The following is a 56,143-nucleotide window of genomic DNA, read 5'->3' as shown; positions in this document are numbered from 1 at the left end:
GCGCGTTCGACGCGGTCGGGCCCGCCGAGGGGATCGAGGTCGTGGCCGGAACGACCCTCACCGTGGTCATGACCGGGACCGGGGACCCCGACCTCTACGTGAAGTTCGGCGACGCGCCGACGGCGCGCTCGTTCGACTGCCGGCCGTACCTCAGCGACGCCAACGAGACCTGCACGCTCGAGGTGCCGGAAGGCGAGACGAGGGCCTTCATCAAGGTGCACGGCTACACGGCGTCGAACTACGAGATCGAGGTGAGCTACTCCGCGCCGGGGGCGGCGGAAGGCGGCGGCAGCGCGACGTCCACGAGCTTCGAGGGCAGCATCTCGCGGCGCGAGACGGCAGCCCACGGGCCGATCGCGGTCGTCCCGGGCACGACCTTCCGGGCGGCGATGAGCGGCTCCGGGGATCCCGATCTCTACGTGCGGTTCGGCGAGCAGCCGACGCTGAGCGCCTACGACTGCCGCCCCTACCTCGACGGCGCGGACGAGATGTGCGAGCTGACGGTCCCCGAAGGTCAGTCGGAGGCGTTCCTCCTCGTGCAGGGGTACGCGGCCAGCACGTACACCGTGAACGTCGACTACACGACCCCGTGAAGCGGAGAGGATCCGGGAAGTAAAGGCGATCCGTCTCGCGGAGAGACACCGAGGAGAGCGGGCGCTCGTCTCCGGTGTCTTCCGCGATCGCGGCGCGAGCGCGGCGCCGGATCGCCCGCGGGTGGGCTCACCCGCAGCGCGAGGGAGCCGCGGCGCCGCTCCCCGCCGCCTCGCAGGCCGTCGCCGACGCGGCGGCGCCGAGCGGGAGGGAGGTGATGAACTCGTCATCGGCCGACAGCGCCGCGTCGCCGAGCACCACGAACGTGTCGCGACCGTCCTCGACGACCAGCTGATCGCTCAGGACGGCGTGGCTCTCGGCGGTCCCCTCGTCGAACATGCGGACGCTCGGCGCCGCGAGCGCCGCGCGCCGGGCGACCCACGCCGCGACCGGCGTCACGATCGAGCCCACCGGCGCATAGATGGTGGCCTCTCCGGTCGGGATCCGGACGAAGCCGGAGGAGCGGCCGGCCCTGCGGAGCAGCGCGGCGCCGTGCTGCGGATCGAGGATCATCCGCTTCACCACGCCGGCGGCGTCGCTGAGGGAGACGTCGGCGTAGACGAGGCGACCCGAGGGGTCGAGCTCGGCGTACTCGCGGAGAACGCCGCCGGTCGGGGGCGCGCCCTGCGCCGCTGACCCCTGGCCGGCGTCGGCGGGCGAGAGGCGGGTCTCGCTCGAGAGGGTCTCCGACCCATCCGGCCGGATCGCCCGCTCGACCCGGCTCTGCGCGCCGGGGCTGCCGAAGAACGTGTAAACCTTCTTCTCGGCCCGCTCGATCGATTCGCCCGGGAGGCAGGCCGCTGCCCCTCGAGCGACCCGATCCCCGACCGAGCTTGTCGCGCCGTCGCTGCAGCCCACGAGCAGGCTGCCCGTGAGCGCGACCGCGAACAAAAGGGAGGTGCGTGTGCTCATACCCACTCTTCGCCGCAGCCTCCTGTTTATTTCGCGCTCGCTCCGTTTTTCGCGGCTGCCGGTTTCGGGCTGGCGGAGCGGGCGGCGAAAACGTGCGGCGCGCGGCAAGAGCGAGCGGCGCACGGCAAGAGGAGCGGCGCGCGGCAAGAGCGAGCGGCGAGCGACAAGTGACAAAAGCGAGCGGCGAGCGGCGAGCGGCGAGCGGCGCGCGGCAAGAGCGAGCGGCACGGGCGCGCGGCGAAAGGCTGGGGGACAGCGAGCGGCAGGGGCATCGCGAACGCGCGGTGGGGCTCGGCGCAGCCAAAATTCGCGGAGAAAGCGCGGCGGGCGGGCCGCCGATGAGGACCTGCACCGCGGGCTCGCCTGCGAGGAAATCGATCTCTGCGCCGCGGTGGATGGTAGGCTGCAGGCCCGGATCCATCACGGACGCCGCCGCTCGCCCATGCCGAACGAGACCCCTCACGCCCATCGCTCCACCCGGCTGCTGGCCGCGCTGCTCGTGGAGCTCGTCGCGCTCGCCGGATGCGTTGGAGAGCCCTTTCAGGTCGGTTACGGCGCCGGGACCGGGGGAGGGACCGGCGGCGGAAGCGGCGGGAGCGAGCCGATGGGCGGCGGCGGGAGCGAGCCGATGGGCGGCGGCGGCACCGGCGGAGGGACCGGCGGAGGGCCGCCCACCGCCGAGGTGACGTGGCCGGACTCGCCGACGAGACGCTGCTCCGACGGGACGATCGTGCTCGAGGCGTGCCCGGGACCGTCGGAGCCCTTCTTCGGACAGGACGGCAACTACGAGATCGCCGTCCCCTCCTACACGGAAGGCGACGGCACCGTGAAAGACTCGGTGACCGGGCTCACGTGGGAAAAGGTGACGGAGAGCGGGATGTTCACGCTGCAGGGCGCGACGGAGCACTGCACGACGCTCAGCGCCGAGCAGGTCGGCGGCATCGCGACGTGGCGCCTGCCGACGCGGCGCGAGCTCGTCTCCATCCTGGATTTCGGCCACACCACGGCGTTTCCGGACATCTTCTTCACGAGCACCCAGGACAGCTTCTACTGGTCCGCGACCGACGTCGCCGACGACGACAGCTATGCGTGGGGCGTGCTCGCCGCCGACGCGTCCGTGGGGTTCTTCCGGAAGGACATGTCCGGCGCGCGCGCGCTGTGCGTCGGGGGCGAGGGCGGGGTGGAGTCGCCCGATCTGTCGTTCGGCGAGGAGTGGGTGCTCGATGGGCGGACGGGGCTCGTCTGGGAGCGTCACGCCTCCCTGACCCGCTTCATCTGGAACGGCGCGCTCGCCCACTGCGAGGAGCTCACCCTCGCCGGCAAGGGCGACTGGCGGCTGCCGAGCGCGAAGGAGCTGCTCTCGATCGTCGACGATCGACGCTCGGGGCCGGCGATCGACCCGGAGGCCTTCCCGGGGGCGCCGTCCGACGTCTTCTGGTCGTCGACGCCCGCCATCGGCAGCGCCGACAAGGCGATCCTCGTCAACTTCACGAACGGCACATCGCAGGACCACTCGGTCCGCGATCGGCGGCTCACGCGCTGCGTCCGCTCCGACGGGTGAGCGCCGCCCCAGCTCCGCCCGCCAGCAATCCCCGGCGGGATTTCTGACACGCGGAGCGGGCCGCGCGCTCCCTGCCGCGACGGCCGCCGCTCCGCGGCCCGGGCCGATCCGCCGTCCGCCGCGGCTCAGCCGCCGGGCTTGACGAACTTCAGCACGAAGCGGTCGCTCATGCCCCGCTTGTCGCCCGCCACCATGGGCGAGGCGTTCCAGTCGCGCGTGTCGCTCGGCGTCCGGAGGAAGCTCGCCTCGGCCGCGAGCCGGAAGCCGGCCTGCTCGATCTCCTGGCGCACGACCTTCTCCTCGATGCGGTGGAGCGTCTTCACCTCGGTGACGCCCGTCCCGTCGCGCCCCGTGTGATCGATGATCGCGTACACGCCGCCGGGCTTGAGCGCGCGGAAGATCGCGCGGTTCATCGCGGCCCGGTCCACCTCCATCCACACGGCGTCGTGATAGAAGAGGACGAGGAACACGGCGTCGAGATCGCGCGCCTCGGGCGGCAACGGGTCGTCGAGCTCGCGGTCGACCCGGACCACCTGCTTCATCGCGGGCTTCTTGAGCCGCTCGCTCCACGGCTTCTCGGCGAAGCGCTCGAGGACGAAGCGGTTGTTCTGCCCGTAGACGACCCCGCTCGGGCCGACCGCCCGCGCCAGGAGCTCGGCCGTGTAGCCGCCCCCTGCCATGAGCTCCGCGACCTTCATCCCCGGCTGGATGCCGAAGAAGGCGAGCGTCTCCGCGGGCTTCCGGCCAGCGTCGAGCGCCTTGTCGGCGTCCGCGCGATCGGCGGCCTCCACGACGGCGCGCAGGGCCGCGGGCACGTCGACCGAGGTGGCCTGGGCGGGCGCCGAGGCGGCCGCGTCGGTCGGGGCGGGGGCCGTCGCGGCCGGCGCCGCATCGGGCGAGGCGGCCGGCGCGGCGGGAGGAGGGGACGGCGCCGCAGGAGGCGCGGAGGCACACCCGGTGAGCGCGGCGAGGGCGAAGGCGAGGAGGGCGTGAGGACGTTGCACGCGGCGCTGCTAGCCGAGCGGGCTGAGCGCCGCAAGCGGCTCGGGCTGCGGGCGGTCAGCGCAGGGTGGCGGCGGGTGTCGCGCCCGCGGCGGGTGTCGCGCCCGCGGCGGGTGTCGCGCCCGCGGCGGATGTCGCGCCCGCGGCGGGTGTCGCGCCCGCGGCGGGCGCTGCCTCGGCCGGGGAGCTCGCCGGCGGCGTCGCCCTTCGCAGGGGCAGGAGCGCCGCCTGCACCGCGGGTGCGAGCCGCGGCTGCGCCACGGCCGCAGCGCGCTGCGCGGCCGCGGGGTGCGCCGCGCTCAGCCGGCCCTCACCGACGCGCACGCTGGCGACGGCGATCCCGGCCAGCGCGGCGCAGGCGATCGCCGCCGCGAGCAGGCGCTGCCGCGTCGCCCCGGCCGCCGGGAGGGCCGCGCTCGGCACCGACGCCGGCCGGAGCTCGTCCCGCGGCCGCTGCGAGGGGCTCCCCGGCCTCACGGACGGGGCCAGGAGCGGATCGAGCGAGCTCTCGTCGCTGGAGGGCGGCGCCACCGCGTGGAATCCGCCGCTCAGCGGGGCGCTCGACGGCTCCGGCAGCGCCGCGCCGTCCGCGTCGAGCGGCTCGGCGTCGCCGCCGAGCGCCTGCGACGGACCGCTGAGCCGCCGCGTCACGCGCAGGGTGAACGGGCTGTCCTCGTCGACGCGCGCCAGCTCGCCCCCCTCCAGGTCGTCGTCACCGTCGGGGTCCGGGCGCTCGGACACGGGCGGGCCCGCCGGGCGCGGCTCGGACGACTCCTTCAGCGCCGCGCCCACGAGCGCCGCGAGATCCTCCGGCGCGCCGATCTCGTGGCCGGCCTCGCGGAGCGCCTCGATCGCCTCCAGCATGGCGCGCGCATCGGGGAAGCGATCCTCCCGCCGGGGCGCGAGCGCGCGCGCGAGGAGCGCCTCGAGGGCGGGGCTCACCTCGGGGCGCAGCTCGCTCGCGCGCAGCATCTGCCCCTCGCGCGCCGCGGCCATGCGCGTGGCGGCGCTGGTCCCGGAGAACGGCCGCGTGCCGGTGAGCATCTGGAAGAGCACCACCCCGAGCGCGAACAGGTCGGCGCGGGCGTCGACCCGCTCCCCGTCGAACTGCTCGGGCGGCATGTAGGTCGGCTTCCCGACGAGATCGCGCCTGGCCGCGTCGCCCGCCTCGCCCCGCGTCGCGATCGCCACGCCGAAGTCCGCGATCTTCACCGCGCCGGCCAGCGAGATGAGCACGTTCCCCGGGCTCACGTCGCGGTGCACCATCAGCCGCCCCTCGGCGGCCGAGCGCTCGTGCGCATAGCCGAGCCCCTTGAGCACCTCGGACGCGACGAAGAGCGCGACCGGCACCGGGACAGACTCCCCGCGCGCCCAGATCCATCGGCAGAGCCGGCCGAGGTCCGTTCCGGACACGAGCTCTAGCACGAGGTAGAAGTCGCCCGCCTCGTCGATGCCGAAGTCGAGCACCTCATCGATGTTGGGGTGCTTGAGGCGGGTCATCATGCTCGCCTCGGCGATGAAGAGCTGCTTGAGATCGTCGCTGCCCGCGTGCATCGGGACGATTCGCTTGATGGCGACCGGGATCTCCTCGCCATCCGGCCCGAGCGCGGCCGCGCGGAACACCTCGCCCATCCCGCCGCGCGCCATCCGCGGTCCGATGGCGTAACGCCCCAGCACAGACCCCCTCGATGGCGCGCTCTCCACGGTGCCCGACTGTAAATGGCTCCGAGGGGCCGGGTAAAGGGGCGACCGCGCTCGACCATCCTGGATGCCGGGGTCGATTGCACAAATCGACCCGCGGCGCTCCCACGCCGCCGATGCCCGGCTGTCACGCGCGCGAGCGCGGCGGCACGTCCACGACGAATCTACGGCTGTCCGGTGGGGTCGCGCAGGGCCGACGTGCGCCGCAGGGTGCGGTGGATGTCGCTGGACCTGCACCGCTCTGGTACAAGTCCGCTCTGGACATGATGCACGCATCCCTGAACGATTCGACTCCGGTTGTCTTCATCACCGGCGCTTCCGCTGGCTTCGGCGCGGCGATCGCCCGTCGCTTCGCGGGCCTGGGCGCTCGGCTGGTCCTGGCCGCGCGCCGTTACGAGCGCCTGGAGGCGCTCGCGGCCGAGCTCACGGGCGGCGGGGCGGGCTCGCCGCCCGGGGGTGGGCGGGCGGCCGCGGTCCACCTCGTCCGGCTGGACGTCCGGGATCGGGGCGCGGTGGATCGGGCGATCGCGGAGCTCCCGCCGGAGCTGTCCGAGGTGTCGGTGCTGGTCAACAACGCGGGCGGCGCGCTCGGCCTCTCGCCGGCGCAGACGGCGGATCCCGACGACTGGGAGCAGATGGTCGACACGAACATCAAGGGGCTGCTCCACTGCACGCGGGCGCTCTTGCCCGGGATGGTGGCGCGCGACCGGGGGCACATCATCAACATCGGCTCGGTGGCCGCCGAGACGCCGTATCCCGGGAGCAACGTCTACGGCGCGTGCAAGGCGTTCGTGGCGCAGTTCTCGCTGAACCTGCGCGCGGATCTCCTCGGCAGCCGGGTGCGCGTCACCGACATCGAGCCCGGCATGGCCGAGACGGAGTTCTCGCTGGTGCGCTTCAAGGGCGACCAGGAGCGGGCCGCCGCCGTCTACCAGGGGGTGAAGCCGCTCTCGGCCGAGGACGTGGCCGAGGCCGTGGTCTGGTGCGCGACGCTCCCGGAGCACGTCAACGTGAACCGGCTCGAGCTGATGCCCGTCATGCAGGCGTTCGCCGGCTTCGCGGTCAAGCGCGCTTAAGCCGCGTCGCAGGGCTCTCCCCTGGATGCATGAGAGAGCGAACCACAGAGGCACAGAGGGCACAGAGGGCACAGAGGAGAGAACAAGAGAAGGAGAGAAACAGCGCTTTTTATTCTTCTCTCCTCTGTGCCGTCTGTGCCGCTGTGGGTCAATCTTCTTCCCCGCTCGCGGCCCGTGCCTCACGCCTGGTGGAGCAAGATCTCGAGGAGGCCGAGCGCCGCGCGCTTGCGCTTCGCGTCGATGGTCTCCGTCGCGCCGACGCACAGCGGGCAGCCGGCCTGGTCGCAGCCGCACCCCGCGATGAGCTGCCGCGTGCGCGCGAGGAGCTCGTCGCGCTGCTCGTAGATGCGCTCGGACAGGCCGACGCCGCCGGGCACGTTGTCGAACAGGAACAGCGTCGGATCGAAGACCCCGGCCCGCTCGGCGCCCTCCGGGACGTCCGGCGTCCGCGCCTCGCTCCCGTCCTCGAGCGTCTGGCCGATGTCCCGCGGATCGCACATGAGCGAGAGCGTCGCGACCGTCTCCAGCGCCCGCGCGATCCCGCGCAGGCCGTCGATCGCGGTCGCGCGGCCGAGGCCGAGCTCCTCGCAGAGCGCCTCGGGCACGGTGAGCCAGAACGAGGTCGTGTGCATCTGGATGTCGGGCAGCCGCACGTCGCCATACCCCGTGTTCTCGTGCGTGTAGAACTTGATCTTCTTGTACCCAACCACCTTCTCCACGATGCTCACCTCGCCGAACGCGGCGGTCGCCCGGCCGAGCTGGGCGCTCGCGCTCTCGTCGAGGATGCTCACCTTTCGATGGGTGAGCGCGGTCGTGAAATAGTCGGGGACGACCTTCGTCACGAACGCCTTGTGGTTCTCGTAGTCGAGCCGCTCGACCTGATACTGCTCGCCGTCGTGCTGGTAGATGGCCTGTTCGTGGAGCATCGTCGGCGCGGCGCGCCAGTCGAGCTCCGCCAGCGTCTTGCCGTGCGCCTTGTCGATGATGACGAAGTTGTCCCAGCCCACCGAGCGCAGGCTCACGTGGTTCGCCGGATAGGCGTCGGTCGCCCAGTGAAAGCGATCGTTCGACTCGTGGACGACCCCGTTGTCCTGGAGGAAGCGGAGCGCCGCGACGGTGTCGTCCGCCGGCATCGCCGCATAGGACTCCCCCTTGAGGAACGGCAGCTCGAACGCCGCGCACTTGAGGTGCTGCACCAGGATCTCGGTGTTCTGCGGATCGATCCGGGCCGACTCGGCCCCGCGCTCGAGCAGGTAGCTCGGGTTCCTCGCGAGGTACTGGTCGAGCGCCGCGCTCGTCGCGCACAGGACGGCGATGCTCGTCTTGCCGCGCCGGCCCGCGCGGCCGAAGCGCTGCCACGTCTCCGCGACCGACCCGGGATAGCCGGCGCAGATCACCGCGTCGAGCTCGCCGATGTCGATGCCGAGCTCGAGCGCGTTCGTGGCCACGACGCAGAGGATCTCGCCCTCGCGGAGCCCCCGCTCGACCCGGCGGCGCGTCTCCGGGAGGTAGCCGCCGCGGTACGCCATGATCGCGTCCTCCGCCCCGATCTCCTTGCCGACGCCCTCGCGCAGGTACTTCAGCATGATCTCGACCGAGTTGCGCGACTGGCCGAACACCAGCGTCGGCACGCGGGCCCGCGCGAGATCCCCGGCGAGGCGGACCGCGCTCTTCAGCGTGCTGGCGCGCACCCCGAGCTCCGCGTTCACGACGGGCGGGTTGTACAGGAAGAAGCGCCGCGGCCCGCGCGGGGCGCCCGACTCGTCGATGAGCTCGAGCTCGTCCTCGGCGACGCCCAGGAGGCGCGCGGCGTGCGCCCGCGGGTTGCCGATCGTCGCCGTCGCGCAGAGGAACGTCGGGCTCGAGCCGTGGAAGGCGGCGACGCGGCGCAGCCGGGCGAGCACGTGGGCGACGTGCGAGCCGAACACCCCGCGGTAGGTGTGGAGCTCGTCCAGCACGACGTAGCGCAGGCGCTGGAACGTCCGCGCCCAGTGCGCGTGGTGCGGCAGGATCCCCGCGTGGAGCATGTCGGGGTTGGTCATGACGATGGGGCTGCGCTCGCGCGCCGCCCGCCGCGCGTCGCCCGGCGTGTCCCCGTCGTAGACGATGGCCGGGATCGTGAGCCCCGCCTCGCGGATGAGCGCGTGCAGCCCGGCCTCCTGGTCCCGGGCGAGCGCCTTGGTCGGGTACAGGTAGATCGCGCTGCCGCCCTGGCCCGACGCGGCGCCCTCCGCCAGCGCGTCGAGCACCGGGAGGTGGAAGCAGAGGCTCTTGCCGCTCGCCGTCGGCGTCGCGACGACCACGTGCCGCCCGGCCTGCGCGGCCTCCGCCGCGCCGCGCGCCGCGCGGGCCGCCGCGAAGGCCCGCGCCTGGTGGTCGTAGAGCCGCGAGATGCCCCGCCGCTCCAGGGCGCCGCGCAGCGCCGGCGAGAGCGCCTCGGGCATCGGCGCGGTGCGCGCCTCGGCCGGCGGCATCTCGCGGTCCGCGGTGAAACAAGGGCGAACGTAGCCCGACGCGAGCCACGACGCGATGACGCTCTCGACGCCGGTCTCGATCTTCCAGGGGGGCGACGGCATGACGCCGGCATACTAAACAGATGCGCCGTGTCGCTCAACCGGATCGGGCGCGGGTGGGCGCGATGGGTGGATCTGTGGGAAGCTGCCGCACCCGATCGCGGCGGGCGGTGCCGCGGATGGGCGCGGGAGAGGGCGAGGGCGGGCAGGGCAGGCGCGCGTACAGGGGAGCGGGGAGCGCTCGTGTCCTCGAGCGAACTCGGAGCTCGGCGGCCCTCCCGCCGTGGAGTCGCTGCTCGCGAGGCGCGCGGCGGCGCCGGCGAATGGCTCGTTTGCGCGCAACGGTTGGGCAGCGCGGATACGGCGCGTGAGCCGACGTCTCAGCGCGCGCGGCGATCCTGCTGCACCGACGGACGCCGGGCGGCGCGCCGCGCGGGGGCGCTCAGGCAGAGCCCCACCGCGGGCAGGCCTGGTGTGCTGGTTGCCTGAGGGAGAGCCGACCGGCGACGGAGATCCGACGGAGATCCGGCGTCGAGGTCCACATCGCTCTTTGCCCCGCCTGCTCCGCGCGATCGCTCGTCCGGGGCTGGCCACGAGGTGTCGCACATGAGAAAGGCAGTGATCTTGACGCTCCTCGGCGCGTCGGCGGCGGGGTGCGCCGCGCGCACGGCGACGTTCGGCGATCGGGTCGTCGCCTCGGAGGCGATGATCCGGGCCGCGGAGGAGGGCGGCGCCGACGAGGTCCCGCTGGCGGACGTCCACCTGCGCCTCGCCAGAGAGCAGGTGGAGCGCGCGAGGCGGCTGTCGGCCGAGGGCGTGGCCGATCGGGCGCGGCGCATGCTCCTGCGCGCGCAGGCGGACGCGGAGCTCGCCATGGCCCTCGCGCGCGAGGCGCGGGCCCAGGCGCGCGCTCGCGAGGCGGTCGGGGAGGTCGGATTCATCCATCAGCGGCTCCGGTAGGGGCGCGCGGGAGGAGGCGCGGAACCATGCGATGCAACCCGAGGATGGCGGCCACGACGGTGGCCATGCTGCTCCTCGGCGGCCTCTTGGGGTGCGCGAGCGCCCCGCTGCCGCCGAAGGAGCTCATCAGCGCGCGGGAGAGCTACGCGCGCGCCCGAGCGGGCGCGGCGGCGGAGCTCGCGGCCGCGGACCTGGAGGGCGCCGGCGAGGCGCTGGAGCGCGCGGAGCGCGCGTTCGCCGCGGGGGGGGAGCTCGCGGAGGCGAGGGATCTCGCGTACCTCGCGGGGCGCCGGGCGCAGCTGGCCGACGCGCTCGGGCGCACGGCGGCCGCGGAGCGGCAGCGGGGCGCGGCCCTCCAGGCGTACGCCGAGGTGCAGCTGGCGCTGCGCAGGAAGGGGGCGCCGCCGGCCGACGCGGCGGAGCCGCTCGAGCCGGGCAAACCGACGCAGCCGCCGAAGGCGCCGGCCCGGGCACGCGCCCCGGAGCGCTCGCTGACGCGCGCCCCGGAGCGCTCGCTGACGATCCTGGACGGGCGGTGAACCGCGCCCGGCGCGGCAGACGCCGCGCGGCGGACGGCGCAGGGCGACGGACGACCGCGGAGGCGGAGGACGCAGGCGGCGCGGGGACGGCCGGCGGACGGCGTCGCCCTGCTCCGGGCCGTTTGCTCCGCGCGGCGCCATCGCGTAGAAGCGAGGGTGATGTCCTCTGGCGCACCGCAGGCGTCGCCCGCTGCACTCCTCCCGGACGAGCTCCCCCCGGGCGAGCGCGCCTCGCTCGCCTTCCTGGCCGTCGTGTCGCTCGTCTCGTGCGCCGCCGATCTGGCGACCAAGGCGTGGGCGCACGCGCGGCTCGCCGGGTTCGACGCGAAGCGGTCGGGCCCGAAGATCTTCACGGTCATCCCGGACCACCTGGATTTCATCTTCGCGCAGAACCCGGGCGGCGCCTGGAGCTTCCTCCGCAGCCTCCCGGACGGCCTGCGGCGGCCGTTCTTCCTGTTCGTCTCCGCCGCGGCGATCGTCTTCATCGTCTCGATCTACCGGCGCGTCCACAAGGACCAGGCCGCGATGAAGTGGGGGCTCGCGCTGGCGCTCGGCGGCGCGATGGGCAACCTGGTCGACCGGATCCGCTACGGCTGGGTCATCGACTTCATCGACGTCTACGTGATCCGCGGCGGCCAGGAGTTTCACTGGCCGACGTTCAACGTCGCCGACATCGCGATCGTCGCCGGCGTCATCCTCATGTCCACGGACATGATCGCCTCCGCCCGCAACGCGAGCGCTCCCTCGTCAGCGCCGAGCGGCGGGCCCGGCGGCCCGGCGGACGGCGACGCCGCCCCTCCGCTATCGACGGAAGCGCCTCCGCCCGCCCCGCCGGCCGGCTGAAGGGCCGAAGCGGCCGCGCGGGGCGCGGTCAGAGAGCGGGCTGCGCGCGCTCGCGCGCACGCCCGAGAAGCACGACATGACGACGCGCGAGACGGGCGAGGGCGCACAGGGCAGACGGGCGAGACGGCGCGCCCGGAGGGAAGCCTTTGCCGGAGAGCTCGGTTTGTCGTAGAGGAACGCGCTCCGCATGACTGAAGACGCCACGCCGCGAGATGCTGCCGTGAAGACCGAGGGTGCCGATGCGGAGCCGGACCGCGCCGCGCCCGTGAAGGCGCCAGAAGGCGCGCCGCTGGCCGCCGGCGAGCGCGACCCCGAGGGGCGCGGCTCCTCGCTGGAGGACGACGCCGACGATGTGGTCGCGCCGGCGAAGCCGACCTACCGGCCGTCGTACGTGTTCCTCCTCGTCGTGTCGGCCGTCACGCTGGCCGCCGACCTCGGCACGAAGTGGTGGGCCAAGGACCGGCTGGAGCCGCGGGCGCTCGCGGACCTCGCCGACGCGCCCCGGCCGCTCGCGCTCCGGAAGATCGAGGTCATCCCGGATCACCTGAACCTGATCTTCGCGAAGAACCACGGCGGGGCGTGGGGCATCCTGGGCGACGAGAGCGAGGCGATCCGCCGCCCGTTCTTCCTCGTGGTCTCGCTCGCCGCGATCGTCTTCATCGTCTCGCTGTACCGCAAGCTCCACCCCTCGCAGATCGCGCTCCGGTGGGGGCTGCCGCTCGTGCTCGGCGGCGCGCTCGGGAACCTCGTCGACCGGATCCGTTACGGGTACGTCATCGACTTCATCCAGGTGCGGTTCACGCCGACGTTCGTGTGGCCGACGTTCAACGTGGCCGACATCGCGATCGTCGTGGGCGTCGGGCTGATGGCGATCGACATGTTCTCTCCGCAGCGCCCCGAGCTCGCGAGGAAGCCCTCCGGGGCGAAGGCGTCGGCGGGCTGACCATGCGGCCCGAGCTGTTCCGCCTGCTCGACGTCGCGTTCCCCGCCTACTTCCTGCTGCTGCTGACCGGCTTCCTCTTCGCGACCGCGATCGGCGCCCTGTGGGCGCGGCGCATCGGCGAGGATCCGGACGTGATCGTCGACCTGGGGCTCGCGTGCCTCCTGGCCGGCGTCGTCGGCGGCCGGCTCCTCCACGTCCTCGCCGACGGATACTTCTGGGATTACGTGCACCTGTGCACCGACCCGTCGCTCGTCGACTGGAAGGTCGAGCAGGCGCTGTGCGAGCCGCGGTACCACGGCGTCTGGGACGCCGCGAAGGGGGTCTGCCACCCGACCGAGCGCGATTGCCTGGCGTGGGCGAAGTTCTGGGCGGGCGGCCTGACGTACTACGGCGGCTTCGTCGGCGCGTCGGCGATGGCGTACTGGCTGCTGAAGCGCGATCGGTTCCCGTTCTGGAAGGCGGCGGACATGGCGGGCTTCGCCGTCCCGCTGGGCCTCGGGTTCGGGCGGATGGGCTGCCTGCTCGCCGGCTGCTGCTTCGGCCAGCGCACCGACGGCGCGCTCGGGCTCTCGTTCCCGCCGAACAGCCCCGCGAGCGAGGCGCAGTTCAAGCTGCACGAGCTCGCGAGCGCGCGCCTGCCGTCGCACCCCGTGCACCCGACGCAGATCTACGAGTCGGCCATGTCGTTCGCCATCGCGGCGATCTGCCTGCTCTACGTGCACGGGCGGAAGCGGTACGACGGGCAGGTCTTCGCGACGTTCCTCGGCCTCTACGCGCTCGGGCGCTTCACGCTCGAGTTCGCGCGCGCCGACGACCGGGGTGGCCTCATCGGCCTGTCCACGTCGCAGCTCATCGGGGTCGCGATGCTCGGCGCCGCGATCGCGATCCACGTGGCGCGGAGCCGGAAGACCGCGCCCGCGGCGATCGCGCCGGCCGCCTGAGCCGCGGCCCTGACGGCGCGCGGCATGCGCCGTCCGCCAACCGCGACGCTGGAGCGCCGATCACGTCGATCGAGCGAGAGACAAACCGCCGAGGCGCCGAGCCAGGGTCTTTCTCTTGGCGCCCTTGGCGCCTCGGCGGCTCGAGCTCCTGCTCGTCTCAGGCGCCTTCGACCCGTTCGTCGCCCTGGGACACCGACGAGGCGCGGAGGCGGTGCTGCCTGCGATATCCGCGCCGCGCCGGACGTCAGCCCTGGGAGACTTCCTTCTGCTTGCGCTTCTTGTACGCGGCGCGCTGGTCGTCCGTCGGCGGCTTGCCGAAGACGTACGCGAGCCCGATCGAGAGCACGTAGAGGAGGCACATCGGCACCGCCATGACGAGCTGGCTGGTGATGTCCGGCGGCGTCAGGATGGCCGCCAGGACGAAGGCGCCGAACACGAACCAGCGGCCGAACAGGATGAGCTGCAGGTAGTTGACGAGGCCCGCGATCGAGAGAAACAGCACGATGAGCGGGATCTCGAAGATGATCCCGAAGCCGAGCAGGAGCTGGGCGACGAAGTCCAGGTAGTCGCCCATCATCACCGTCGGCGTGATCGTCACCCCGTCGCCGCCGACCGTGCCGGCCATGCTGAGGAAGTAGCCGAACGAGATCGGAAAGGCCGCGCGCCAGCCGAACAGGCCGCCGCCCACGAACAGGATCGTCGAGAACAGGACGAACGGGATGACGTACCGCTTCTCGCGGGCGTAGAGGCCCGGCGCGACGAACGCCCACAGCTGGTAGAAGATGAACGGCGAGGCCAGCGCCGCGCCGCCGATCATCGACAGCTTGAAGTAAGCGACGAACGCGGCCGCGGGCGCGCCGAAGTGGAGCGAGGGGTTGCCCGGCAGGCTCTGCTCCCGCCACGCCTGCACGAATGGGACGGTCAGGAAGTGCAGGAGCTTCTCGCGCACCTCCCACCCGGCGATGCAGGCGGCAAAGAAGACGAGGATGCTCCGGACGAGCCGCTTGCGCAGCTCGTCGAGGTGCTCCCAGAAGGACATCGGTTTGTCCTCGTTGAGGTCCTCCTCGGTGTTGTCGCTGGACGCGCCGGCCGTCCCCGGGGAACCGCTCTTCGCCGCCGCCTGCTCCTGGCTCATGACGCCGCTCCGTTCCCCGTCGCTGCCGTCTCCTGCGCCGCCGCGGTCTCCTGCGCCGCCGCGGACCCTGCCGTGCTCGCCGCGCCCTGCGGCGCTCCCGCGGCCGCCGGCGTCGCCATGGTCGCCGCGCCTGCCGCGCCCTCCGCGCCGCTCGCCGCTGCCGCGGCGGCTCCGCCCTCCACCGGCGCCGCGGCGCCTCCGCCCTCGGCCGCGTCCGCCGGCTTGGGCGTTCCCTCGATCTCGGCGCCGTAGGCGTCGCAGCCGAGGACCGGGTACTCGCGCTCGCGGAGCGGCGGCACGTTCTGCGGCGGCGGCGGCACGTCCGGCGGCGGCGGCAGGGGCTCGGGCTCCGGCGGCCTCACGCGCGGCGTCGCCGAGACGACCGTGCCGATGGTGCCGGCTTCCATGACGGGCTTCACCAGCGTCTCGATCACGTTGACCCGCGAGAGCGCGCGGAGCTCGCGGAGCTCGCGCTCCAGCCCCTCCTGGCGGATCAGGTCGTCGATGCCGCTCTGCGTCCGGAGCTCGGTGGTCATGCGGCGGAGCTTGGCGATCCAGCTCCCCGCTGTCCGCATCATCGCGGGCAACCGTCGTGGGCCGACCACGATGATGCCCACGATGACGAGCACCATTACCTCGCCGAAGCTGAAGCCGAACACGGGCGCAAGCTAGCGCGCGCCGGAGCGGGGATCCATAGCGACCCTCACGCCGGCCGCGGCGGCGCGCTCGGCCCGACGCCGGCCGCCTCCGCCGCCGCGCCGGGCCGGGGCGACGCCCGGCGGCCGCCTGGCCGCTGCGCCTCCGCCGGAGGCCGCGCGAGCTGCCCGCAGGCCGCGCCGACGTCGCCGCCGCCGGAGTAGCGCACGATCGAGCCGACGCGGGCGGCGGAGAGGACCGCGCGGAACGCCTCGAGCCGCGCCGAGCGCGCGAACGGATCGGCCGGCGCGGCGCCGCCCTCGGCGCCGCCGGGCGAGGGCGGGGGAGCGTCGGCCGCGCCGATGGCGTTGTAGGGGATGAGGCTGAGCCGAGGCGAGATGCCGTGCTGCGCGGCGAAGCCGCGGGCGAGCGCGGCCAGGCTCGCGGCGTCCTCGTCCGCGTCGTTCTGGCCCGCGAGCAGCGTGTACGCCCACATCGGCGCGTGCCCGGTCGCGCGCGCGTGCTCGCCCACGGCGGCGAGGACCTCGTCGAGCGGGTGCGCGCCGTCGATCGGCATGAGGTGGCGCCGCCTGCCGGGCCGCACCGAGCCGAGCGAGAGGCCGAGCCGGACGCCCGGGACCTCGGCCGCGAGCCGCCGGATCCCCGACGGGAGCCCCGCCGTGCACACCGTGATGTTGCGCATGTCGATCGCCTGCGCGCTCGGCTCCGAGAGCACCCGGATCGCCTGGATGACGCGATCGGCGTTGGCGAGCGGCTCGCCCATGCCCTGGAACAGCACGCCGTGCACGCGCGCGCCGCCGCCCACGGTGGCGCCGAGATCCCGGCGGATGAGCCGCACCTGCTCGACGATCTCCCAGGCCTCCAGGTTGCGCGTGAGGCCCATGCGCCCGGTGGCGCAGAAGGCGCAGGCGAGCGCGCAGCCGACCTGCGAGCTCACGCACGCCGAGTACCGGCCCGGCCGCTCGAGCGGGATGCGCACCGACTCGACCGCCGCGCCGTCCTCCAGACGGAACGCGTACTTCACGAACGGATCCTCGGCGCTCGCGCGCCGCTCCACGAGCGCGAGCGTCCTGATCTCGCCCGCCGAGCGCGCGGCCTCGAGCGCGGCGCGCCGGACGGTCGCGGGCGCGCGCGCCGGCAGCTCGCCGAGGCGGTGCGCCAGCGAGACGATGCGGCGCGCGTCGGTGAGGTCGATGCCGCAGGCGCCGGCGAGCTCCTCCGGCAGCACGGCCTGGAGCGCGAGGCGGGGGCGGCGTTCGTCCGAGCTGCTTTTAGGGCGGGGATCCACGGCGGATACCGACTAGCGCGCCAGGGCGGCCCAGTCTACGGTCGCCCGCGCATGCTTCGCCCGATCCGCTGGATGCGGCGCGGGTTCGCGCCCCTCGCCGCGGCGGGGCTCGCCCTCGCGCCGGCCGGCGCCGCGCGGGCGTCGCCGGAGGACGTGCTCGGCTTCGGCGCGCGCGCGAGCGCCATGGGCGCGACCGGCGCCGCGGTCGCGGAGGGCTACGAGGCCGTCTACGCGAACCCGGCGCTCCTGTCGCTGTCGCGCGAGCGCCGGCTCACCCTGGGGCTCGAGGGCGCGATCTTCGACCTCCGCGCGGGCGGCCGGCGGCTCTCGTACCCGCCGCTGCGCGGCAGCCTGATCGGCGCCACGGTGCCGATCCCGTTCGGCGGCGCGCTCGCGGACCGCGTGACGATCGGCCTCGGCTTCTTCGCGCCGTTCGACGTGGTGGTCCGCGGGCGGATCCTCTACCCGGAGACGCCGCAGTTCCCGGTCGCGGACCGGACCCAGTCGGTGGCGGTGCAGGCGGCGCTCGGCGCGTCGCTCGGGCGCGGCGTCCGGGTGGGCGCCGGCTTCGCCGCGCTGGCGGCGCTGTCCGGCGCGGTGACGGTGGCGACCGACGCGTCCGGCCGCGTGGGCACGCTGGTCGAGGACACCCTGGTCGCGAGCTACGGGCCGATCCTCGGCGCGAGCTACGACATCGGCGCGTACCGCGTCGGGGCCGCGTTCCGCGGCGAGCTCGCCGGGCGCTTCGACGTCGTCATCCGGGCCGAGGATCTCGGGGGGATCGCCGTGCCGCCGCTCCACATCGCGGGGATCGCGCAGTACGATCCGGCGCAGGTCGCGCTCGAGGTGGCGCGCGTGAAGGGCCCCTGGAAGGTGGCGATCGGCGCGACGTACAAGCGCTGGTCGGCGTACCCCGGCCCGGTCGAGGCGACGGTGCGCTGCCCGGACGTCGACCCCGCCACGGGCGAGCCGTTCGCCGGCCCGTGCGGGGCGCCGGCGCCCGCGGATCCGGGGTACTCGGACACGGTCGTGCCGCGCGTCGGCGTGGAGCGCAGCCTCGCGCTGCGGCCGGGGGCCACGGCGCACGCGCGCGGCGGCGCGTACCTCGAGCCGTCGCCGGCGCCCGAGCAGACGGGCGCGTCGAACCTCTACGACAACGCGCGCGTCGCGCTGTCGCTCGGCTATGGGCTCGCGCTCGCCGCGCCGCTGCCCCGGCTGACGCTGGACCTGTTCGGCGAGGTGCAGCTGCTCCTGCCGCGCGCGCACCGGAAGCGCGGCGAGCCGGCCGCGGGCGGCGGCGAAGGCGGCGCCGGCGCGGTGCGCACGGGGGGCGTCCTGGTCGCGGGCGGGACGACGCTCGGGGTGGCGTTCTGATGCGCCGGCCCGCCTGCGCCGCCGCGCTGCTGGCCGCGCTGACCGCCGGGCCAGCGCGCGCGCACGCGCCCGACGCGTACGGCTTCGGCGCGCGCGGCGCCGCGATGGGCGGCGCGCTCGCGGCGGACGCGACCGACTTCTCGGCGAGCTACTACAACCCAGCGGGCCTCGCCGGCGCGACGGGGCTCGGCCTCTCGCTCGGCTACAGCTACGCGTCGAACGGCCTGCGCACGAACGGCCGCGACAGCGGCGTGCGCGACGTCCACGGGCTGTCGGGCGGCCTCGTCGCGCCAGGCGAGGTGCTCGGCGTCCCGTTCGCGTTCGGGCTGGCGACGTTCCTGCCGGACGACGGGCTGTCGCGGATCAAGGCGATCCGCCAGGAGACGCCGCGCTGGGAGCTCTACGACGACCGGCTCTCGATCCTGTTCCTCGCCGCGAGCATCGCGGTGCGCCCGCTCCCGTTCCTGGAGCTCGGCGGCGGCGTCGCGTTCCTCGCCTCGACGCGGGGCCGCTTCTCGGTGACGGGCCGCGCCGACGCGCTGTCGCCCTACGACTCCGCGCTCCGCCACGAGGTGGACGCGGATCTCACGTCGATCCGCTACCCGCAGCTCGGCGCGCGGGTGCGCGCCTGGGATCTCGGCTTCGTCGGGGTCGTCTACCGCGGGGAGGCGAAGCTCCCGCTGTCGATCGACGCGCGGCTGCAAGGGGTCGTCGACTTCGCGGGCATCGAGGTGCCGCTCCTGTACGAGCTCGAGTCGCGCACGGTCGACGCGTTCCTGCCGCAGCAGGTCGTCGTGGGGGCGAGCTTCCAGCGGATCCGGGGCCTGCGCGTGAACCTCGACGTCACGTGGGTGAACTGGTCGGCCTACGAGAGCCCGGTGGCGAGGGCGCGGGCGCACCTCGAGGCGTCGCCGCCCCCGGAGGTGCCGCTCGACCTGCCCGACGATCCGAGGCCCACGTCCGTGGTGCCGCTCCGGTTCGAGGATCGGCTCGTGCCGCGGCTGGGCGTCGAGTACGCGATCGCCGCGGCGGGGAGCCCGCGCGAGGCGGCCGGGCAAGGCGGGCCGGGGGGAGGGGGAGCGCGCCACGCGATCGAGATCCCGCTCCGCGCGGGGTACGTCTACGAGCGCTCGCCGGTCCCGCCGCAGCGGGGGGTGATGAACTACATCGACGCAGATCGACACACGCTCTCTCTGGGGGCGGGCGTGGTCCTGAATCGGCCTCTGCCGGAGCTGCCGGGCTCGCTCCGGATCGATGTGCACGGGCAGCTGTCCGTGCTGCCGGAAGTGGTGGTGGAGAAGGACAATCCGGCCGATTTCGTCGGGGACTACCGAGCGGACGGCACGATGGTGAACCTTGGAGCGACGGTGACGGCTGCGTTCTGATCCCGTGAACGAGGTGAATCGCGCGGGGATCGACGGTGGCCGCGGCGCTCGATGGCTCTTCGCCGGAATGTCGATTCGCCACCTGCGGGGTCGTGCAGGCTTGACATCAGATCGCTTTGCGCCGCCATCGCCGCGCGCTTGACGCGCGCTCCAGTTCTTGCGAGACCACCTCATGCCAACGGATGCACCTTCCTCGTCGTCAGGCGAAGCACCCCGCTTCGATTTGAAGGGTCAGGTAGCGCTCGTCACCGGGGCCGCTCGCGGCCTCGGGAACGCATGCGCGCTCGCCCTCGCGCGCGCCGGCGCGGACGTAGCCCTTGGCCTGCGCGAGATCGGCTCAGCGGGGGAGCTCGCCGAGTCCATACGCGCCCTCGGCCGACGCGCGCTCCCGCTGCAAATGGACGTGACGCGCACGTCGGAGATCAGGAGCGCGGTGGCCGAAGCGATCCGCCATTTCGGTCGCATCGACATCCTGGTCAACAACGCCGGAATCGGCCCGCCGAACCCCGCAGAAGACGTGACCGAAGAGGACTTCGATCTCACCGTCGCGGTGAACCTCAAGGGCACGTTCTTCGTGAGCCAGGAGGTCGGGCGGACGATGATCAAGAACCGCAGCGGCAAGATCGTGAACCTGAGCTCGCAGGCGGGGTTCGTCGGTCTACCGACCGAGTCGGTCTACTGCATGACCAAGGCAGGGATCGCGCACCTGACCAAATGCCTCGCGGTCGAGTGGGCCAGGTACGGCATCAACGTGAACGCGGTCGCCCCGACGTTCATCCGGACGCCGGGCACCGTCAAATGGCTCAAAGACGAGGCGTTTCGAGACGATCTCCTGTCGAGGATCCCCCTCGGGCGCGTCGGCGAGCCCGTCGACGTGGCGGGCGCCGTCGTCTTCCTCGCGTCGCCTGCCGCGTCGCTCATCACCGGGACCACCCTCCTCATCGACGGCGGCTTCACCGCCCGGTGACTATCTCCCTCGCACCGACTCCAGGTAACGGTAGAAATCCGAGTTGGCGTTGAACATCAGCGACGTATTGGCGCCCATGGTCTGACGATAGGCCTCCAGGGTCTTGAGGGAGCCTCGCAGGCCGCTCCCCGCGGGGATGCACTAGGATGGATCGGTGCTCCAGGATCCGACCCGCATCCCCATCCGTGCACCTCGGGGCCCACGCAGGCCTGCACCACGCCTCCGTCCGCGCTTGCCGATGCTGCTCCTCCTCCCTCGAGCGCTCGCCCTCTGCGCGGTTCCGTGGCCGCTCGCTTCCTGCGCGACGCTCCCCTCGGAGGAGGCCGACGAGCGCAGCCTGCCGAACGCCCTCGCCGGTCCGTTCCGGGAGATCGACCAGGAAGAGCTCGGCAACTCCAGGGCGGCCCCGCACGTCATGAACGACGACGAGCGCTTCGCGCGCGACGCCTCGGTGGTCGATCTGGACGGCGATCCCTCGACGCTCGCGGCGGCCGGCTTCTTCGCCGCCACGCTCGGCCCCGACGACGCCGAGCCAGACCCGCTCGCCCCGCCGAACGCGATCGTCCGCTACGAGGCCGCGGACGGCCGCTCGTTCGAGCGATCGCCGGTGACGGTCCTCGCGCCGGAGCTGCCCTGGGAAGGCGGCACGGTGGCCGCCCCTTCGGCGCTCCTCCTGGACGGCGAGATCTGGCTCTACTACGCGGCGGAGGGCGGCATCGGCCTCGCGCGCAGTACCGACGGCGTCGCCTTCGCGCGCGAGCCGGCGCCCGTGCTCGCGCCGACCGCGCCCGACGACGGCGGCTGGGAGCGCGGCGCCATCCCCGGCAGCCCCGGCGTGGTCCGCCTGCCCGACGGCTCGTTCCGGATGTTCTACGTCGTCGCGGGCGACGGGGGCGCGTCCTTCGTGGGCGAGGCGCGCAGCGACGACGGCCTCGCCTGGGAGCGCGTCGGCGACGGCCCCGCGCTCGCGCCGGCGCCCCTGCCGGCCGCCGGCGCGAGCGCGGCGGACGACGAGCCCTTCGACAGCGCCGCCGTCTTCGACCCCGCGCCGGTGCTCGCCGTCTCCGCGACGGGCCGGCCGAGCCTGCGCGTCTACTACGCCGGCCGCGACGGCGCAGGCCGCTCCGCGATCGGCCTCGCGGCCCGCTTCGGTCACGACGGGCCGCTCCAGCGCGCGGCGGCGCCGGTGTTCGGCGCGTCCTCCGCGCTCGCGCCGCGCGCGCCCTGGGTGGCCGCCCATCCCGGGTTCTCGCTGCTGTTCGTCACGCAGGCGGCGGGGACGCGCGACGGCCAGGGCTACCCCGCGGTCGCCGCCGGCGTCGCGCCGGCCGACGCGTCGCTCCCGCCGCCCGAGCCGTGAGCGCGCCAGGATCGCCCGCCCGCCGCGCCGCCCCGGCCGCCCGCGCCGGCGGCCCGGCGCGCCGCCGTTGACGCCGCGGGCCCCGGCACCACGACCTCCGCGTCGATGCCGTCGATCGACGTCATCGATCGACGTCATCGATCGCCGCAATTGCCAGCGCGCCGGCCGAGCGAGCTCGCGCTCGACGAGGCCCTCGGAGGAACCATGTCCGTCGCCAGAGTGGGTGAGCCCGCCCCCGAGTTCACGCTCCCCGTGTTCGATCCCGCCGCCCCGAACCGCCACGATCTCACGGTCTCGCTGTCGGATCACAGCGGCCGGTGGCTCCTCTTCTTCTTCTATCCGATGGACTTCACCTTCGTGTGTCCGACGGAGATCCTCGCCCTGGCCGATCGGCGCGCCGACTTCGATCAGCTCGGCACGAGCCTCCTCGGCTGCTCGACCGACACGACCTACACCCATCGGGCCTGGGCGATGACGCCCCGGGAGCAGAACGGCATCGCGGGCGTGAACTACCCGATCGCCGCCGACCACTCGGGCGAGGTGGCGCGCAGGTACGGCGTGCTCATCGAGGGCGTCCACGCGGCGCTGCGCGGGCTCTTCATCGTCGATCCCAAGGGCGTCCTCCAGTACGCCGTGATCCACTCGCTCAACATCGGCCGCTCGACCGACGAGACCCTCCGCGTGCTCGCGGCGCTCCAGACCGGCGGCCTGTGCCCGTCCGACTGGAAGCCGGGCAAGGACACGATCGAGATCGCGGCGGAGAAGCGCCGTGCTGCCTAGCGGCGCGCCGATGCCCTCGTTCGAGGGCGCGACGCGCTGGCTGCACGGCGAGCCCACGCCCGACGCGCTCAGGGGCGCGCCGGTCGTCGTGCAGTTCTGGGCGGTGTCGTGCTCGCTCTGCAAGGACAACCTGCCCACCCTGCGCGCGTGGAAGGACAGATATGGGCCGCGCGGCGTCAGCTTCGTCTCGGTCCACATGCCTCGCCAGGAGTCCGACACGCGCGTCGACCGGGTGGAGGCCGTCGTGACGGAGAGCGGCATGGACGAGCCGGTCGCCATCGACAACGCGCACGCGATCGGCGACCGCTTCCAGACGGGCGGCCTCTGGCCCGCCTACTTCCTGTTCGACGGCGAGCGGAAGCTGCGGGCGCGATCCGCGGGCGCCGCAGGGCTGTCGCACCTGGAGCGCGCGCTCGCGCAGCTCACGGGCGAGGAGGGCGGCTGAGCGACCCGGCCGGCCGCGCGGGGAGCGCCGGCCCGGCGCGGCCCGCGAGGTCGAGGGCGACCTGGCGCTCGATCCAGAGCAGCAGCGGGCAGAAGACGAGCGCGCAGGCGATCGCCAGCGCGGCCACGCCGCCCATGCCGTCGAGGCGCCCGTCCGGGAGCTCGCGGAGCATCCTGGCGGACACGAACGCGGCGAGCGCGGACGCGAGGTGCTGCACCGCCGACTGCATCGAGGTGAAGCGCGCCCGCTCCGAGGGGAGCGGCACCTTCGAGGCGAGCGTGCTGTACGAGATGTTGCAGATCGTCGTGCCGGTCATGAAGCCGACGAACACCGCGAGCACGGGCAGCCCCGGCACGTATGCGTGGAACCCGGCGTAGAGGACGGCCACGAGCAGCGCCGCGCCGGAGAGGCTCGTGCGGAACGCGCCGAGCCGGTCGAGCAGCGGGCCCGCCGTGCGCATCACGACGAAGCTGAGCGCGCCGCCCGCGAGGTAGAGCAGGCCGAGCCGCTCGCGCGGGTAGCCGAGGTTGTTCTGCACGTAGGCCGAGATGTTCGGGATGATCAGGAACGACGCCATCATCAGGGCCGTGGTCGCCAGGTACGAGCGCGCGACGAGCGGGCGGCCGATCAGGGCGCGGAGCTCGCGGAGGGCGCTCCCCGGCGCCGCCGCGCCGCCGATGTGGCCGCGCATCGAGGGCAGGAGCGCGGTCGCGAGCCCCGCGACGAGGACCCCGAGCCCGGCGACCGCGAAGAACGGCACCTGGAAGCCGCCGCGCCGCGCGAGCTCGAGCCCGGCCGGCACGCCGAGCACGGCGGCGAACGAGTAGGCGCCCATGACGACGCCCATGGCCTTGCCGCGCCGCTCGGGCGGGATGACGTCGGCGACGATCGACAGGGAGATCGCCGCCGCGGGCCCCCCGAAGGCGCCGGCGAGGACGCGCGCCGCGAGCAGGGTCGAGAGCCCGGTGGCGAGGCCGCCCGCGGCCGTGGCGACGACGAGGCCGAGCATCGCGACCGCGAGCGCGCTGCGCCGGTCGAACCGGTCGAGGAAGAACGCGCCGGCGACGCCCGAGAGCGCCGCGGCCGCGGTGTAGCTGCCGCCGACGAGGCCGAGATCGGACAGCGGGATGCCGAGCGCCGCGGCGAGGTCCGGCCCGAGCGGCATGACCATCATGACGTCGAGGAGGTTGACGAACTGGACCGCCGCGACGAGGAGCAGGATCGTCCGTTCGGAGCGCGCGCTAGCCATGATCGCCTCGCGCCCGGCCCTGGGCCGCCTCCCGTGTCGCGGCGGCGCCCCGGCCCCCGCGCGGTCCCTTTGCGGCGCTCATGACGCCAGCGTGGCCGCGGCGGGCGCGTCGCAGCCCGCGTCCAGCGCCGCCACGAACGCCTGCTGGTGCCCCTCGAGGGTGGCCCGATCGTAGAGCGACGGGTGCCCGTCGAGCGTGAAGTGGATGTCGTCTCCCCAGCTCGAGAAAGCGAAGGAGAGATCTTCCACCGGGCCGGAAGCGACGTTGGTCACGGTCGCCTTGAGCTCGGGGCCGAAGTCGAGCGGCGCGCTGAACGGGATGACGTTCACCTCGGGGCCGAACAGGCGCTTGTGATCCATGTCGCGCCAGAGGTGCAGGTAATGGTACCGCTGGTGGGCGCGCAGGCCGTCGAAGGCGCGCCGCGCGCGCTGCGCGAGCTCCGGGAGGGTGGCGTCCGGATCGACGCGGACCCGGACGGGGATCATGTTCATGGCCATGCACGGCACGTTGAGCGCGGCGCTGCCCATCCGCTGCATCACCGGGACGCCGAGGAGCACGTCGCGCTCCCCGGTCAGGCGCGCGTGGAACGCCGCCACCATGCCGAAGAGCAGGTTGGGCCAGCTGGTCTTGAGCTCGATCGCCCGCCTCTTGAGCTTCGCGCCGAGCCGCGCGGGCAGCGCCGTGCTCGCGCGGTTCCCCCGCAGGAGGCCCAGCTCTTCGAACAGCACCGGCGGCAGGTCGAGCCCGTCGTAAACGCGCATGAGCGCCTCGCGGTCCCGCGCGACCTGCGCGGAGCCCTGGTAGGCGACGTCCTCGGCGATCACCGGGGCGAAGCCGGCGAACCGCGGGGAGAGCGGCCCGCCGCCCCCGAGCGCGCGGTAGTGCTCGGCGACGCGGCTCTTGCAGAGCTGGAAGCCGTAGCCGTCGAGGGTGATGTGGTGCGCGCGGAAGACCCAGATGTGGTGATCGGGCGAGAGCCGGTAAATGGTCTGGTCGTAGAGCCGCCCCTCCTCGAGCGAAAAGGGCGCGTCGAGCCGCTCCAGGATCTCCCTGTCGGCCGCGCGCCGCGGGTCCTCCGCGCCGGTCAGATCGCGCAGCGCGATGGGGGGCTGCGCCGCCTCCCCGACGCGCTGGCGGGGCTCGCCGTCCTGCTCGAAGAAGCGGATGTGCAGGGCCTCCGCCTCGCCCTGCATGGCGATGAGCGCCTGCCTGAGCCGATCGAGGTCGAGCGGCCCGCGCAGCTCGACGCGCTCCGCCGTGTTGTTGACGGTGCTCTGCGGATCCCTCTTGTGGTCGAGCCACATGGCCGCTTGCGCTTGGGTGAGGGGGTGACTGACGCTCATGGATTCAGGACCTCAGGACGCGCCTTCCACGAAGCGCGCGTGGCTCGTCGTTGTTGTCTTCACTCCGCCGCCGCGCGCCGCCGCCCCTCGCGGGGGCAGCGCGCGGCCTGCGCGCTCGCACGAGGGCCCGAGACGGCGCGCATCGGGCGGCAAGGCTGACCGACGTCGCCCCGCCGCCCCGGAGTCCGCCCCGGCGCGCTCGCCCCGGAGCGGTGAACCGGCACTCGGTGGAATACGCGAACATGAAAGTGAAAGCTGCTTTCAATTAGCTAAAGGATCGGGTAGATCCCGTCAAGCGGATTCGCTCGGTGCGGCGCATAGGCCGATTTTCGCGAGATCGCCGTGCGCCGGCCCGGGCGGGCCGCCCTCGGTGGGCGACCCAGACCTCCAGACGCCGCTTCCGCTGCGAGCGATTTTCGATTGACGAGCTGCCAAATTTCATGGTAGACGCTCGATTCGATTAAGTTGAAAGTCACTTTCATTATCATTTCTCGGATCGTCGTGGACGGGAAAGAGGGCCAGGGATGAACGACCTGACGCTGAAACGGGAGGCTCCGTCCGGCGGCCGGTGCGAGCGCTGCGGCGTCGCCGGCCATGGGGGGACCGACGCCGTGCGCTGCGACTGCGGCAGCATGCTCGCGCGGCACGTGGCCGGCGGCATCGAGCTGAAGTGCCGGCGATGCAAGCGCGTCGTGGTCATCCCGATCGCGCCGGCGGGGGACGACGCGACGGCCGAGACCGAGGTCGAGCTCTGACCCATGCACGCCCGCAGCAGCGCCGAGATGCGAGCGCCGATCGCGGCCCCGCGGGCGAGCGCCGGGTCGACCCGGAGGCGGAACGCCGAGGGCGGCGCGGCGCACGGTCGTCCGGCGCGGCGGCCGGCGGCGATGCGGCGCGCCGGGATGGAGAGGTGATGACCGGCGGACGCGCCTCCCGCCGCGGCGGGACGTTCTGGATCCTGGCCCTGCTCCTCTGCGGCGCGCGCGCCGCCTCCGCGCAGGAGGCGCGGCCGCGCGACGAGGCGCCGCCGAGCGGGGAAGCGCGCGCCGAGGCGCCGCCGAGCGGGGAGGAGCGCGAGCGCGGCGCGGCGCCGGAGGGCGAGGCGGGGCGCGGGGCGCCGGGCGACGGCGCGGCGCTCGAGGCGCGCGCGCCCGAGCTCATCGAGCCCGTGGAGGCCGCGTATCCGGAGGAGGCGCGCGCGGCGGGCAAGGAGGCGAGCGTCGTCCTGAAGCTGACGATCGACGCGGCGGGGCGCGTCACGCAGGCGGACGTCGCGTCGCCCGCAGGTCACGGGTTCGACGAGGCCGCGCAGGAGGCGGCGCTGCGCTTCCGCTTCCGGCCCGCCCTGCGAGGCGGCCGGAGCGTCGCGGCGCGCATCCTCTACCGCTACGACTTCCGGCTGCCCGCGCCGCCCGCCGCGGCTGCGCCGATCGCATCGCCGCCCGCGGCGGCGATGGCGGCGCCCGCGACATCCGCGGCAGCGACGCCCGCCGCCGCGAGCGTGGCCGGGCGGGTCCTCTGGTCAGGTCCCGGCGCCGAGCCCGTGGCCGGCGTCGAGGTCGCGGTGGCGTCGCCGGACGGCGCCGCGCGCCAGGTCGCGCGCACCGACGAGCACGGCCGCTTCCGGGTCGACGCGCTGGCGCCGGGCCCGTACGACGTCATCGCCGAGGCCGCGTTCGCGCAGCGGCTCCGTGTGCGCGTGGAGGCCGCCGGCGGGCGGGAGGCGGAGGCGACGCTGCGCCTCGTGCCCCTGGCCGCGGCCCCGCCGCTCGAGGTGAGCGTGCGCGGCGCCTCGGAGGCCGAGCGGCTGCGCCGATCCGCGGAGGCCGTGCAGGTCGTCGAGACCGCGCAGGCGCGGCGGCAGTCCGCGGACCTCGGCGAGGTGCTCGCCCGCTCCGAGGGCGTGAGCGTGCGCCGCGGCGGCGGGCTCGGCTCCGCCGCCCGCTTCTCGCTGAACGGCCTCACCGGCGACCAGATCCGCTTCTTCCTCGACGGCGTGCCGCTCGCGCTGGCGGGCTACTCGGCGGGGATCGCCAGCGTCCCGGTCAACCTCGTCGAGCGGGTCGAGATCTACCGCGGCGTCGTGCCCGTGCGCTTCGGCGCGGACGCGCTCGGCGGCGCGGTGAACCTCGTGACCGATCGCGAGACCCGCGGGACGGGCGGCTCGGCGTCTTACCAGGTCGGCTCCTTCGGCACGTACCGGGCGACCCTGAGCGCGCGCCACGCCGACGAGCCGAGCGGGCTGTTCGCGCGCGCGAGCGCCTTCGCCGACCACGCGCGGAACGACTACCTGATGAAGGACGTCGACGTCGAGGGCGCGAACGGGCGCATGATGCGCGCCGACGTCCGCCGCTTTCACGACCGCTACCGCGCGGCTGGCGGCTCGATCGAGGGCGGGTGGCTCCGGCGGCCCTGGGCGGATCGGCTGCTCCTTCGGGCCTTCTACACGGCGCACGACCGCGACGTGCAGCACAACCTGTACATGACGGTGCCCTACGGCGAGGTCACCTACGGCAGGCAGTCCGCCGGCGGTCACGCGCGGTATGCGCAGCCGCTCTCGAAGAGCCTCCGGCTCGACGCCGTGGCGGGATATGCGCTCGCGCGCACCGTCTTCCGCGATCTCGGGACGTGCCGTTACGACTGGCGAGGTCACTGCGTGGCGAAGCTCCCGCAGCGCGGGGAGATGGGCCGCGCGGCCGACCAGGCCGTCCTCCAGCACACGGCGTTCGCCACCGTGAGCCTGGCCTACCGCGCCGCGCCGGATCACCTCCTGCGCTTCGGGGTGTCGCCGACCTACGCGACCCGCACCGGGAAGAACAGCGCGATCCGCGACCGGTACGATCCGCTCACCGCGCGGCGGGGGCTGCTCGGCGGCGTGGCAGGCGTCGAGTACGAGGCGAAGGGGCTCGAGGGCCGGCTCGCGAACATCGCCTTCCTCAAGGGCTATGCGCAGGTGATCGGCACCAAGGAGGTGCTCCCGAACGGCGTCCTCCGCGATCTCGACCTGACGCGCCACCGGCTCGGGCTCGGCGACAGCCTGCGCTTCCGCTTCACGGACGCGCTCTACGCCAAGGCCTCGTACGAGCTGGCCACCCGGCTGCCCAGCGCGGAGGAGCTGTTCGGCGACGGCGGCGTCATCACCGACAGCCTGCACCTCGCGCCGGAGGTGAGCCACAACGTGAACGCCGGCGTGACCCTGGAGCGCGCGGAGATCGGCTTCGGAGAGCTCCGCGTCGACGTGAACGGCTTCGGCCGCTTCGCCGAGGATCTCATCCGGCTGGGCGGAGAGGTCAGCTACGCCAAGTACGAGAACTTCCCGTCGGCCCGGTCCGTGGGCTTCGAATCGTCGATCGGGTGGACGTCGCCGGGCGATTTCGTGGCCCTCGACGGTCAGCTCACGTGGCAGGACTTCCGCAACACCACCGGCACAGGCACGCTCGCCCGCTTCAAGGGCGATCGCATGCTCAACCAGCCTTACCTGTTCGCCGACGTCTCCGCGCGCCTCACGTGGCCCGAGCCGTTCCACCCGCACGACGCGCTGTCGCTGACCTGGAGCACGCGTTACGTCGGCGAGTTCTTGCTCGGCTGGCAGAGCGCCGGGGACGAGAAGCACGCCGTCGAATCGCAGCTCCTGCACGCGCTCACGCTCGCCTACGCGGTGCAGCGCGGCGGACGATCGGTGAGCGGCAGCCTCGAGGTCCACAACCTCACAGACGAAAAGGCCTTTGATTTCTTCGGTGTACAGCGTCCCGGGCGAGCGGCTTACGCCAAGCTCGTCCTCGACCTGTGACCACGTGATCGATCGAACCAAGGAGTGTTTTCCATGTCGCGTTCTCTGCGCCTGCTCACGCCGCTCTTGTTCACCCTGATCGTCCCTTGCCTCGCCGCGTGCGGCGACGATGAGAGCGACGGTGTCGGCGGCAACGGGGGTGACAGCGGCACCGGGGGCGAGGGCGGCGCCACGGGGGAGGTCATCGCGCTCACGACGCAGGTGTTCGGGGTGGAGGCGGCCGACACGCTGAGCTACATCCTCCTGACCGATACGCTCGACAGCGATCAGCCGCTGTCGCTCGACAGCGGCACCGAGATCCTGGGGCGCGGCATCGGCGCGGGCCCCGACGGCGGGGGCGCCCTGTTCGTGGCGAGCGACGCCGGGCCGACCGTGACCCGTTACGACCTCGGGGCGAACGGCAGCCTGAAGAAGGGCGCCACCGTGAGCTTCCAGGGCCAGGGGCTCGCGAAGATCGACGAGTACGGGGGGCAGTTCCAGTTCGTGTCGGAGACCAAGGCGTACTTCTTCGACGGGTACACAGCGCAGGTGGTGATCTGGAATCCGAAGGAGATGACGGTCACCGGCGCCATCCCGCTCGACGCGCTCGTGCTCGGGGACGCGACGCTGACGTTCACGGCGGCGCCCCTGCGCGTGGACGGCGCGGTGATCTCCTTCGCCGGCTGGAGGAACGGGCCCGAGGTGCCGAGCCAGGCCGGGATCGTCGTCGTGGACACGGCGACGGACGAGGCGACCGTGGTCACCGACGATCGGTGCGGCTACGTGCGCGACGGCGCGGTGGGGCCCGACGGCAAGATCTACATGGCCACCGAGGCGTACGGCGCCGCGGTGCACCGGCTCAACCCCGACAGCGCGGCGGCGCCGTGCATGCTGCGGTTCGACCTCGAGGCCGGGCAGTTCGACCCCGACTTCCACGTCGAGCTCGGCTCGCTGTTCGACGGCGACGCGGCCGGCTCGCTGATCGTCGGCTCCGGCGGCGAGGCGTACCTGCGCGTGCTCGACGAGGGCGCGTTCGCGATCAAGGAGGACACCCACCCGCGGGTGCTCGCGAGCGCCGCGGCGTGGCGGTGGGCCAGCGTCACCCTCGGCGACGCCCCGGAGGCCACGCTGCTCGACGCCGAGCCCACGAGCGGCAGCGTCGTGAGCGTGTCGCTCGGCGGCAAGAGCTTCGTGCTCCAGTTCCTCGGCCAGGACTCCACCACCTTCCGCGAGCTCGGCGGGAACGGCCCCGGCGAGGTGAGCCTGACCGCGCCCGGCGTCGTGTTCTCGGCCGCGAAGCTGCGATGATGCTGGCGCCCGATCGCGAAGGTGCGACGAGCGACGGCCCCGCGCGGGAGCCCAGCGCCGCGCAGGGCCGCCGCCCGCGGCCGCGGTACGGCGCCGCCATGAAGGTCGTCCGGCGCGCGCACATGTACCTCGGGCTGCTCGTGTTTCCCTGGATCCTGCTGTTCGGGATCAGCGGCGTGCTGTTCAACCACCCGCAGATCGGGCGCGACTTCGAGCGGCGGTCGATCTCGGCCGAGCAGGTGTCGTCGCTCACCGGGTTCACGCCGTGGGACCCCGACGCGGTGGCGCGCAAGGTCGTCGAGCAGCTCAACGCCGGCTCGCCGTCCCGCTACACGCTCGATGCGTCGACCCCCGGCGCGTTCTCGGGCTGGCCCGAGCTCATCGGCTCGACCGGCGAGGGGGGGCGCACCATGGTGCTCATCCGCCTGGACGACGGCGCCGCGACGCTCTCCACGTTCCCGCCCGAGCCCGCGAAGGCCCCAGAGCCTCCCTTCGCCGGCGCGACGGTCGAGCTGCCCGAGCACCGGATGGCGGCCGTGGAGGCGCAGGTGAAGGATCTCCTGCCCAAGCTGGGCATCGACGGCGCGGGGCCGCTGCGCGCCCACCCGAAGGTCAGCCCCGAGCTGCGCTTTCGCATGCGCGACGCGGAAGGCCGCCTGTGGAACGTCACGTACGACCTGGGCGCGGGCCGCCTCGACGGGCGGCTCGACGGCGGCGCCGGACAGCCGCTCTTCGTGGAGCTGCTCGGGATGCTCCACAAGACACATCATTTCCCGGTGCACGGCGGCATGACCTGGATCTGGGCGCTGTTCGCGGACATCACCGGGATCACCCTGGTCCTCTGGGCGCTGACCGGCCTCGCGATGTGGTGGCAGATGAAGCCGTCCCGGGTCGTCGGCGCGGTCGCCGTCGCGGTCGCCATCGCCGTGGCCGCCGTGGTGATGAGCGGCACGGCGTCGGACATCGTGTTCGGCAAGGTCGAGAAGGGCGGGGCGTGAGCGCTGGAGCGTGAGGCTGCCTGAACAGCGCAGACCGTGAGACCGCCGAGACGCCAAGGACGCCAAGAGGGGATTCGCCTCTCGGCGTTCTTGGCGTCCTGGCGGTTCGTCTTTCGCCGGATCGGCGTGCTCGGCGCGCTAGGCGCCGAGCGTGGCGCCGCCGTCGACGCAGAGGTCGTGCATCGTGATGTGCCGCGCCTGATCCGAGGCGAGGAACAGCACCGCCGCGGCGACGTCCTCGGTCTCGGCGATCCGGTTCAGCGGGATCCCCAGCTTGAACGCCTCGGGGGAGCCGGCGATGACCGCGCGCGCCCCGCGCCCGTCGGTCCAGAGCGCGCGCTGCATCGGCGTGTCCGTCGAGCCCGGGGAGACCACGTTGCACCGGATATTGTATCTCGCGAGCTCCAGGCCGAGGCACTTCGTGAACATGGTCGTGGCCGCCTTCGAGGCGGCATAAGCGGCCATGTGCACCCGCGGGGTCCGCGCGGCGTTGGACCCGACCGTCACGATCGCCCCCGAAGCGCGCCCCGTCATGCGCCGCGCCACGGCCCGGCTCACGTTCACCACGCCCCGGGTGTTGACCGCGAAGGTCCGCTCCCAGTCGTCGTCGCTCAGCTCCAGGACCGGGCCGACGCGCAGGATGCCCGCCACGTTGACAAGGATGTCCAGCGGCCCGAGCTCCCGCTCGACCCGGTCCACGACCCTGTCGACGGCCTCGCCGTCCGACACGTCGGCCGCGAACGCCGCGGCGCGGCGGCCGCCCGCCGTCAGATCGGCGACCACGGCGTCAAGGCGCTCCCGGTTCGCGTCGAGCGCCGCCACGGCCGCGCCGCGCGCCGCGAGCGCCCGCGCGACGGCCTCGCCGATCCCCTGGGCGGCGCCCGTGACGAGCGCGACCTTGTGCTTGAAGTCCATCTCCATCTCCCGCTCTCCGTCAGGTGGGGTCGAGCTCATCCATGAACCGATGGCGCTCCTCGTGATACGCCTCCTCGGCGCGATCGGCCTTCCAGTACGGCACGGCGTACATCGCGTCGCGCCCGAGGCCGCGCTCGTTCCGCAGGTGGTCGCGGATCGCGCGGACCGACGACGCCTCGCCGGCGACCCAGGCGAAGGCCCGGCCCGGCGGCCACTCGAGGGCGCGCACCGCGTCCTCCAGCTCGGGGCCGGGCGCGTGCTTTCCGCCGAGCGGTAACCAGGTCAGCGCGACGGCCGGCGGACACGCGATCGGCTGCACGTCGGCCGCGTCCGGGACCGCGATGAAGGCGTGTCCGCGCGCCGTCGCCGGCAGGGCCTCCAGCAGCGCGCCGATCGCCGGCAGCGCGGCGAGATCGCCGGCCAGGAGGTACCAGTCGGCGGGCCCCAGCATCGGATCCGGGCCGCTGGGCCCGGCGACGCCGACCCGGCCGCCCGGCTCGACCCGGCGGGCCCAGCGCGACGCGGGGCCGTCGTCCCCGTGCAGCACGAAGTCGACCTCCAGCTCGCCCGCCCGCGCGTCGTACCGGCGCACCGAGTACGTGCGCGTGATCGGCCGCCGCGGCGCGGGAGGCCAGACCGGGCCGTCCGGACCGAGCGTGGGCAGCTCCGGCGCCGATTGGCCGTCCCGCGGGAGGAACACCTTGATGTGCGCGCCGCCGGAGCCCGCGGGGAACCCCGCGAGCGCCTCGCCGCCGAGGGTGATCCGCCGCAGATGCGGCGTGATCGAGGTCGCGCGCAGCACCTCGAGGAGACGCGGCGGCGTGCGCGCCGCCGCCCCTTGCGGGGGAGTCGCGGTGTGGCTCATGGTGAGTCCGGGCTCGTCGACGCGCGGTGACGCGGGCGTCAGCCGGCGGCCTCCTGGCTGCGCGCCTCTCCGCCCTGCCGGTGGGCGTGCCGGCTCTCGCGCGGCAGCCGGGTCGACAGGAGCTCCCACCACTGCGCCAGCGTCTGTAACTCGCCGAGCTCCACGAACGTGACGTCGAGCCCCGCGGCGCGCCATCGCTCGACGAGGGTCATGAGGCGGATGGAGTCGAGCCCCAGGTCGAGCACGTGCTCGCGATCCGAGAGCGCCGAGGCGGGCTGATCGAGGATCTCGGCGACGTCGCCGCGCAGGCGATCGAGCCAGGCCGCCCGGCCCTGCGCCCGCCCGAGCGGCGCCGCCTCGCGCGGCGCGGCGCCCGCGTCGTCCCGGGGCGCGAGCGCGGCCACGACGGCGCTGGTCGGCAGCGCGACCCCGCACCGCTGCGCCACGTAGGCGATGGCCATTTCGTGCTGCGCCCGGGAGAAATCGGCGGTCGCGTCGGTCACGAAGAACGGCTGGATGTCGTTCATGAACGCCTCGCACGCGGTCATCAGGCACCCGATATGGGCGTAGATCCCGCACACGATCAGCTGATCGCGCCCCCACCGGCGCAGGAGGTCGAGGAGCTCGGTGCGCTGGAAGGCGCTGTAACGCCACTTGGTGAGGACCGTATCGGCGCTCCCCGGCGCGAGATCGCTCACGATCGCCTCCTTGTGCGGGTGCTGCGTCAGCCCGGGCCCCCAGAGATCGAGCAGCAGGCCGCGCTGCGCCCTCGTCTGCTCGGCGGGCTGCTTCGTGTAGACGACCGGGATCCCGCTCGCCGCGCACCGCTCGCGGAGCAGGCGGGTGTTGGCGAGCAGCTCGACGACCGGCGACGCCTTGGCGTCGTAGTAGCCGAGAAAGTAGTCCTGCATGTCGTGGATCAAGAGGACCGCGCGCCTCGGATCCGGCCGCCAGGGCACCCGGCTCTCCGGGAGCTCGTCGACGCGCGGCATGGAATAGGTCTGGATGCTGGGGATGGCCATGGTTGTTCCTCTCTCACGTGGTCACAGCGTTTCATCTCGGCGGCTCGAGCGACGCGCCGTCGCCCCGCCGCCCCGGCCCGCGCCGCGCTTCAGCGCACGGCGCCCTGCGCGAGCCGATCGGCGATCCACTTGCGGAGCGCCTTCTTGTCCACCTTGCCGACGCTCGTCGTCGGGAGCGTGTCGAGCCACTCGATGCGATCGGGCACCTTGTACGGAGCGACCCCGCGCTCGCGCAGGAAGGCGTTGATCTCGCGCGCGGCCGGCGGCTGCCCGCGGGGCACGAGGAACGCGCACGACCGCTCGCCGAGCCGCTCGTCCGGCATGGCCACGAGCGCCGCGTCGCGCACGGCCGGGTGGGCGAGGACGTGGTTCTCGACCTCCTCGGCCGCGATCTTCTCGCCGCCGCGGTTGATCTGGTCCTTTGCGCGGCCCTCGACGACCAGGTAGCCCGACGGCGTGCGCCGCACGAGATCGCCCGTGCGGTAGAAGCCGTCGCGCGTGAACGCCTTCGCGTTGTGCGCGTCTGCCTTGTAATAGCCGCGGATCGTGTAAGGCCCGCGCGTGAGCAGGTGACCGACCTGCCCGTCCTCGACGTCGCGGTCCTCGTCGTCCACGACGCGGACCTCGTCGTGGGGCGAGATGGGCCGGCCCTGGGTCTCACTCGTGATCTCCTCGGGATCGTCGAGGCGGGTATAGTTGACAAGCCCCTCGGCCATCCCGAACACCTGTTGCAGGGCGCAGCCCAGCGTCGGCCGGACCCGGCGCGCCACCTCCGCGGCGAGCTTGGCGCCGCCCACCTGGAGCACCTTCAAGCTCGACAGGTCGTGGCGCGCCGCCCGGGCCGACTCCAGCCACAGCGCGGCGAGCGGCGGCACGAGCGCGGTGATCGTGACCTTCTCCCGCTCGATCCACGGGAACGCCTCGTCCGGGCTGGGACGGCGGCTGAGCACCACGCGGCCGCCGGCGCAGAGCGCGCCGAGGCTCCCCGGCGAGCTCAGGGTGAAATTGTGCGCGACGGGCAGGACGGCCAGGTACACGCTGCCCGCGTCGAGCGCGCAGATCTCCGCGCTGGCCCGCACGCTGTAGAGATAATCGTCGTGCGTCCGCGGGATCAGCTTGGGCACTCCGGTGCTCCCGCCGGAGAGCTGGAAGAAGGCCACGTCGCCCGCCGCGGGGCTCGGCAGCTCCACGGGCTCGGCGTACACGCCCTCGAGCGCGGTGTGCTCGCCGGGCTGGCCGGCCACGAGGACGTGCTTCAAGGTCTTCACGTCCCGCCGGACCTGACTCGCCAGCTCCCGGTAATCGAACCCGCCGTCCCGGTCGGCGACGACGTAGGCGACCGCCTCCGTGTGCTCGCAGAAATACGTGATCTCGGCGCGCCGGTGGGCGGGCAGCGCGAGGACGGGGAGGGCGCCGAGGCGGAACAGCGCAAAGCACACCTCGAAGAACTCCACGATGTTCGGGAGCTGGACCACCACGCGATCCCGCGGCTGGATCCCGAGGCGCAGGAGGCCCGCGGCGAGGCGGTCGGCGCGCCGATCGAGCTCACCGTAGCTCAGCCGGCGATCGTCGCCGACGAGGGCGATCCGGTGCGGGTGCTGCGCGGCCCGCTCGCGGAGCAGGTCCCCGAACGTCTCGCCGCGCCAGTAGCCTTCGCGCCGGTAGAGCTCGGCCACCTCGGGCGGCCAAGGGGTCCAGCCGGAGAGCGCCTGTCGGCCTTCGTCCGCGGGCATCACCCGATCTCCGGCGCCTGGTCGAGGCCGAGCGCGTTGAGCATCGTGCGGAGCTTGGCGGACGTCTCGTCGAGCTCGCGCTGGCCTTCGGAGCCGACGACGATCCCGGCCCCGGCGTAGAGCCGGAGCGCCCGCCCGGCGACGTCGGCGCAGCGGATGACGACGGCCCACTCGCCGTCTCCGGCGGCATCGCACCAGCCCACGAGGCCCGTGAAGAACCCGCGATCGAAGGGCTCGAGCGCCTCGATGGCGGCGCGGGCGCGCTCGGTGGGGTATCCGCACACCGCGGGGGTCGGGTGCAGCGCGGCGGCGAGCCTCATCGAGGAGATCGAGAGATCGCGGAGCTCGCCCGTGAGCCGGCTGGACAGGTGCCACAGGTTCGCCGTCTGCGTGAGCGACGGCTCCTCGGGGACGCTCAGGTGCCTGCAGAACGGCCGGAGCGCGGCGGCGACGGCGTCGACCACGATCGCGTGCTCGTGCCGGTCCTTCTCGGACGCGAGCAGGGCGATGGCGCGCCGCCGGTCCTCGTCCGGATCCGGGCTGCGGATCGCGGAGCCAGCCAGCGGGTTGGCGACCACCCGGAGCCCGGAGCGGGACAGGAGCAGCTCGGGGCTCGCGCCGATCAGCGTCCGCGGCCGCGAGCTCGGGCCGCGCTCCGAGCCGGACAGGCCCGCCATCGGATCGGAGAGGTTGGCGGCGAAGGTGTAGCCGCTCCGGTTCTGCTGCGAGAGGCGCTGCAGGACGGCGCGGAGGTCGACCGCCTCTCGCAACGTCATCTCCAGCATCCTGGAGAGGACCACCTTGCTCAGCGCCTCGTTCCGCATCAGGCCCACGGCCAGCTCGACGCCGCGCACGTAATCGCGGGGCTCGGGGACCTTCCGCAGCGTCTGGAGGGAAGCCTGCGGCTGGGGCCTGAGCGCGTCGGCCGCGGCGCTCAGCGGCCCGGCGCTCTGGATCGTCTTCGGCACGATGAGGTGCGCGGGCGAGGTGCTGTTGAACGGCACCGCGCCGACCGCCATGGGGACGCCGTGGCCCGCCCGCCCCTGCGCCGCGAGCACCCGGGTGATGCGGTCCGAGAGGCGCTCGCCGCGGTCGGTGCCGATCGTCTCGAGGATCATGTCGTGCACGCCCTGCGCGAGGAGCGTGCGCGTCGGCGACGCGAAGAAGAACGCCGATTCGGGGGTGTATTGCTTGAGGATCTGCCCGGCGTTCGACAAGGGATGAGCGACGGCAGCCGGCATCGAGAAGGAATTCATCGAACACTCCTTGAAAGGTGTGGAATCGGGGGGCGCCCGCGGCGCGGCGCGCGCGCAAGAGCGCCTGTCCGTCACCGCGCGGCGGCGGCAGCGCTTCCGGCGCTAGCGCGGCGGCGCACGGTGGCCCGCGCCGCCCGCGCGCCCGGGACACGGCGCGCCGCGCGTCTCATGGGACGGAGGTGCGGCGCGACGGCGCACGCGCTCCGCCCGTGAGGGCGTCGAGGCGCGGCATCGGCGCGAACGTCGAAATGGGCACGTCGTCACATCCAGCTCCGATGGGCTTCGAGAGCCGCGTGGGCTCGGTTCATCGGGCTCTGGACGTGAAGTCGCGGGCCGCTACAGAAACATGATAAGGAAAATCAGTTTCAAATGACTGATGCCACGTTCAATAAGAACTGTCAAGATTTCCCGATGCCGGCCCGGGGCCCGCTCGCACGTGGGCCTGGGGACGGGCCGGTGCAGCGGGCGTCCAGGTCGCGTCAGGTCGCCGAGGCGAGCGCCGCGCATGGAGACCAGCAAGGTCGCGTCTGAGATGTGCGCTGAACTACAGAAAGCTTGACGTGCCGGCGTGGAGGTGGGGAGCGGCCTCGCTTACAGGGACCGCGAGGGGGGCCCGACCTCGATCCGCTCGGCGTCAGAAGGACGCGTCGAGGACGACGTCCCCGGAGACGCCGACCTGATACGCCGACACGCGGCGCTCGAAGAAATTCGTGACCTCCTGGACGTCCTGCAGATCCATGAAGGACAGCGGGTTCTTCGCCCCGTAGCGCCTCGGCATGCCGAGCGTGACGAGCCGCTGGTCCGCGCAGAACTCGAGGTAGCCGCGCACGTCGCGCGCCGACAGGCCCGCGACGCCGGCGCCGAGCAGATCCTCCGCGAACTGGGCCTCGCAGTCGATGGCCTCATCCATCATGTCGAGGATGGATCGCGAGAGGCCGGCGTCGAAGAGCTCGGGCTCCTCGCGCCGCACCGCGCTCACGACCTCGAAGGCGAAGCGCATGTGCGCGCTCTCGTCGCGGAACACCCAGCTCGTCCCCGCGGCGAGCCCGTGCAGCAGGCCGCGCGAGCGCAGGAAGTACACGTACGCGAACGCGCCGAAGAAGAAGAGCCCCTCGACGCACGCGGCGAAGCAGACGAGGTTCAGGAGGAACTGCCGCCTCTCGGCGCGCGACTCCAGCCGATCCAGCGACGCGATGGAGTCGAGCCAGCGCATGCAGAAGTCGGCCTTCTTCCGGATCGACGGGATGCTCTCGACGGCGGCGAAGGCGCGGTGGCGGTCCTCCGGATCGGGGATGTACGTGTCGAGGAGCGTCAGGTAGAACTGGACGTGCAGCGCCTCTTCATAGAGCTGCCGCGACAGGTACATCCGCGCTTCGGGGGCGTTGATGTGCCTGTACAGGTTGAGCACGAGGTTGTTCGCCACGATGGAGTCTCCGGTGGCGAAGAACGCGACGAGGCGCTGCACGAGGTGGCGCTCGGCGCCGGTCATCCTCCGCAGGTCGCCCACGTCCGTCGAGAAATCGACCTCCTCGACCGTCCACGTGTTCTTGATGGCGGCGCGGTACATGTCGAAGAAGGCCGGATAGGCCATCGGGCGCAGCGTGAGGCAGAGGCCCGGGTCGAGCAGGCGCGCGGGGCGGCTCACGCGGCTCACTGGCAGGCCTCGCACGCCTCGGGGTTCTCGAGCGCGCACGCCACGTCCGCGGCTGCCTTCGCCGGCAGAGGCGCGAGGTCCGGCGCCGCGTCCACGGTGGTCTTGGCGATGCGCGTCGCGGGGCGCGAGCGCAGGTAATAGGTCGTCTTGAGCCCCTTCTTCCATGCGTGGAAGTACATGCTCGAGAGCTGGCCGATGGTGGGGTTCTCGACGAAGAGGTTCAGCGACTGGCTCTGGTCGATGAAGGCGCCGCGCTCCGCGGCCATGTCGATGAGCGAGCGCATCGGGATCTCCCACGCCGTCCGGTACACGGCGCGGACCTCCTCCGGCAGCCCCTCGAGCCCCTGGACCGAGCCCTCGGCGAGCTTGAGCCGGGCGCGCACCGCGTCGTTCCAGGCGCCGCGCCGCTTGAGCTCCGCGACGAGGTAACGGTTCACCTGCAGGAAGTCCCCGGACAGCGTCTCGCGCTTGAACAGGTTCGACACCTGCGGCTCGATGCACTCGTAGCAGCCCGCGATCGAGGCGATCGTGGCGGTCGGCGCGATCGCGACGAGCAGCGAGTTCCGCAGCCCCTCGGCGCGGACGCGCGCGCGGAGCGCCTCCCAGCGCGCCGCGTCTTCCGGCACGACCCCCCACGCGTCGAGCTGGAGCTCGCCGCGCGCCGCGCGCGTCTCGTCGAAGGCCGGGTGGCGCCCCTTCTCGGCGGCGAGGTCCGCGGACGTCGAGAGCGCGTGATAATACACCTCCTCGGAGATCCGCCTCGAGAGCTCCCGCGCGGCCCCGGCGTCGAAGGGCAGGCGCATCTGGAAGAACACGTCCTGCAAGCCCATGAGCCCGAGCCCCACGGGCCGCCAGCGGAGGTTCGAGCGCCGCGTAGAATCGATGGGATAGTAGTTGAGGTCGATGACGCGGTCGAGCTGGCGGATCGCCGTCCGCACCGTGCGGGCGAGCTTGTCGAAATCGAACGCGACGGTGCCGTCCGCGCGCGCGACCGTGTGGCGCGCGAGGTTGATCGAGCCGAGATTGCAGACCGCCGTCTCCTCCTTCGAGGTCACCTCCAGGATCTCGGTGCAGAGGTTCGAGAGGTGCACGACCCGGCCCGGCAGCGCCGTCTGGTTGCAGGCGCGGTTCGCCTTGTCCTTGAACGTCATCCAGCCGTTGCCGGTCTGCGCGAGCGTCCGCATCATCCGCGCGTAGAGCTCGCGCGCCTTCATCGTCTTCTTGGCGAGCCCCGCCCCCTCGGCCTCGGCATAACGGCGCTCGAACTCGTCGCCGTAGAGGTCGCAGAGATCGGGCACGTCCTTGGGATCGAACAGGCTCCATTCGCCGTCCGCCTCGACCCGCTTCATGAACAGGTCCGGGACCCAGTTGGCGAGGTTCAGGTTGTGCGTGCGCGCGGCCTCGTCGCCCGTATTGTCGCGCAGCGCGAGGAACTCCTCGACGTCGGCGTGCCACGGCTCGAGGTACACGCAGCAGGCGCCCTTGCGCTTGCCGCCCTGGTTCACGGCCGCGACGGACGCGTCGAGCGTCTTGAGCCACGGCACGATCCCGCTCGAGTGCCCGTTGGTGCTCTCGATGAGCGAGCCGCGGGACCGCACGCGGTGATAGGCGAGGCCGATACCCCCCGAGAACTTCGAGAGCATCGCGACGTCGGTGTAGCGCTGGTAGATGGTCTCGAGGTGGTCCTCGGGCGAGTCGAGGAGGAAGCAGCTCGAGAGCTGCTCGTGGGCCGTCCCGGCGTTGAACAGCGTGGGCGAGCTCGGGAGGTAGTCGAGCGAGGAGAAGGTCTGATAAAGCTCGATGGCCTGCGCCGCCGTCTCGGACAGCGCGCAGGCGACGCGCAGGAAGAACTGCTGCGGCGTCTCGATGACGAGGCGCGTCTCGGGGTGCTTGAGGAGGTAGCGATCGTAGAGGGTCCGCAGCCCGAAATACTCGAGCTCGTGATCGCGCCCCGGCTCGATCGCGTCGTTCAGCTTGCGGGCGTTCTGCGCCACGAAGCCGTGGAGCCGCTCGTTGATGAGGCCGAGCCGCCGCCCGGCGGCGACGGACTGCGAGAAGGCGTGGATCTCCTGGTTGCGGACCTCCTTGTCGATATAGGTGGCGAGCAGGCGCGCCGCGAGCTTCGCATACTGGGGCTCCTCGGCGATGAGCGACGCCGCGGTCTGGATGGAGAGCTTGTCGAGCTCCCGCGTCGTCGCGCCGTCGTAGAGTCCGCTGATGGTCTTTGTGGCGACGCGGAGCGCGTCCACGTCGGACAGCGCCGCGCAGCAGCGGCTCACGGCCCGGACGATCTTGTTGACGTCGACGGGCTCGCTCGACCCGTCGCGCTTCTTCACCCGCATCGTCGTGTGCGGGAGCGCCTCCTCCGCGCCTCCGCCCCTCGCGCTCCGCACCCGCGACGGCGCCGCGCCGTTGCCCGTCGTCACCGTGTCGCTCAGCATGGCAATCCTCCTCGTCGAGCTTCGTTCGGAGCGGTCCCGGACCGCTCGCGTCGAGATCGCGAGAGCGAAGAAGCCAGCCGATGCGCGCGAGCGCGCAGGCTCTCCTGGAGAGAGCCCTCGGACCGACCGCTCGCCCCCGCGGACGAAAGGAAGACAACGCGGGAGGGGGTCGGAACCGGGACGAGCGCGAGAATCAGCGCCAGCTCGGACCTCCCCGCCTCCCTCGAGGCTTCCAGGTCAAACCGGCGCGGGATGTCTCCCCGACGCAGGATGTTGGCAGGTCTTCGGGCTCGCGAGCGCTCCGGCTCTCGCCGGCTTCCTACGGTCCACCGCTTCCCAGCCCGAGGGCCAGTGCGCGTCGTGGAGATCGTTCTCGCTTACCGCTGCGGGGCAGCCCCGGATTCGCACCGGGTTCCCTTTTGAGCCCTGGGCCGAAGCCAAGGGCACCAACACGAGGCACTACATATTGCGGTGCGAGGCGCAGGTCAAGCGAGATGTTGTGGTGGGAGCCGGACGAGGCGAGCGACGACCGGCTCCCGGCGCAAGGTGCGCTCACGCGTCGCGCGCCCGGAGCTCGTCGTCGAGGCGCTCGTCATACTCGTCAACCTCGTCGCGAACGGCCGCCGCGGCGGCGCCGCTCGGCGGGGTTGGCTGCGCGGCGCCGCGCCTCCACGAGCGCAGCAGGGCGAAGACCCCGAGGAAGGTCGCCGCGATGCCCAGCATCAATGCCAGCGCGACCTTGCCGAGGACGCCGGACGAAGGCGCCGCGCGGAGGCGGTCGCCATAACGAACGACGAGGTCCTGTTCGATCGCGTCGACGGCCTCTCCCCGGCGGAGGCGGGCGCGGATCTCGCGACGAAGATCGCTCGCTACCGGGGATTCGTGCACATCGAGCGTCTGATTCCAGCAACAAGGCGCGAGCAGGCGCGCCGCGAGCGCCTTCTCGCCGGGCGCGGGGGTCGAGTCGACGAGCTCGGTGGCGGCCTCGCCGGGCGTCGCCGGCTCGGCCCTGCCGCTGAGCGCGACGCCCGCGATGGCGGCGGCCAGCGCCGCCGCGCGGCGCCCGCGCGAGCCCCGCAGAAGCCGGAGACGCAGGGGCGAGCCCACCGCGCGCGCGCCGTGAGTGGAATGGGCCGGGTCATCCGCCAACGCGCCGCGCTCTCGCTGGATCATGGTGAGATAGGCTAGCGCGCGCGGCCGCAAGGGCCCTGCGACACGATGTCGCGCTCATCCCCGCGCCGCCACGGGCTCGCCAAAGGCCGAGATATCGCTGCATCGTTCGAGGGGATGCGACACCGTGACGCATTGCCCGCGCCACCTTGCAACTCCTACTGTCGCGCGCATGCCAAACGAGGTTCTCTGCTCCACGTCTCCTGGGTCATCCTCGGCCGGCGATGGAGCGCCGGCCCGCCGGCGCGGGCGGCTCCGGCCGGTGCAGATCGGGCTCTGGGTCTCTGCGCTCGCGGGGCTCGCCGTCTTCGGTGCGGTGTCGCGCGCGCGCGAGGCGCCCGCCTCGCCGCCCGTGCTCGGCGAGATGCCGCCGTTCTCGATGACGGACCAGGACGGCCGCCCCGTCACGCGGGAGTCGCTCCGCGGTCAGACGCTGATCGTCGACTTCTTCTATGCGAGCTGTCCCGTGTCGTGCCCGAGGCTCTCGGCGCAGATGGCGGCGTTCCAGGAGCGGCTGGCCCAGCGCGGCGAGGCGCGCGGACAGGCGCTCCCCATCCACCTGATCTCGATCACGCTGGATCCGGAGAACGATACACCCGACGTGCTGCGCTCGTACGCGGCGCGCTACAGCAGCGGCCGCGGCGCCTGGTCGTTCCTCTCCGGCCGGAGCGAGGAGCTGAACCGCGTCGTGGTGAAGGGATTCAAGGTGCGCTTCGAGCGAGCCGACCCGTCGGCCGGGCTCGGCGCGATCATGCACGGGGAATGGTTCGTCCTTGTCGATGGGCAGGGCCGTATCCGTGGCTACTACCAGATCGGCGATGATGAACGAATGAACGAGCTCGTCCGCGACGCGGAGCGACTGGCCTCGAAGGAGCTGACATGAATCGAACGATGCGCTCTCGCCTCCGAGCCGCGCACCTCGCGCGGTCCCTGCTGCTCGGGGCGGCGATCTCGACGAGCCTCACGCTCTCGTGCTCGAAGGCGTCCACCGCCGCTCCGCGCGTCCACCACGCGACGGGCGCCGTCCGCTCGCTCGGCCCGGGGCGGGCCTACGTCAACATCGCGCACGACGACATCCCGGGCTACATGGGCGCGATGACGATGTCGTTCGAGCCCCAGAGCCCGTCGCAGCTCGACGGCATCGAGGTCGGCGACCGCATCGCCTTCGACTTCTACGAGACGGAGGACGCGCGCCGTGTCCTTACGCGGGTCGAAAAGCGCAGGTGAGCCGACTGCAGGGCGGGGCGCGTGGATGGGGGGCGGCTCGCTCGGCGCCGCGTTCATCGCCGCGGCGCTGGGGATCGTCACCCTCACGGCGCTCTCCTTCGCTCCGCCGGCGACCGGCGCCTTCGCCATCCATGGGATCGAGCTCGGGATGACGGCGAGCGAGGTCGTCCGGCGCTTCGACGCTGGGCCGGCCGGCCGCTGGGGCGAGGCCCCGGGCTGCGTCGGGCCTTCGATCGAGTGGTCGCGGGGCGAGGCGGCGCCCGCCAGGGCGCCCGTCTCCGCGCGCTTCGAGTTCCATCAGGGGTTGCTTATGGCCGCGCGGGTGCGCGTGACGCCGGAGGACCCGAGCGCGCGCGGCGCGCGGCTCGAGACCTCCGCCCAGTTCGTGCTCGCGCGTGAGGCGCGGGACGACGGCTCCTCGATGATCGTGCTCCTCGCCCGCGGGTGCCCCGAGCACGAGGCGGAGGTCGAGCGGCTCCTCAGCGGCAGCTCCGCGAGGCGCTGAGGCGGCGCGGGCCGCGCGCCCTTGCCTCCGGACCGCCGCGATGATGTGCGCCTATCGCTTACGGCCGTGCTGATGAACGTCTGCCACGAGAGAAGAATGTCGTGCCAGCGACACGATCCCGAGTCCGCGCTCGTTCAGGAAGCGCGCGAGGTCGAGCCCGAGGCAGCCGGATCTGCCGCTGATCTTCACCCAGGCTCAGCCGCCGCAACCCTCGATCCCGGCCGAGCAGTACGCGCTCCACCAGGGGTTGCACGCGTCGGCGTCCTGCTCGTCGCCTTGGCTCATGTCGAGCAGCTGGGTGAAGCTCGACTCGGCGTCTCCGTACCGCAGGTGCATGTGCTTGGCGCCGCCCTCGCCATGCGGCGGGCGCATGATCACGTAATGGAAAGCCTCGCAGCCGGCCCCGCCGGCGGTGAGCGCGAACTGGAGCCACACCGACTCCGGCGACTCCGGGAAGTAGTGGGGATCCGGCGCGAAGCCTTCGTAGGAGTACGCGCATCCCTCGGCGAGCGGCATTTCGCCCTCTCGGTCGCTGTAGAACGATATCTCTCTCATCTCTTTGAGGGCCACGCGCCCCGGATTGCGCGGATCGTCGGGGCATTCCGGGGCCAGCGGGTCCGACGTGAACTCGCCGTCCACGCCGAGGTAAGGGACACCCTGGTTCGGTTCCTCGGCGACGACCTCGTCCTTGCCGGAATCGTCGTCACCACAACCGAGCAGCAGCACAAAAGCGAACGTCGCGCGCAGCGCGCCAGTGAGTCGAGACGCCATGTCCTCAAGGGCTCCTTCGCCTGCAGGGCTCCCTCGCCATCGCGAGCCGACCGGCTCCGGTCGAAGCAGCGTCGAAGACAGGAGGAGCGAGCAGGTGAGCGACCCATAACACACCCGGGGTGAGGTAGTGGCACGAATATAGTATTTCGTGTTACTGGGGCCGGGCCATGCTCCAGCGGCAGATCGGGGAGGGCGCGGCGAGCTCGCCGACGTGCGCGCCTCGCCCTCCCGCCCGGGCCCGGCCATGCCGGCGCGACGGCGCCGAGCCTGCCGGCGTGCGCCGTCGTGCCGGCGCGCGGGCGGCTGGCGGCGCCCCCGGCGGCGGGTCACAAACGGGGGCCCATGCCGCTCAGCCATGCGCTCCTCGCGGATCCGGTCGACGACCTCATCGCGCTCCTGCGCGGCAAGCGCTTCGTGGCGCTGACCGGGGCGGGGTGCAGCACCGAGTCCGGCATCCCGGACTACCGCGGTCCCGAGACACGGCGCCGCGCGCGCAACCCGATCCAGGGGCGGGAGTTCTCGAGTTCGGTCGAGATCCGGCAGCGCTACTGGGCGCGCGCCGTGATCGGCTGGGAGCGGTTCTCGCGGGCCGAGCCCAACCCGGCGCACCGCGCCCTCGCGCGGCTCGAGCTGGGAGGGCTGCTCGAGGGCCTCATCACGCAGAACGTCGACGGCCTCCACCAGGCCGCCGGCAGCCGCCGCGTCATCGAGCTGCACGGGACGCTCGCCGAGGTCGCGTGCCTCGCGTGCGGCGCGATGGAGCCGCGCGCCGCCCTCCAGCAGCGGCTCCTCGCGCGGAACCCCGGCTGGCTGCGGCTCGCGGCCGACGTCGCGCCCGACGGCGACGCCGACCTGCCCGCCGAGCACGTGGCCGGCTTCCAGACGCCCCCCTGCCTGCGCTGCGACGGGCCGCTCAAGCCGCGCGTCGTCTTCTTCGGCGAGAACGTGGCGCGGCCGGTCGTCGACGCGGCGTTCGCGCTGGTCGACGCGGCGGAGGCGCTCCTCGTGGTGGGCTCCTCGCTGGCGGTCTTCTCGGGCTACCGCTTCGTGCTGCGCGCCGCGCAGCGGGGCATCCCGATCGCGATGGTCAACCTGGGGTCCGCGCGCGGCGAGGAGCTCGGCGCGCTCAAGGTCGAGGCCCGGGCGGGCGAGGTGCTGCCGCGCCTCGCCGAGGCGCTCGCCGGCGCGCCGCGGCCGGGGTGAGGGCGCGGCGCGGGGCCGGGCGCGCCGCGGCCGGGCTGAGGGCGCGGCGCGGGGCCGGGCGCGCCGCGCCGGACGTCAGCCGCGCCGGTACATCACGTCGGTGCGGAGCACGTACTTGCGCCCCCGCGTCACCGCGGCGCCCCGGTGGAGCCGCCGGTGCTCGAACACGAGCGCCATCCCGCGCTGCGGGACGATGCTCTGGCCGCCCCAGAAGTCGGTCGTGCCGCCCTCGAACTCGTCGTTCAGGTAGATCATCGCGGTGAACAGGCTCCGCTCGATCTCCGATCGCGGGAACGACCCGTCGCCGTGCCAGTTGAAGTACTCGCCCTCGGCGTACCGGTAGTAGCGGAAGCGCTCGTTCAGCCCGACCGCGCGGAGGGCGCCCCAGGTCGGCGGCGTCCACGGCGCGAGCCGCTCCCAGAGGCGGGCCGCGAGCGCCGGATCGTCCAGCATGACGCGGCCGTTGTTGCGCACCTCGAGGTCGATGACGCTGCCGCCCCCGATCGGCGCCTGCTCGAAGCCGTGCGCCTCGGCGCGCGCGATGAAGCCGTCGCACTCCTCGGGGGACAGGAGGTCCGTCACGGTGAAGATGCGGAGGTCGTCGGTGGTGGAGGTTCGCTGGGCGGGTCGTTCGGCGTGCATCGTGCTCATGCATCGACCATGCGTCCTGGCGGACCGGATCCGGAAGGGCGGGACCGGGCAGGACCGGGCAGGACCGGGCAGCGCGGTGGACAGGACGGCGCGGCATCGCCGATGATCGAGGGCGCGCAGCGATGGCACAGGTCCCCAGGGCGGGCCGAGGCGCGGAGCCCGCGGTCCATTTCAACCACGCGCTCCTGCTGCGGGCGCGCCTCGAGCTCGACCTGACGCAGGAGCAGGTCGCCGCGTCGATCGGCGTCGACGTGCGGACCTACCGCCGCTACGAGTCGGGCGCGGTCAACGACCCGCGGCTCGGCTTCTCGGTCCGGAGCCCGTCCCGGCGGCGCATCCTCGAGCGGCTCGGCGCCGAGCTCGGCCTCGCGGAGGCGGACCTGCTCGTCGGCGAGGCGGGGGGAGCGCCGGCGGCGGAGGGCGCGGCGGCGAGCGGGGCGGGGGAGGCGCCGGCCGGGGCCGAGGAGGCGGCCGCCAGGGCCGAGGAGGCGCCCGCCGGCGCAGCCGCCGCAGCCGAGGCGCAGGCCCCGCCCATCGCGCCTGCCGCCGCGCAGGGCGCCGCCCCGGCGTGGCGCCCGCTGCACGCGCACACGCTCCAGCGGGCCCGGCACTTCGTCGGGCGCGGCGAGATCCTCGACCGGCTCGCCGCGTGGGCCGCCGCCTCGCCGCCCTCGCCCCCGGTGCTCGCGCTCCTCGGCGTCGGCGGCGCCGGCAAGACCTCCATCGCCGAGCGCTTCCTCCAGGGGCTCGGCGACGCCCCGCGTCCCGGCGGGGTGCTCGTCTGGAGCTTCTACGACGACCCCAGGACCGAGGCGTTCCTCGACCAGGCGGCGGCGTACTTCGCGCCGGGCCCCGGCGCGTCCGGCGCGGCGGCGCCGCGGGCCCCGGCGGCGCCCGGCGAGCAGCTCGCGCGCCTCAAGGAAGCGCTGGGGCAAGGCCCGCCGCACCTGCTCGTGCTCGACGGCCTCGAGACCGTGCAGGCCGAGGGGGGCGCCGGCCGCGCGCACGGCGAGCTCCACGACGCGCTCCTCCGCCGGCTGCTCTGCGCGATCGCCGCGGGGCTCGGCGGCGCGCGCGCGCTCGTCACGTCGCGCTTCGAGCTCGCGGACCTCGCCGCCTGGGCCGACGGCGGGCTCGCGACGATCCGGCCGGAGCCGCTCGGCGAGGGCGACGCCGCGTCGCTCCTGCGCCGCTGGGGCATCCGCGGCGACGGCGACGCCCTCCGCGCGCTGTTCGAGCAGACCGGCGGCCACGCGCTCTCGGTCGCCGTGGTCGGCTCCTACGTCGGCGCGTTCCTCGGCGGCGACGCGGCCCGGCTCTCCGCGGCGGGCGCGGCGCACCTCGCCGAGGCCGAGCGCGACGACGTCCTCGCCCGCCGTCTGAGCTCGGTGCTGTCGGCCTACGCGCGCGCGCTGCCCCCGGGCGAGCGGGACCTGCTCGCGCGCCTCTCGGTGTTCCCGGGCGGCGCGAGCGAGGCGGCGCTGCTCCAGCTGATCCGGGCCGGCGGCGAGATCGCGGGCGCCATGGCGGGGTGGGGCGCCGCGGAGCTCGCCCGCGGGCTCGCGCGGCTCGAGCGGCTGGGGCTCGTGTTCGCGGCGCGGCAGGGCGAGCTCTGTTACTCGACGCACCCCTTCGTGCGGCAGCACTTCAAGTCGCTGCTCGCCGTCCCGCCGGATCGCATCCACGCCGCGGGGAGCGCCGCGCCGCCGCCGCGCCTCGACGAGGCGCCGCGCCGGGCGCCGCGGGAGCGCCGGGCGGTCGACGCGTACGAGGCGATCCTCGCCGAGCTGCTCGGCGCCGGGCGCGCGAGCGAGGCGTACGAGATCTACGCGTTCGGCCTCGGCGGCTTCGCGCACCTCGGGCTCAAGCTCGGCGACATGGCCCGCGGCGCCCGCATCCTGCGCGCGTTCGCCGGCGGCGACGACCCCCGCGGCATGCCGGCCTCGCTGCCCGCGCGCGTGCGCGCGTCGCTCGCGTACGACGCGGGCCTCTACGCGGGCGCGCTCGGCGATCTCGCGTTCGCGTGCGCCTGCTACGCGGCGCACAACGAGATCGCCGGGGCGCTCGCCGATCCCGCGCCGCTCTCGACCGGCCTGCGCACGCTGGCGTACACGGAGCGGCTGCGGGGCCGGCTGACCGAGGCGCGCCGCCTGCTCGAGCGCGCGTCGGAGGTCGATCGGCGCGGCGCGACGAGCGGCGTGCGCGCGTCGGACAGCGGCCAGGCGGTGCGCATCGCGGCGCTGCTCGCCGCGGTGCTGCACGACCTCGGCGAGGTCGACGCGGCCGGCGAGCATTTCGCGAGGGTGCGGGAGCTCGGCGACGCGCCGGTGGCGCGCCGCGCGCTCTGGGAGGCGGAGCACGACCTCGCGCTCGGGCGCCGGGAGAGGGCGCGCGAGGCCACGGAGCGGAACATCGCCGAGTGCCGGCGGCGGGGCTGGGAGGGCCACGTGGCGCACGGCCACACGCTGCTCGGCCTCGCGCTGCTGGACGGCGGCGAAGGCGGCGACGAAGGTGGCGTCGCGGACGACGGCCGCGTCGCGCGGGCGGAGGCGCACCTCGTCGAGGCGCGGCGCTGGGCCTCGGCGACGGGCGAGGTGGAGGTCGCGCTGCGGTGCCACGAGCTCGCGGCGCGGCTCGCGCTCGCGGCCGGGCGACCCGACGAGGGCGCGCGGCAGGCGCAGGAGGGGCTGCACGTGGCGGAGACGTGCGGGTTCGGCCCGTTCCGCGCGCGGCTCGCGGTGGTCGCCGCGCGGTGCGCGCTGGCCCGCGGCGCGGGGGAGGCGGCGCCCGCGGCGGCGCTCGCGGACGCCGCGGTGGCGTGGGCGGGCGAGGACGCGTGGGCGAGGGCGGACGCGCTGCACTGGGCGGGCGTGGCGCGCGCGGCGGCGGCGCGCGGCGGGCAGCTCGCGCGTGGCCGGGAGCTGTTGACCGAGGCGGCGGCGTTGCGGGAGCGCCTGCGCCACCCGGAGGCGGGGGCGTCCCGGGCCGCGCTGGCGGGGCTCGGGTGAGGGGAGGGAGCGCGTCGCGTGTCGTGCGAGAGCGCGGCCGCGCGCTGGCGAACGGGCGCGCGGATTTGTGCTTTTCCCCGTTTCGTGGTCGGAGGCCGGGGTGCCCGTGTACCATTTCGCGGTCGCCTTCAGGTGATGTCGACCAGCATCCACGCAGCTTCCGCGACCGGTTGCGCCGGCTGCGCCGGCTGCACTCCCTTCTTCGCAAGGAGCGTCCATGTTCCCCCGACCTTCCTCCCTTACCGTCTCCTCCGTCATCGCCCTCTCCCTCGCGCTCGGAGCCTCGGGCTCCGCGAGCGCCGAGCCGGTGAGCATCACCGGCGATCCGGTCGCACCGCTCCCCGCCGAGAAGGGCGCCGGCCTGTGCGGCGCGCACAGGATATCGACCGACGCGGAGGCCGACTTCTACGTCTCGCCGGCCACGGCCGAGGGTTTCATCGAGAAGATGACCGCGTTCTTCGATCCGGGGCAGACCGATATCGAGAGCTTCGTGGTGAGCGCGCCGCTCGATTTCTCGAACAACTACGCCGCCGGGAACGAGTGGAGCTTCGGCGATTTCGTCAACGCGGTCCCCGACTGTTCGGAGGGAGGGTGCGACTTCGCGTCGAACGAGCCCAACGTGGCGTTCGGCATGCGCCTGCGCGGCTACCTGGCCGTGTCGCCCGAGCACGTCGATCAGCCGGTCCACTTCGGCATCTTCGCCGACGACGCCGTGGCCCTGGTGCTCTACGACGCGGAGCAGACCGCCTATCCGGTGCTGGCGCAGCCCCTCAAGCTCGGCCTCACCACGTGGCGCATGACGAACACCGTCACGTTCGCGAAGGAGGGCCTGTATCCGGTCGAGGTCCTCTACGCCGGCATCGCCGAGCATTCGGCGCTCGAGGTGTCTCTGCTGGTCGGCGAGTTCGAGGATTTTCAGCTCGGCGCCGGAGAGCCTGGCAGCGTGAGCCTCGCGGAGTCCGGCTTCGCCATCATCGAGCCGGCGTCGCTCTATCAGGCCTTGTCGGGCGGCGACGCGGACCCGGACGAGGCCTCCTGTACGCAGTGCAGCCGCGAGCTCGTCGACAAGGCTGGAGAGGCGACCGGCTGCGCGGCGGGCGCCTACTGCAACAGCGCCGCGCTGTGCGCGCCGTGCGCCGTCGACGGCTTCTGCGGGCCCTCCTGCAGCCCGTGCCGCGGCGAGACGCCGCGTTGCGCCCTGGTGGAGGGGACGCCGGAGTGCGTGGCGTGCGCGAGCGACGCGGACTGCGGCGACGGCGAGGTCTGCGACCTCGAGGCGCACGCCTGTGTCGCGGACCCGTCCGAGCCGGGCGCGGGCGGCGCGGGCGGGGACGGCGGGGGCGGCGGCGGCGCGGCGCCCAACCCGGGTCCGGTGGACGATGGCGGCGGCTGCGGGGTCGGCGGCGAGCGGCGGCCGGGCGGCGGGCTCGCCTTGGCGCTCGCGGGGCTTGGGCTCGCGCTCGCTCGCGCGCGCGCTCGCCGGACGCGGGGGGCCTCACGGTAGCGCGCGTCCACGGAGCGCGCCCGGCGCTGAGCTCCGGCGGCGCGGTCTCCTGCGGCGCCGCGGCCTCCTCCGGCGGCGCCGCCTCTTACGGCGGCGCGCCTCCTGCGGCGGCGCCGCCTCGCCGCGGCGTCAGGTGGCCGCCGGGCCGCGCCGCGGCAGGCGTTGCAGGATGTCCGTCGTCTCGGCGCTCCGCTTGAGCCCGGCGAGGCGCTGCTCGATGTCGCGCCTCAGCACGGCCGCCAGGACCGGCTCCAGCACCGGGGCGAGGACCCGCGGGCGCGCCGTGAAGTTGTAGCGGAAGGTGACGCGGGTCCGCCGCGGCGACAGCGCCTTGAAGAGCCACGCGCCCGAGAACTGGCGGAAGATCCGCGGCCCGTCGGCCATGGTGATGGCCACCTGCTCCGGCGGGTTCAGGGTGATGTAGCGGGCCTCCATGGACAGCCCGTTCTTCGCCCGCACCCACACCCGCACGCCGACGGCGGGCGCGGTCGCGCCGTCGCGGTAGCGCATCTCGCGGAGGAACGGGTCCCACTCGAGCCGGAGATCGTAGTCCTGGGACAGCGCGAAGAGCTCGTCGGGAGCGGCGTCGATCTCGGCGGTGCTCTGGATCGTGGGCATGGCGCTCAGGATAGGGCCGCGGGGAGAGCGGTGGCGAGGGCGCGCTGCGCGATCTGGCGGTGCGCGCTTGATGGCGCTGAGTTGTCTGGGCTCCTCCGGGGAGGAGCAGCGCATTCACGCGCTTATCGACCCGTAATTGGCTGCCGGTGTGATGCGCGCCGGCTCGTTGACGTCTCCCGCGGACCCGGGTAGTCCGCCGTTCATGGGCCATCGATCGGCGTTCGTGCTCGTTGTCATGGCAGCCGGGGCGCTCGCGCTGGGCGGCTGCAACCGGGGGTATCAGACGGCCGCCGAGCTCGAGTCCGCGGAGCGCGGGCCGACCCACTGCGCCAGCTCCTGTTACTCGCTCGGGATGAGGATGTCCGCCTTCGTGCTCGTGGACCGCGCCGTGGCGGGCTGCGTGTGCGAGCCGGTCCAGGCGCCGGCCGGCCCTTACGCCGCGCCGCCGCCGGCCGGAGCGGCGCCGGCCGCGCCGCCTCCCGGTGCCCCGTCGCCCCCGGCCTCCCCGTCGCCTCCGGCCTCCCCGTCGCCTCCGGCCGCCGCGCCCCCGTCCGCGCAGCCCCAGGGCCGCGCGTCGGCGGGGGCCGCGGCGGCCTACGCCGTGATCGAGGCGTACCGGAACCAGCAGGAGGAGCAGCAGGCGCTGCGGGCCGCGCAGCCGTAGTGAACTCGCCGGGGGAGGCAGCGCGACGAGACCTGCCCCTCGGAGAAGACTCACGGCACCGTTGGCTCTTGGAGGAGCCCGCGTGGCATCCTCGGCAGGACCATGAACGAGCCGGCGCGCAAGATCATCTGGACGTATGCCGAGTATCTCGACCAGGAGCGGGCGAGCCCGACGAAGCACGAGTTCCTGAACGGCGAAATCTTCGCGATGGCCGGCGGGACGCCCGAGCATGCGCGCCTGTGCCTGAGCGTCGGCGCCGAGCTCCGGGCGCACCTCCGCGGGCGGCCCTGCGTGGTCTATTCCTCAGACCTACGCGTCCGGGTGCAGGCGACGGGGCTCTCCACGTACCCGGACGTCAGCGTCGTTTGGAGCAGGCTCGAGTGCGATCCCGAGGACGCGGACGCCGCGCTCAACCCGATCGTCCTGATCGAGGTCCTCTCCGACAGCTCGGAGGCGTACGACCGGGGGCAGAAGTTCGCGCACTACCGGTGTATCCCCTCGCTCCGGGAATACGTGCTCGTCTCGCAGCACGAGCCGCGCATCGAGGTGTTCCACCGCAACGAGGATGGCTCGTGGACGCTCCGGGAGGCGCGTGCGGGGGAGGGGGCGGAGCTCCAGGCGATCGGGTGCACCCTGTCGGTCGACGACGTGTACCGAGATCCGCTCGCCCAGGCCGCGCCGGCGGCGGAGGGGTGAGTTCGGGAGTCGCGATGAGCTCCCGACGGTCGGCTGGATGAGCCGCATGCTCTGAACATCGCTGCGCGGCCGGCCGATGTTGCGGCCGGCGTCGAGGACCAGCGCCCCGACCGCGCCCTTCACCGTGCATCCCCCGTCGCGTACGATACCGCGAATGTCCAGGTCGCTGCCCGCGATGGTCGACCTCCGGCTGGATCTGGGGGGCGCCTTGATCCTGAGCTGGACCGAGGCGCCTGGGCCCAGGAACAAGGCCGTTCGCCCCGAGGAAATCGCGCACCTCCGCCGCCTGACCGAGGCGGTAAGCCGCGCCGAAAGCCAGCGCGAGAGCGTAGCGATCGTGGAGACCCGCGCGGCCCTGAGCGCCGCCCTCGTCGAGCTACTCGACGGCCCCGAACGCGCCCTCGGGCAGCGCATTGCGAGGGCGGACGCCGAGCGCCGCCGGCTCGATCTCGTCGTGCGCGCGCGGAGCGACGACCGCGGCGCGCTGCGCGCGCACCCCGCCACGTGGATGCGGTGGGAGCTCCTGCCGTTCGCGGAGACGCGCCGCCGCCGCGCGCCGCCCCTCACGGTCGTCCTGCAGCTCGGGCCCCAGGACCTCGGCGCTCCTCGCATGCTGGAGAGCGGCGGCCTGCGCATCGCGTTCATGGCGTTCTCTCCTCACGATGCCCGGCCCGAGTTCGACTTCGAGCGGGAAGAAGAGGAGCTGCTCGCCGCGATCGCGCCCATGGCCGAGCGGCGCCGCGCCCGGTTGCGCGTCGTCGAGGGAGGCACGCTGGAGGAGCTCCGCGACGTGTTGCTCCTTGAGCGCTTCGACGTCGTGCACCTGAGCGGCCACGGGGTGCAGACGCCCGGCGGACCGCGGCTCGTCCTGGAGGACGCGTTCGGCGCCCGATGCTACGTCGAGCCGGCGGAGCTCATCGAGGTGCTGGAGCGGGCGAAGGCGATGCCGGAGCTCGTGATGGTTTCGTGCTGCAACAGCGCCGAGGTCCGCGGCTCGGTCGCGAGCTTCGCGGCGGAGCTCGTGGCGGCGGGCGTGCCCAACGTGGTCGGCTGGACGCGTCCGGTCGGCGACGGGATCGCCATGCTGGCCGCGTCGGTGCTGTACGAGCAGATCGGCGCCGGCAAGACGCCGGTCGAGGCCATGTACCGCGCCCGCGAGCAGATGCGCCGCGAGGAGGAGCGCGCGCCCGCGCCGGCGCATGCCTGGGGAACCCTGCACCTTGTCAGCGGATCGGCGGCTGGATTCCGCATCGACGATCGCGCCGAGCCGCTGAGCGAGCGCGTCGATCGCGACGAGGTCTACAGGTTCCTGGGCAGCCGCATGCGCGTGCTCAAGACGGGCTTCGTGGGCCGGCGGCGCCTCGTGCAGCGGCTGCTCCGCGTGGTCGTTCGCGGGCAAGATCTGGAGCACAAGAGCGGGGCGCGCGACGTGGCGGGCGCGTGCGTCTTCGGGATGAAGGGCGTCGGCAAATCGTGCGTGGTGGGCCGAGCCATCGAGCGCGCCAAGCAGCACACGCCGGAGCTAGCCGTGGTGGTCGTGCACGGCGCGATCGACGAGCGCGCCGTGCTCGATGCGTTCCAGGAGGCTGTTGCCGTCGGCGGAGGAGACGGGACCGCGGAGAAGCTGCTCGCCCGCGCCGAGGAGCGGGTGTTCCAGCGCGTGCGGCGCCTGATGGAGCACTGGCGCAGGCGGCCTGTGGTCGTCGTGCTCGATGATTTCGAGCAGAACCTGGATCCAGGCACGAGCGGCCCCTGGCTGGTGAAGCCCGAGGCGGCCGCGCTGCTCGAGGCGCTGCTGCCCACGTGCGCGACCGGCAAGCCGAAGCTCTTGATCACCTCGACGGCCGAGTTTCGTGTGCCGTGGGCGAACGAGCGGGCGCTCGCCTTCGTGCCGGTCGGGGCGCTCGACCGCGCGGCCGTGAGAAAGCTCTGGGCGCGCGGGCATGTGTCGAATGAGCTTGCCAACGTATCGCTCGAGAGCTGGCATGACCTGGCCGACCGGCTGGGGCGCAATGCACGCGTCCTTGCGTGGGCGCGCGCGCTGCTGGCGGGCAAGACCGACGAGGAGCTCGCCGCCGTCGCTGCCAGCGCGTCGGCGAAGCTGCCGGTCTGGGCGCCGGGCGACGAGGCGAGCGAGAAGAAGCACGCCGAGCTGGCCGAGCTGTTCTTGCGCCACATGGCCTACGAGCAGGCCCGGGCGGCCTTTGGCGAGCCGGCGCTCGAGTTCGTGAAGCGGGCGCGCGTCTTCGAGGCCGCGGTGCCCAGGGAAGCGTTCGCGGCGCTCGCCGAGGGGCTCGCCGTCGACCTCGACCGGGATCTCGACGTGCTGGCGAGCTGGGGGCTGCTGGAGGTCGGCGAGCTCGACGGCGTGCGAGCGTACCGGGTGAGCCCGCTGGTCGAGCCGCGATTCGAGGCGGACGATGCGGCGCGGTGGCATGAGGTTGCGGCCGAGGCCTGGGAGGCGCTGGCTGACAAGACGGCGTCGGACGCGGTTTGGATCGAGCGCACGCAGGCGGCGTGGGAGCATGCGCTGCAAGGCACGCATGTGGCGCGCGCGGAGCGCCTCGCGCGCCGGATCGATGCAGCGTTCGATCATGCC

General features: G+C 73.5%; 47 protein-coding genes and 1 riboswitch (2 of these 48 cut by a window edge). Of the genes, 27 read left to right on the top strand and 20 right to left on the bottom strand.

What is annotated here, in order from left to right; all coding sequences use genetic code 11:
- Positions 1–593, top strand: partial view of a M57 family metalloprotease gene (locus tag WMF26_RS23265; RefSeq protein WP_438002085.1) — the 3' end only. The gene continues 961 nt to the left of window position 1, outside the view; 593 of the gene's 1,554 nt are visible here — the last part of the coding sequence; its start codon lies beyond the left edge, outside the window; its stop codon occupies positions 591–593.
- A gap of 127 nt (positions 594–720) precedes the next feature.
- Here WMF26_RS23265 and WMF26_RS23260 read toward each other — a convergent pair whose 3' ends face one another.
- Positions 721–1,503 (bottom strand): hypothetical protein, encoded by a 783-nt coding sequence (locus tag WMF26_RS23260; RefSeq protein ID WP_438002084.1) that lies wholly within the window; start codon positions 1,501–1,503, stop codon positions 721–723.
- 442 nt (positions 1,504–1,945) lie between these two features.
- Between WMF26_RS23260 and WMF26_RS23255 the strand changes: the two genes are divergently transcribed.
- Positions 1,946–3,064: a DUF1566 domain-containing protein gene (locus WMF26_RS23255; protein ID WP_438002083.1), complete on the top strand. Its 1,119-nt coding sequence runs from the start codon at positions 1,946–1,948 to the stop codon at positions 3,062–3,064.
- Between the two features lie 125 nt (positions 3,065–3,189).
- Here WMF26_RS23255 and WMF26_RS23250 read toward each other — a convergent pair whose 3' ends face one another.
- Both WMF26_RS23250 and WMF26_RS23245 read right to left on the bottom strand, forming a co-directional pair.
- A complete protein-coding gene (locus WMF26_RS23250) occupies positions 3,190–4,068 on the bottom strand; it encodes a class I SAM-dependent methyltransferase (RefSeq protein ID WP_438002082.1) in 879 nt (292 codons plus the stop codon).
- 55 nt (positions 4,069–4,123) lie between these two features.
- A complete protein-coding gene (locus WMF26_RS23245; RefSeq protein WP_438002081.1) occupies positions 4,124–5,743 on the bottom strand; it encodes a serine/threonine protein kinase in 1,620 nt (539 codons plus the stop codon).
- Between the two features lie 287 nt (positions 5,744–6,030).
- Between WMF26_RS23245 and WMF26_RS23240 the strand changes: the two genes are divergently transcribed.
- On the top strand, positions 6,031–6,843 hold the full coding sequence (locus WMF26_RS23240) for an SDR family oxidoreductase (protein ID WP_438002080.1): 813 nt from the start codon (positions 6,031–6,033) through the stop codon (positions 6,841–6,843).
- A gap of 179 nt (positions 6,844–7,022) precedes the next feature.
- Here WMF26_RS23240 and WMF26_RS23235 read toward each other — a convergent pair whose 3' ends face one another.
- Positions 7,023–9,419 carry a DEAD/DEAH box helicase gene (locus tag WMF26_RS23235; protein ID WP_438002079.1) on the bottom strand — a complete coding sequence of 799 codons (2,397 nt, stop codon included), beginning with the start codon at positions 9,417–9,419 and terminating at the stop codon, positions 7,023–7,025.
- A gap of 543 nt (positions 9,420–9,962) precedes the next feature.
- Between WMF26_RS23235 and WMF26_RS23230 the strand changes: the two genes are divergently transcribed.
- The 5 genes from WMF26_RS23230 (at position 9,963) to WMF26_RS23210 (ending at position 13,582) form a co-directional block, all read left to right on the top strand.
- On the top strand, positions 9,963–10,316 hold the full coding sequence (locus WMF26_RS23230) for a DUF4398 domain-containing protein (protein ID WP_438002078.1): 354 nt from the start codon (positions 9,963–9,965) through the stop codon (positions 10,314–10,316).
- Between the two features lie 26 nt (positions 10,317–10,342).
- Positions 10,343–10,855: a DUF4398 domain-containing protein gene (locus WMF26_RS23225; protein WP_438002077.1), complete on the top strand. Its 513-nt coding sequence runs from the start codon at positions 10,343–10,345 to the stop codon at positions 10,853–10,855.
- Positions 10,856–11,014: 159 nt separating this feature from the next.
- Positions 11,015–11,698, top strand: a complete 684-nt coding sequence (lspA, locus tag WMF26_RS23220) for a signal peptidase II (RefSeq protein ID WP_438002076.1) — start codon at positions 11,015–11,017, stop codon at positions 11,696–11,698.
- Between the two features lie 187 nt (positions 11,699–11,885).
- Positions 11,886–12,641 carry a signal peptidase II gene (gene lspA / locus WMF26_RS23215; RefSeq protein ID WP_061621939.1) on the top strand — a complete coding sequence of 252 codons (756 nt, stop codon included), beginning with the start codon at positions 11,886–11,888 and terminating at the stop codon, positions 12,639–12,641.
- Between the two features lie 2 nt (positions 12,642–12,643).
- The gene (locus tag WMF26_RS23210; RefSeq protein ID WP_437339197.1) at positions 12,644–13,582 is read left to right on the top strand and encodes a prolipoprotein diacylglyceryl transferase; all 939 of its coding nucleotides are present in this window, start codon (positions 12,644–12,646) and stop codon (positions 13,580–13,582) included.
- 244 nt (positions 13,583–13,826) lie between these two features.
- Here the strand turns inward: WMF26_RS23210 and tatC are convergent, their stop codons facing one another.
- The 3 genes from tatC to rlmN are packed head-to-tail and all read right to left on the bottom strand — an operon-like array spanning position 13,827 to position 16,662.
- On the bottom strand, positions 13,827–14,717 hold the full coding sequence (tatC, locus tag WMF26_RS23205; protein ID WP_438002075.1) for a twin-arginine translocase subunit TatC: 891 nt from the start codon (positions 14,715–14,717) through the stop codon (positions 13,827–13,829).
- Positions 14,714–15,376, bottom strand: coding sequence for a Sec-independent protein translocase protein TatB (gene tatB / locus WMF26_RS23200; RefSeq protein ID WP_438002074.1), 663 nt, complete (start codon positions 15,374–15,376; stop codon positions 14,714–14,716). The genes tatC and tatB overlap by 4 nt, the downstream gene beginning before the upstream one ends.
- 44 nt (positions 15,377–15,420) lie before the next feature.
- Positions 15,421–16,662, bottom strand: a complete 1,242-nt coding sequence (rlmN, locus tag WMF26_RS23195; RefSeq protein ID WP_438002073.1) for a 23S rRNA (adenine(2503)-C(2))-methyltransferase RlmN — start codon at positions 16,660–16,662, stop codon at positions 15,421–15,423.
- Positions 16,663–16,713: 51 nt separating this feature from the next.
- Here rlmN and WMF26_RS23190 point away from each other — a divergent pair, with 51 nt between their 5' ends.
- The 6 genes from WMF26_RS23190 to WMF26_RS23165 all read left to right on the top strand — a co-directional run bounded on the left by WMF26_RS23190 (position 16,714) and on the right by WMF26_RS23165 (position 22,973).
- Complete coding sequence (locus tag WMF26_RS23190; RefSeq protein ID WP_437339193.1) at positions 16,714–18,036, top strand: OmpP1/FadL family transporter; 1,323 nt, start codon at positions 16,714–16,716, stop codon at positions 18,034–18,036.
- Entirely contained in the window at positions 18,036–19,421 is a 1,386-nt protein-coding gene (locus tag WMF26_RS23185) for an OmpP1/FadL family transporter (protein ID WP_438002072.1), read from the top strand. Before WMF26_RS23190 ends, WMF26_RS23185 begins: the two co-directional genes overlap by 1 nt.
- A gap of 172 nt (positions 19,422–19,593) precedes the next feature.
- On the top strand, positions 19,594–20,388 hold the full coding sequence (locus WMF26_RS23180) for an SDR family NAD(P)-dependent oxidoreductase (RefSeq protein WP_438002071.1): 795 nt from the start codon (positions 19,594–19,596) through the stop codon (positions 20,386–20,388).
- 238 nt (positions 20,389–20,626) lie between these two features.
- The gene (locus WMF26_RS23175) at positions 20,627–21,748 is read left to right on the top strand and encodes a hypothetical protein (protein WP_438002070.1); all 1,122 of its coding nucleotides are present in this window, start codon (positions 20,627–20,629) and stop codon (positions 21,746–21,748) included.
- A 204-nt stretch (positions 21,749–21,952) separates the two neighbouring features.
- Positions 21,953–22,528 carry a peroxiredoxin gene (locus WMF26_RS23170; RefSeq protein WP_061624690.1) on the top strand — a complete coding sequence of 192 codons (576 nt, stop codon included), beginning with the start codon at positions 21,953–21,955 and terminating at the stop codon, positions 22,526–22,528.
- Positions 22,518–22,973 (top strand): TlpA family protein disulfide reductase, encoded by a 456-nt coding sequence (locus WMF26_RS23165; protein ID WP_438002069.1) that lies wholly within the window; start codon positions 22,518–22,520, stop codon positions 22,971–22,973. Before WMF26_RS23170 ends, WMF26_RS23165 begins: the two co-directional genes overlap by 11 nt.
- On the opposite strand, the gene WMF26_RS23160 is transcribed toward WMF26_RS23165, so the two are convergent.
- Together WMF26_RS23160 and WMF26_RS23155 are read right to left on the bottom strand one after the other, a co-directional pair.
- On the bottom strand, positions 22,951–24,222 hold the full coding sequence (locus tag WMF26_RS23160) for an MFS transporter (protein ID WP_438002068.1): 1,272 nt from the start codon (positions 24,220–24,222) through the stop codon (positions 22,951–22,953). The two genes, WMF26_RS23165 and WMF26_RS23160, sit on opposite strands and share 23 nt — an antisense overlap.
- 78 nt (positions 24,223–24,300) lie before the next feature.
- Complete coding sequence (locus WMF26_RS23155) at positions 24,301–25,566, bottom strand: condensation domain-containing protein (protein WP_438002067.1); 1,266 nt, start codon at positions 25,564–25,566, stop codon at positions 24,301–24,303.
- Between the two features lie 524 nt (positions 25,567–26,090).
- Between WMF26_RS23155 and WMF26_RS23150 the strand changes: the two genes are divergently transcribed.
- The 4 genes from WMF26_RS23150 to WMF26_RS23135 all read left to right on the top strand — a co-directional run bounded on the left by WMF26_RS23150 (position 26,091) and on the right by WMF26_RS23135 (position 31,641).
- Complete coding sequence (locus WMF26_RS23150) at positions 26,091–26,321, top strand: hypothetical protein (protein WP_437321494.1); 231 nt, start codon at positions 26,091–26,093, stop codon at positions 26,319–26,321.
- A gap of 158 nt (positions 26,322–26,479) precedes the next feature.
- Entirely contained in the window at positions 26,480–29,356 is a 2,877-nt protein-coding gene (gene mxcH, locus WMF26_RS23145) for a TonB-dependent siderophore myxochelin receptor MxcH (RefSeq protein WP_438002066.1), read from the top strand.
- Between the two features lie 33 nt (positions 29,357–29,389).
- Positions 29,390–30,643 (top strand): hypothetical protein, encoded by a 1,254-nt coding sequence (locus tag WMF26_RS23140; RefSeq protein ID WP_438002065.1) that lies wholly within the window; start codon positions 29,390–29,392, stop codon positions 30,641–30,643.
- Positions 30,640–31,641, top strand: a complete 1,002-nt coding sequence (locus tag WMF26_RS23135) for a PepSY domain-containing protein (RefSeq protein ID WP_438002064.1) — start codon at positions 30,640–30,642, stop codon at positions 31,639–31,641. Before WMF26_RS23140 ends, WMF26_RS23135 begins: the two co-directional genes overlap by 4 nt.
- A 138-nt stretch (positions 31,642–31,779) precedes the next feature.
- Here WMF26_RS23135 and WMF26_RS23130 read toward each other — a convergent pair whose 3' ends face one another.
- The 8 genes from WMF26_RS23130 to WMF26_RS23095 all read right to left on the bottom strand — a co-directional run bounded on the left by WMF26_RS23130 (position 31,780) and on the right by WMF26_RS23095 (position 42,700).
- On the bottom strand, positions 31,780–32,556 hold the full coding sequence (locus WMF26_RS23130) for a 2,3-dihydro-2,3-dihydroxybenzoate dehydrogenase (RefSeq protein ID WP_438002437.1): 777 nt from the start codon (positions 32,554–32,556) through the stop codon (positions 31,780–31,782).
- A gap of 19 nt (positions 32,557–32,575) precedes the next feature.
- On the bottom strand, positions 32,576–33,421 hold the full coding sequence (locus WMF26_RS23125) for a siderophore-interacting protein (protein ID WP_438002063.1): 846 nt from the start codon (positions 33,419–33,421) through the stop codon (positions 32,576–32,578).
- Positions 33,422–33,459: 38 nt separating this feature from the next.
- Positions 33,460–34,443, bottom strand: a complete 984-nt coding sequence (locus WMF26_RS23120; protein ID WP_438002062.1) for an isochorismatase family protein — start codon at positions 34,441–34,443, stop codon at positions 33,460–33,462.
- Between the two features lie 89 nt (positions 34,444–34,532).
- The gene (locus WMF26_RS23115; protein WP_438002061.1) at positions 34,533–36,176 is read right to left on the bottom strand and encodes a (2,3-dihydroxybenzoyl)adenylate synthase; all 1,644 of its coding nucleotides are present in this window, start codon (positions 36,174–36,176) and stop codon (positions 34,533–34,535) included.
- On the bottom strand, positions 36,176–37,432 hold the full coding sequence (gene dhbC, locus WMF26_RS23110; protein ID WP_437339177.1) for an isochorismate synthase DhbC: 1,257 nt from the start codon (positions 37,430–37,432) through the stop codon (positions 36,176–36,178). The genes WMF26_RS23115 and dhbC overlap by 1 nt, the downstream gene beginning before the upstream one ends.
- A gap of 634 nt (positions 37,433–38,066) precedes the next feature.
- The gene (locus WMF26_RS23105; protein ID WP_438002436.1) at positions 38,067–39,023 is read right to left on the bottom strand and encodes a ribonucleotide-diphosphate reductase subunit beta; all 957 of its coding nucleotides are present in this window, start codon (positions 39,021–39,023) and stop codon (positions 38,067–38,069) included.
- Positions 39,024–39,082: 59 nt separating this feature from the next.
- Positions 39,083–41,527 carry a ribonucleoside-diphosphate reductase subunit alpha gene (locus WMF26_RS23100; RefSeq protein WP_438002060.1) on the bottom strand — a complete coding sequence of 815 codons (2,445 nt, stop codon included), beginning with the start codon at positions 41,525–41,527 and terminating at the stop codon, positions 39,083–39,085.
- A 258-nt stretch (positions 41,528–41,785) separates the two neighbouring features.
- Positions 41,786–41,993, bottom strand: a riboswitch (cobalamin riboswitch).
- A gap of 86 nt (positions 41,994–42,079) precedes the next feature.
- Positions 42,080–42,700: a cytochrome c-type biogenesis protein gene (locus WMF26_RS23095; RefSeq protein WP_438002059.1), complete on the bottom strand. Its 621-nt coding sequence runs from the start codon at positions 42,698–42,700 to the stop codon at positions 42,080–42,082.
- Positions 42,701–42,959: 259 nt separating this feature from the next.
- Here WMF26_RS23095 and WMF26_RS23090 point away from each other — a divergent pair, with 259 nt between their 5' ends.
- Genes WMF26_RS23090 through WMF26_RS23080 form a run of 3 tightly spaced genes read left to right on the top strand, consistent with a single transcriptional unit; the run spans position 42,960 to position 44,429 of the window.
- On the top strand, positions 42,960–43,580 hold the full coding sequence (locus tag WMF26_RS23090) for an SCO family protein (RefSeq protein ID WP_438002058.1): 621 nt from the start codon (positions 42,960–42,962) through the stop codon (positions 43,578–43,580).
- Complete coding sequence (locus tag WMF26_RS23085) at positions 43,577–43,924, top strand: copper-binding protein (protein ID WP_437948292.1); 348 nt, start codon at positions 43,577–43,579, stop codon at positions 43,922–43,924. Before WMF26_RS23090 ends, WMF26_RS23085 begins: the two co-directional genes overlap by 4 nt.
- A 25-nt stretch (positions 43,925–43,949) precedes the next feature.
- On the top strand, positions 43,950–44,429 hold the full coding sequence (locus tag WMF26_RS23080) for a hypothetical protein (RefSeq protein WP_438002057.1): 480 nt from the start codon (positions 43,950–43,952) through the stop codon (positions 44,427–44,429).
- Between the two features lie 195 nt (positions 44,430–44,624).
- Here the strand turns inward: WMF26_RS23080 and WMF26_RS23075 are convergent, their stop codons facing one another.
- Complete coding sequence (locus WMF26_RS23075; RefSeq protein WP_438002056.1) at positions 44,625–45,200, bottom strand: hypothetical protein; 576 nt, start codon at positions 45,198–45,200, stop codon at positions 44,625–44,627.
- A gap of 342 nt (positions 45,201–45,542) precedes the next feature.
- Between WMF26_RS23075 and WMF26_RS23070 the strand changes: the two genes are divergently transcribed.
- Positions 45,543–46,403 (top strand): NAD-dependent protein deacetylase, encoded by an 861-nt coding sequence (locus WMF26_RS23070; RefSeq protein ID WP_438002055.1) that lies wholly within the window; start codon positions 45,543–45,545, stop codon positions 46,401–46,403.
- A gap of 75 nt (positions 46,404–46,478) precedes the next feature.
- Here WMF26_RS23070 and WMF26_RS23065 read toward each other — a convergent pair whose 3' ends face one another.
- Complete coding sequence (locus WMF26_RS23065; protein ID WP_438002054.1) at positions 46,479–47,054, bottom strand: 2OG-Fe(II) oxygenase; 576 nt, start codon at positions 47,052–47,054, stop codon at positions 46,479–46,481.
- Between the two features lie 122 nt (positions 47,055–47,176).
- On the opposite strand from WMF26_RS23065, the gene WMF26_RS23060 reads away from it, so the two are divergent.
- Positions 47,177–50,062: a helix-turn-helix domain-containing protein gene (locus tag WMF26_RS23060; protein ID WP_438002053.1), complete on the top strand. Its 2,886-nt coding sequence runs from the start codon at positions 47,177–47,179 to the stop codon at positions 50,060–50,062.
- Positions 50,063–50,279: 217 nt separating this feature from the next.
- A complete protein-coding gene (gene traA, locus WMF26_RS23055) occupies positions 50,280–51,566 on the top strand; it encodes an outer membrane exchange protein TraA family protein (protein WP_438002052.1) in 1,287 nt (428 codons plus the stop codon).
- 129 nt (positions 51,567–51,695) lie between these two features.
- Here the strand turns inward: traA and WMF26_RS23050 are convergent, their stop codons facing one another.
- Positions 51,696–52,184 (bottom strand): type II toxin-antitoxin system RatA family toxin, encoded by a 489-nt coding sequence (locus tag WMF26_RS23050; protein ID WP_061621430.1) that lies wholly within the window; start codon positions 52,182–52,184, stop codon positions 51,696–51,698.
- Between the two features lie 202 nt (positions 52,185–52,386).
- Here WMF26_RS23050 and WMF26_RS23045 point away from each other — a divergent pair, with 202 nt between their 5' ends.
- The 3 genes from WMF26_RS23045 to WMF26_RS23035 form a co-directional block, all read left to right on the top strand.
- A complete protein-coding gene (locus WMF26_RS23045) occupies positions 52,387–52,848 on the top strand; it encodes a hypothetical protein (protein ID WP_438002051.1) in 462 nt (153 codons plus the stop codon).
- 102 nt (positions 52,849–52,950) lie between these two features.
- Positions 52,951–53,544 (top strand): Uma2 family endonuclease, encoded by a 594-nt coding sequence (locus tag WMF26_RS23040; protein ID WP_438002050.1) that lies wholly within the window; start codon positions 52,951–52,953, stop codon positions 53,542–53,544.
- Between the two features lie 154 nt (positions 53,545–53,698).
- On the top strand, positions 53,699–56,143 hold the 5' portion of the coding sequence (locus tag WMF26_RS23035; protein ID WP_438002049.1) for a tetratricopeptide repeat protein. 1,386 nt of this gene lie beyond the right edge of the window; 2,445 of the gene's 3,831 nt are visible here — the first part of the coding sequence; the start codon lies at positions 53,699–53,701; the stop codon falls past the right edge of the window.

This window comes from Sorangium sp. So ce185 (assembly GCF_051526825.1).
Classification (GTDB): Bacteria; Myxococcota_A; Polyangia; order Polyangiales; family Polyangiaceae; genus Sorangium; species Sorangium cellulosum_D.
Note: the sequence above shows the minus strand (reverse complement) of the source record. Positions and strands in the feature narration are given on the sequence as shown.

What these genes read in the sequence shown, in the direction of transcription:
- WMF26_RS23260 (WP_438002084.1), bottom strand. Translation starts at nt 1,503, where the DNA reads ATGAGCACACGCACCTCCCTTTTGTTCGCGGTCGCGCTCACGGGCAGC.
- WMF26_RS23255 (WP_438002083.1), top strand. Translation starts at nt 1,946, where the DNA reads ATGCCGAACGAGACCCCTCACGCCCATCGCTCCACCCGGCTGCTGGCC.
- WMF26_RS23240 (WP_438002080.1), top strand. Translation starts at nt 6,031, where the DNA reads ATGATGCACGCATCCCTGAACGATTCGACTCCGGTTGTCTTCATCACC.
- WMF26_RS23235 (WP_438002079.1), bottom strand. Translation starts at nt 9,419, where the DNA reads ATGCCGTCGCCCCCCTGGAAGATCGAGACCGGCGTCGAGAGCGTCATC.
- WMF26_RS23230 (WP_438002078.1), top strand. Translation starts at nt 9,963, where the DNA reads ATGAGAAAGGCAGTGATCTTGACGCTCCTCGGCGCGTCGGCGGCGGGG.
- WMF26_RS23225 (WP_438002077.1), top strand. Translation starts at nt 10,343, where the DNA reads ATGCGATGCAACCCGAGGATGGCGGCCACGACGGTGGCCATGCTGCTC.
- lspA (WP_438002076.1), top strand. Translation starts at nt 11,015, where the DNA reads ATGTCCTCTGGCGCACCGCAGGCGTCGCCCGCTGCACTCCTCCCGGAC.
- lspA (WP_061621939.1), top strand. Translation starts at nt 11,886, where the DNA reads ATGACTGAAGACGCCACGCCGCGAGATGCTGCCGTGAAGACCGAGGGT.
- WMF26_RS23210 (WP_437339197.1), top strand. Translation starts at nt 12,644, where the DNA reads ATGCGGCCCGAGCTGTTCCGCCTGCTCGACGTCGCGTTCCCCGCCTAC.
- tatC (WP_438002075.1), bottom strand. Translation starts at nt 14,717, where the DNA reads ATGAGCCAGGAGCAGGCGGCGGCGAAGAGCGGTTCCCCGGGGACGGCC.
- WMF26_RS23190 (WP_437339193.1), top strand. Translation starts at nt 16,714, where the DNA reads ATGCTTCGCCCGATCCGCTGGATGCGGCGCGGGTTCGCGCCCCTCGCC.
- WMF26_RS23185 (WP_438002072.1), top strand. Translation starts at nt 18,036, where the DNA reads ATGCGCCGGCCCGCCTGCGCCGCCGCGCTGCTGGCCGCGCTGACCGCC.
- WMF26_RS23180 (WP_438002071.1), top strand. Translation starts at nt 19,594, where the DNA reads ATGCCAACGGATGCACCTTCCTCGTCGTCAGGCGAAGCACCCCGCTTC.
- WMF26_RS23175 (WP_438002070.1), top strand. Translation starts at nt 20,627, where the DNA reads ATGCTGCTCCTCCTCCCTCGAGCGCTCGCCCTCTGCGCGGTTCCGTGG.
- WMF26_RS23170 (WP_061624690.1), top strand. Translation starts at nt 21,953, where the DNA reads ATGTCCGTCGCCAGAGTGGGTGAGCCCGCCCCCGAGTTCACGCTCCCC.
- WMF26_RS23160 (WP_438002068.1), bottom strand. Translation starts at nt 24,222, where the DNA reads ATGGCTAGCGCGCGCTCCGAACGGACGATCCTGCTCCTCGTCGCGGCG.
- WMF26_RS23155 (WP_438002067.1), bottom strand. Translation starts at nt 25,566, where the DNA reads ATGAGCGTCAGTCACCCCCTCACCCAAGCGCAAGCGGCCATGTGGCTC.
- WMF26_RS23150 (WP_437321494.1), top strand. Translation starts at nt 26,091, where the DNA reads ATGAACGACCTGACGCTGAAACGGGAGGCTCCGTCCGGCGGCCGGTGC.
- mxcH (WP_438002066.1), top strand. Translation starts at nt 26,480, where the DNA reads ATGACCGGCGGACGCGCCTCCCGCCGCGGCGGGACGTTCTGGATCCTG.
- WMF26_RS23140 (WP_438002065.1), top strand. Translation starts at nt 29,390, where the DNA reads ATGTCGCGTTCTCTGCGCCTGCTCACGCCGCTCTTGTTCACCCTGATC.
- WMF26_RS23135 (WP_438002064.1), top strand. Translation starts at nt 30,640, where the DNA reads ATGATGCTGGCGCCCGATCGCGAAGGTGCGACGAGCGACGGCCCCGCG.
- WMF26_RS23130 (WP_438002437.1), bottom strand. Translation starts at nt 32,556, where the DNA reads ATGGACTTCAAGCACAAGGTCGCGCTCGTCACGGGCGCCGCCCAGGGG.
- WMF26_RS23125 (WP_438002063.1), bottom strand. Translation starts at nt 33,421, where the DNA reads ATGAGCCACACCGCGACTCCCCCGCAAGGGGCGGCGGCGCGCACGCCG.
- WMF26_RS23120 (WP_438002062.1), bottom strand. Translation starts at nt 34,443, where the DNA reads ATGGCCATCCCCAGCATCCAGACCTATTCCATGCCGCGCGTCGACGAG.
- WMF26_RS23115 (WP_438002061.1), bottom strand. Translation starts at nt 36,176, where the DNA reads ATGCCCGCGGACGAAGGCCGACAGGCGCTCTCCGGCTGGACCCCTTGG.
- dhbC (WP_437339177.1), bottom strand. Translation starts at nt 37,432, where the DNA reads ATGAATTCCTTCTCGATGCCGGCTGCCGTCGCTCATCCCTTGTCGAAC.
- WMF26_RS23105 (WP_438002436.1), bottom strand. Translation starts at nt 39,023, where the DNA reads ATGGCCTATCCGGCCTTCTTCGACATGTACCGCGCCGCCATCAAGAAC.
- WMF26_RS23100 (WP_438002060.1), bottom strand. Translation starts at nt 41,527, where the DNA reads ATGCTGAGCGACACGGTGACGACGGGCAACGGCGCGGCGCCGTCGCGG.
- WMF26_RS23095 (WP_438002059.1), bottom strand. Translation starts at nt 42,700, where the DNA reads ATGATCCAGCGAGAGCGCGGCGCGTTGGCGGATGACCCGGCCCATTCC.
- WMF26_RS23085 (WP_437948292.1), top strand. Translation starts at nt 43,577, where the DNA reads ATGAATCGAACGATGCGCTCTCGCCTCCGAGCCGCGCACCTCGCGCGG.
- WMF26_RS23080 (WP_438002057.1), top strand. Translation starts at nt 43,950, where the DNA reads ATGGGGGGCGGCTCGCTCGGCGCCGCGTTCATCGCCGCGGCGCTGGGG.
- WMF26_RS23075 (WP_438002056.1), bottom strand. Translation starts at nt 45,200, where the DNA reads ATGGCGTCTCGACTCACTGGCGCGCTGCGCGCGACGTTCGCTTTTGTG.
- WMF26_RS23070 (WP_438002055.1), top strand. Translation starts at nt 45,543, where the DNA reads ATGCCGCTCAGCCATGCGCTCCTCGCGGATCCGGTCGACGACCTCATC.
- WMF26_RS23065 (WP_438002054.1), bottom strand. Translation starts at nt 47,054, where the DNA reads ATGAGCACGATGCACGCCGAACGACCCGCCCAGCGAACCTCCACCACC.
- WMF26_RS23060 (WP_438002053.1), top strand. Translation starts at nt 47,177, where the DNA reads ATGGCACAGGTCCCCAGGGCGGGCCGAGGCGCGGAGCCCGCGGTCCAT.
- traA (WP_438002052.1), top strand. Translation starts at nt 50,280, where the DNA reads ATGTTCCCCCGACCTTCCTCCCTTACCGTCTCCTCCGTCATCGCCCTC.
- WMF26_RS23050 (WP_061621430.1), bottom strand. Translation starts at nt 52,184, where the DNA reads ATGCCCACGATCCAGAGCACCGCCGAGATCGACGCCGCTCCCGACGAG.
- WMF26_RS23045 (WP_438002051.1), top strand. Translation starts at nt 52,387, where the DNA reads ATGGGCCATCGATCGGCGTTCGTGCTCGTTGTCATGGCAGCCGGGGCG.
- WMF26_RS23040 (WP_438002050.1), top strand. Translation starts at nt 52,951, where the DNA reads ATGAACGAGCCGGCGCGCAAGATCATCTGGACGTATGCCGAGTATCTC.